Genomic DNA, 57,671 nt, shown 5'->3' with positions numbered 1-57,671 from the left:
CCTATTCGGTTAACCTTGCTACAAAATATAAGTCGCTGACCCATTATACAAAAGGTACGCAGTCACACCACGAAGGTGCTCCCACTGCTTGTACGTACACGGTTTCAGGTTCTATTTCACTCCCCTCGCCGGGGTTCTTTTCGCCTTTCCCTCACGGTACTGGTTCACTATCGGTCAGTCAGGAGTATTTAGCCTTGGAGGATGGTCCCCCCATATTCAGACAGGATGTCACGTGTCCCGCCCTACTCATCGAGTTCACAGCAAGTGTATTTTTGTGTACGGGACTATCACCCTGTACCGTGCGACTTTCCAGACGCTTCCACTAACACACAAACTGATTCAGACTCTGGGCTCCTCCCCGTTCGCTCGCCGCTACTGGGGGAATCTCGGTTGATTTCTTTTCCTCGGGGTACTTAGATGTTTCAGTTCCCCCGGTTCGCCTTGCATGGCTATGTATTCACCATGCAATAGTGCAACGAATTGCACTGGGTTTCCCCATTCGGGTATCGTCGGTTGTAACGCTTCATATCAGCTTACCGACGCTTTTCGCAGATTAGCACGCCCTTCATCGCCTCTGACTGCCTAGGCATCCACCGTGTACGCTTAGTCGCTTAACCTCACAACCCGAAGGTGTCTTTCGACAACTTGCGTTGTGATTATTTGAGAGACTCTAATACAGGTTACTCGTTATCTCAGTACATCTACGGAGAGATAAGTTTCAGCTGTATTGTTTCAATTTTCAGCTTGTTCCAGATTGTTAAAGAGCAATATTTCACAACCCACTGCGTCTTGCGACCGCAGTACGTTTTGAAATAGTTTTTTATATGGTGGAGCTAAGCGGGATCGAACCGCTGACCTCCTGCGTGCAAGGCAGGCGCTCTCCCAGCTGAGCTATAGCCCCATATAAAAAGCAGTTTACCTTGTGTTCCAATTCGCTTAGCCGCAGGCGGTTTTAACGTGAGTCACGCAGTGTGCAAACGCACATGAGTAACGCAACGATTAAAAGCGACAAGGATAAGTAGAGTTGGTGGGTCTGAGTGGACTTGAACCACCGACCTCACCCTTATCAGGGGTGCGCTCTAACCACCTGAGCTACAGACCCAACAAGGTACTAAAGCCCGACTAATTTCTCAGCCCGGCCTTATTTGCTCGTTACTTTCTATCAGACAATCTGTGTGGACACTGCGCAATGCGTATCGTTAGGTAAGGAGGTGATCCAACCGCAGGTTCCCCTACGGTTACCTTGTTACGACTTCACCCCAGTCATGAATCACAAAGTGGTAAGCGCCCTCCCGAAGGTTAAGCTACCTACTTCTTTTGCAACCCACTCCCATGGTGTGACGGGCGGTGTGTACAAGGCCCGGGAACGTATTCACCGTAGCATTCTGATCTACGATTACTAGCGATTCCGACTTCATGGAGTCGAGTTGCAGACTCCAATCCGGACTACGACAGACTTTATGTGGTCCGCTTGCTCTCGCGAGTTCGCTTCACTTTGTATCTGCCATTGTAGCACGTGTGTAGCCCTACTCGTAAGGGCCATGATGACTTGACGTCATCCCCACCTTCCTCCGGTTTATCACCGGCAGTCTCCTTTGAGTTCCCACCATGACGTGCTGGCAACAAAGGATAAGGGTTGCGCTCGTTGCGGGACTTAACCCAACATTTCACAACACGAGCTGACGACAGCCATGCAGCACCTGTCTCACAGTTCCCGAAGGCACCTAAGCATCTCTGCTAAGTTCTGTGGATGTCAAGAGTAGGTAAGGTTCTTCGCGTTGCATCGAATTAAACCACATGCTCCACCGCTTGTGCGGGCCCCCGTCAATTCATTTGAGTTTTAACCTTGCGGCCGTACTCCCCAGGCGGTCGACTTAACGCGTTAGCTCCGGAAGCCACGCCTCAAGGGCACAACCTCCAAGTCGACATCGTTTACAGCGTGGACTACCAGGGTATCTAATCCTGTTTGCTCCCCACGCTTTCGCACCTGAGCGTCAGTCTTTGTCCAGGGGGCCGCCTTCGCCACCGGTATTCCTCCAGATCTCTACGCATTTCACCGCTACACCTGGAATTCTACCCCCCTCTACAAGACTCTAGCTTGCCAGTTTCAAATGCAGTTCCCACGTTAAGCGCGGGGATTTCACATCTGACTTAACAAACCGCCTGCGTGCGCTTTACGCCCAGTAATTCCGATTAACGCTTGCACCCTCCGTATTACCGCGGCTGCTGGCACGGAGTTAGCCGGTGCTTCTTCTGCGAGTAACGTCAATGATTGAGCGTATTAAACTCAACCCCTTCCTCCTCGCTGAAAGTGCTTTACAACCCGAAGGCCTTCTTCACACACGCGGCATGGCTGCATCAGGCTTGCGCCCATTGTGCAATATTCCCCACTGCTGCCTCCCGTAGGAGTCTGGACCGTGTCTCAGTTCCAGTGTGGCTGGTCATCCTCTCAGACCAGCTAGGGATCGTCGCCTAGGTGAGCCATTACCCCACCTACTAGCTAATCCCATCTGGGCACATCCGATGGCGTGAGGCCCGAAGGTCCCCCACTTTGCTCTTGCGAGGTCATGCGGTATTAGCTACCGTTTCCAGTAGTTATCCCCCTCCATCAGGCAGTTTCCCAGACATTACTCACCCGTCCGCCGCTCGCCGGCAAAGTAGCAAGCTACTTTCCGCTGCCGCTCGACTTGCATGTGTTAGGCCTGCCGCCAGCGTTCAATCTGAGCCATGATCAAACTCTTCAATTTAAGATTTGTTTGATTTGCTGCTAATAAAAGCAGCGATGCTCAAAGATTACTTTCTGCAAATATGCATTCGAACCGAAGTTCAAATGTGTACTGCTTTGGTCACTCTTCAAGACTTTGATATTGCTTCTGCCTGCCGAAACAGGCTTCGATATCGTCTTGCGAGTGCCCACACAGATTGTCTGATAAATTGTTAAAGAGCGTTCGTTACCCGTTTGCCTTTCAGCGAATCTTACGGTAACGCGGGAGGCAGATAATACGCTTTCCCGCTGAAGAGTCAAGGTTTTCTTTTGTTTCTTTCGAAGTCAAAATCATTCTTTTCTCTTCCTGACCCGGCGAAGTGTGTTTCGTTGTTCCCGGTCAGTGGAGGCGCATTATAGGGAGTTCCTGACAGCCTGCAACCCCTAATTTGAAAAAACTTTTCAACCGCTCATTAATGCGGCAAAAATGCCAAATCCGGTGAAAAAGACAACAAAAAGGGGGCAATTTCTCGCCCCCTTAAGGATTAACCATTACTGCTTAGCAATGATATGCCCATTTTCGACATCCAGAGTCACTGGTACTCCCGGTATTAATTTGCCGGAAAGTATCTGCTGCGACAGCGGATTCTCGATTTCCTGCTGAATAGCACGTTTCAATGGCCGTGCACCATAAACAGGATCGAAGCCGGTTTCACCCAGGAACTCCAACGCAGGTTGAGTAATAGTGACCTGATAGCCACGCTCTTCCAGACGTTTGTACAGACGTTCCAGTTGGATACGAGCAATTGAAGCCAAATGTGCCCGACCCAGCGGATGGAAAACTACAACCTCATCTATACGGTTAATGAATTCAGGGCGGAAGTGGTGAGTCACAACTTCCATCACCATATTCTTCATTTCGGTGTAACTTCTTTCACCGAAACGTTCCTGAATCAAATCTGAACCGAGGTTAGAGGTCATGATGACTACCGTGTTGCGGAAGTCGACTGTTCTACCCTGCCCATCAGTCAAGCGCCCATCATCCAACACCTGCAATAGAATGTTGAATACATCTGGATGCGCTTTTTCTACTTCATCCAGCAGAATGACTGAATAAGGACGACGGCGTACCGCTTCCGTCAGATAACCACCTTCTTCATAACCGACATAGCCCGGAGGCGCACCGACCAACCGAGACACGGAGTGTTTCTCCATAAACTCGGACATATCAATACGCACCATGGCATCGTCACTGTCGAACAAGAAATTCGCCAGCGCTTTGCACAACTCGGTTTTACCTACCCCAGTTGGCCCTAAGAATAGGAAGGAACCAATTGGGCGGTTTGGATCTGATAACCCAGCGCGGCTACGACGAATCGCATTAGATACCGCTTCAACCGCTTCATCTTGCCCAATGACGCGTGTATGCAGATCCTCTTCCATGCGCAGCAACTTATCTCGCTCACTTTCCAGCATGCGAGAGACCGGAATACCGGTCCAGCGCGCCAGCACTTCAGCAATCTCTGCTTCAGTGACGCGGTTACGCAGCAGCTTCATGGTTTTCCCTTCAAGCGCCGTTGCCGCCGCCAGCTGTTTCTCCAGCTCAGGGATTTTACCGTACTGAAGTTCTGACATCCGCGCCAAGTCACCGACACGACGAGCTTGCTCTAAGGTGATTTTGGCTTGTTCCAGTTCAGTTTTAATATTCTGAGTTCCGGTGAGAGAGGCTTTTTCTGCTTTCCACTCTTCTTCCAGCTCGGAATATTCACGCTCTTTCTGCTCTAATTCGGTATTGAGCATTTCCAGACGTTTTTTACTGGCGTCATCAGACTCTTTTTTCAGTGCCTGCTGCTCCAGTTTCAATTGGATAATCCGACGTTCCAGACGATCCAATGATTCTGGTTTTGAATCCATCTGCATACGGATGCTAGAACCGGCTTCATCGATAAGGTCGATAGCTTTATCCGGTAACTGGCGATCCGAGATATAACGATGCGACAGTGTTGCCGCAGCAACAATTGCCGGGTCGGTTATCTGCACATGGTGATGCAGTTCATAACGCTCTTTCAACCCACGCAAAATTGCAATGGTGTCTTCGACTGTTGGTTCTGCCACATAGACTTTCTGGAAACGCCGCTCCAGCGCCGCATCCTTCTCTATATATTGACGATATTCGTCAAGAGTGGTGGCCCCCACGCAATGCAATTCACCACGCGCTAGTGCCGGTTTCAGCATGTTGCCCGCATCCATTGCGCCGTCGCCTTTACCGGCCCCGACCATGGTATGCAATTCATCAATGAACAAGATCACACTACCTTCTTGTTTTGATAAATCGTTCAACACGCCTTTCAAGCGCTCTTCAAACTCACCGCGATACTTAGCACCCGCAATCAGTGCGCCCATATCTAAAGAAAGCACACGTTTATGTTTCAGGCCTTCAGGCACTTCGCCATTCACGATACGTTGGGCCAGACCTTCCACGATAGCCGTTTTACCGACACCGGGTTCACCAATTAATACTGGGTTATTTTTAGTCCGGCGCTGTAGCACCTGAATGGTACGGCGAATTTCTTCATCACGGCCAATAACCGGGTCGAGCTTGCCTTGTTCCGCACGCTCGGTCAGGTCGATAGTGAATTTTTTCAATGCCTGGCGCTGATCTTCCGCACCCTGATCATCGACTTTGTCACCACCACGCATATTTTCAATTGCCTTATCTATATTACTTGTTGTTGCACCTGCGGCCTTTAACATGTCAGTTAAGGTGCCGCGATCCTCAAGGACTGCCAGAACAAACAGCTCTGAAGAGATAAATTTATCTGCGCGCTTCTGCGCTAATTTGTCACACAGATTCAATACACGGACCAGCTCGTTCGATGGTTGAACATCACCGCCGGTGCCTTCGACTTGCGGAAGTCGACCCAAAGCTTGCTCAATATCGCTACGCAAACTAGCGACATTAATACCTGCCGAGGTCAACAATGGGCGAACCGTCCCCCCATCCTGATTGAGCAATGCGCTCATCAAATGTAACGGTTCAATAAATTGGTTGTCGCGCCCGAGTGCTAAAGACTGGGCATCGGCGAGGGCAAGCTGGAATTTACTAGTAAGACGATCCAGACGCATAACACCTCCAATGTTGGTCAAAATTGCTACTGGAGATTAGATGAGGTCATCCCTCAAATTTTCAAGGTTATTTCGACACTATATTTAGAGTACAACGTTATGCGCCAGCGGATCGTCCTAATTTCATAGGTTATATCAGCCAGACTAAACTTGCCATACGCCCGGTGATTCCATCGCGCCGATAGGAGAAAAATTGTTGTTTTTCACTCACAGTGCAGTGATCTCCACCATAGATGGCATGGATACCCACAGCTTGTAGCCGCTGTCGGGCTAATAAATAGATGTCGGCAAGATATTTGGTACCGGCAGGTATAAATGCTGCGGCGGCTTGTGTGTCGATATCGATAAATGCCTGTTTAACCTCTTCACCCACTTCGAACTGCTGCGGGCCAATTGCTGGACCTAGCCAGGCAATAATCGAGGAGGGAGCAGCATTAAATTGTGCCATTGTCTGTTCAAGGACGCCCGCACATAAGCCACGCCAGCCAGCATGCGCTGCAGCGACTTCATCGCCAGCCAATGAGCAGAACAACACTGGCAAGCAATCGGCGGTCATGACCGCACAAACTTGCCCAGCAACACGGCTATATACCGCATCTGCCTGTACATCAGAAATTGCCGAGCCGTCCAGATGGAGAACACGAGTACCGTGCACCTGCTCTAACCAAACGGGCATTTGCGGCAACTGCCCTTGTTCCACTAAACGTTGACGATTGGTTATTACCGTAGCGGCAATATCCCCCACGTGAGTGCCAAGATTTAATGAATCATAAGGGAATTCGCTGATACCGCCGTGACGGGTGGTACTGCATGCCTTAACACTGGCAGGCGCTGGCCAATCGGGAAGTATCAGCTTATTCATTACCAATCCATCTGATCTTTGAATTCTTCAGTATCGGCTTTCAGTGCATTAATCAGCTCAACCATATCTTCTGGTAATGCTGCATGCCATTCCATTTGAATGCCACTGATTGGATGATACAAACGCAGCATGGTTGCATGCAGCGCCTGGCGGTCAAAGCCACGCAGAATAGAAATAAAGGAATCAGATGCCCCTCTTGGCGGACGCGGGCGGCCACCATACAGCTGATCACCCACCAGCGGATGGTTTATATGAGACATATGCACGCGAATCTGGTGCGTACGACCTGTCTCTAAACGTAAGCGCAGGCGAGTATGGGCACGGAAATGCTCCATAATGCGATAATGCGTGGTCGCCGGTTTGCCCATTGGGTGCACAGCCATATGTGTGCGCTTGGTAGAATGACGAGAAATAGGCTCATCAACTCTGCCGCCAGCTGTCATATTTCCGATTGCCACTGCTTCATACTCACGGGTAATTTCGCGCGCTTGCAGTGCCTCAACCAAACGAGTCTGGGCCGGAACGGTTTTTGCCACCACCATCAAGCCAGTGGTATCTTTATCCAGACGATGTACGATACCCGCACGAGGAACATCCATGATTTCCGGGTAGTAATGGAGCAGTGCATTCAGAACTGTGCCATCTGGATTACCGGCACCGGGGTGCACGACTAAACCACGGGGTTTATTAATGACCAGAATATCGTTATCTTCATAGACGATATCCAGTGGGATTTCTTGAGGCGCCCAGCGGGCATCTTCCTCAATTTGCGCGTCAATTGCGACGAGCTCGCCACCCAACACTTTTTCTTTAGGCTTGTTAATTTTTTTACCGTCGACTGTCACTCTGTCATCCAAAATCCATTCTTTTATACGAGATCTTGAATAATCAGGGAACAATTCGGCCAAAGCCTGATCTAACCGTTGACCGAGTTGTGATTCGGCCACCGTTGCGCTGAGTTGTACTTGTTGTGCCATATGCAGCTTCTTGTTCGTTAACGTTGGGTTTTGACGGCGATGCCGTTTAATATAATGTGCTATTGTATCTAGATCTTTGTCGGGAGCTTAACGGACAGTCTCCCGGAATAACACTTCGAGGATAATCAAAACGTCATGACGCGTATGAAATATCTGGTGGCTGCCGCCACGTTGAGCCTGGTGCTGACCGGTTGCTCCAGTAACAAGGACGTGGTTCCCGATAACCCGCCTTCTGAGCTCTATGCTACCGCTCAGCAAAAACTGCAGGACGGTAACTTTAAGGGAGCAATTACGCAACTAGAAGCGTTAGATAACCGCTATCCTTTCGGGCCTTACTCCCAACAAGTTCAGCTTGATTTGATTTATGCGTATTATAAATCTGCTGATCTGCCGTTGGCGCAAGCCTCAATCGATCGCTTTATGCGCCTTAATCCCACACATCCTAACATCGATTACGTATTATACATGCGTGGTTTGACTGACATGGCTCTGGATGACAGCGCATTACAAGGCTTTTTCGGGATTGATCGTTCAGACCGCGATCCGCAACATGCTAAGGCCGCATTCCGCGATTTTAACCAGTTGATTCAAAGCTATCCGAACAGCCAATATGCAACTGACGCGCAAAAACGCCTGATGTTCCTGAAAGATCGTCTGGCCAAGCATGAACTGGCCGTTGCGCAATATTACACTAAACGAGGCGCTTACGTCGCGGTAGTTAACCGTGTCGAGCAAATGTTGAGAGATTATCCTGATACTCAAGCAACACGCGATGCGCTGCCGTTGATGGAAAATGCTTACAAACAACTGCAACTGAATGCCCAGGCAGACAAAGTTGCCAAGATAATTGCGGCAAACCCTGCCTGATATTATCGCACGATAAAAATAACAAACGGCAGCTCAGGCTGCCGTTTTCAATTCTGTCTAAATCGCCACAAACTGATGAAATTCATGGCCTCAGACTCTCGCGCTGCTATTGCATTCCAAACACAAAAATAATGCCATTTTTAGCTAGATGCAGGCGACATAACTTATCGATAATGCGGCATTCTAATCAATGATTCAAGCCCCCAACATCTATTCCTGACGTTAAATCACAGTTCCCATGACCTTTGCAAAAAGTGACAAAAATAAGTGATCTTGATCATACATTTTGTGAAAAAGAGAGGTATGCTGAAGTTATCCAAGACGGAGTAGACAGAGAGGTAAGTCATATGACAGTCAACATTACCAGTAAACAAATGGATATTACCCCAGCAATTCGTAAACATGTTGAAGACCGTCTCACCAAACTGGATAAATGGCAGGCCCAGTTAATCAATCCACATATTGTACTGTCTAAAGATCCGCAAGGATTTGTTGCAGACGCAACTATCAGTACCCCGATGGGCCCCTTGGTTGCCAGTGCCAAACATGACGATATGTATGCTGCAATTAATGAACTGATCACCAAACTAGAACGCCAATTAAATAAAGTTCAACACAAAGGTGAAGCTCGACGTGCGGCAAGCAGTGTTAAAGAAGCTAATCTGGAGTCAGTAGATGTAGAGGAAGAAGAATCCGAGCAGGAACAATAGCCGGGAAATCCATCTCATTTCGGATCTAACGCGCCTTTGGGCGCGTTTTTTATTGACAGCAATTCAGGCTGGCGGTTAGTTTAGAGTCTGTGTTTTTTTAAAACATGTTGTAGCATGGTATTTCTCTAGTGGCCTTTTCTCTTGGCCGTCAACAGATACCAATGATGCACAAACCAATTCCATAACAGGTAATCAGCAGCAATGATTAATAAAGTGTTTTTCTTCGCATTCTTTTTTACCTTCCCCTGATTGGGAGGCGTTTCGTCGTGTGATAAAGAATGCGAAGACGAACAATAAAGCCTCCCAAGCGGGAGGCTTTTTTTATGCATAAATCATTCAAAAGAATAAGGCAAACCCGATGAGCGATAACCCATTACTGGTGCTGCGCGAGCGCATCAGCGCACTTGACTTAAAACTGCTGGCTTTGTTGGCAGAGCGGCGTGGATTAGCGGTGGATGTCGCTAAAGCCAAACAACTTCATCATCGTCCGATTCGTGATAAAGAACGTGAGCGTGACTTGCTGGATGCACTCATTACGGCCGCTAAGCCTTATGATCTCGATGGATTTTATGTCACCCGCTTGTTCCAACTGATTATCGAAGATTCGGTATTGACTCAGCAGGCCCTGCTACAGCATCAACTGAATCAAACAGCTCAGCACTCTGCTCGTATCGCCTTCCTCGGTCCGAAAGGTTCTTACTCACATTTAGCCGCACGCCAATACGCTGCTCGTCATTTTGAGCATCTGATTGAATGTGGTTGCCAGAAATTCCAGGATATCTTTACCCAGGTGGAAACCGGGCAAGCGGATTACGCCGTATTACCAATAGAGAACACCAGCTCGGGTTCTATTAATGACGTATATGATTTATTGCAGCACACCAGCTTGTCTATTGTCGGTGAAATTACCAATCCTATTGACCATTGTGTGCTGGTCGCCACCGAAACTGACTTGAGCCAAATCCAAACCGTCTACAGCCACCCTCAGCCTTTCCAGCAATGCAGTCAATTCATTAACCGCTTCCCGCACTGGAAAATCGAATATTGCGAAAGTACTGCCGCCGCGATGGAGAAAGTTGCACAGCTAAACTCACCAACCGCAGCGGCTCTGGGGAGCGAAGCCGGAGGCGCACTCTATAATTTGCAAGTGTTGGAACATAACTTGGCTAACCAACAGCAAAATATCACTCGCTTTATTGTTCTTGCCCGCAAAGCCATTGATGTATCTGAGCAGATCCCAGCAAAAACCACCTTAATTATGGCAACCGGCCAACAGTCAGGGGCATTGGTTGAGGCGCTACTAGTATTGAGGGATCACGGGATCATTATGACCAAACTTGAATCCCGGCCAATCAATGGCAATCCATGGGAAGAGATGTTTTATATTGATGTGCAAGCTAACTTGCGTTCTGACTCTATGCAAAAAGCCTTGGCAGATTTGATGCCGATAACCCGTTCACTCAAAGTCTTGGGCTGCTATCCAAGTGAAAACGTGGTGCCGGTCAATCCAAGATAACATTTCAGTCTTTGTCGCCAAGCATAAGAATAGAAAGCAAAAAGTCACCCCGGCACTGTCGGGATGACTTTTAAAAATAAAGCGGAGTTACTGCCGGTTGTCGTTTGCTTGGCGCAATAATGAACGGCTTTCTACCAAGAAGCGCTCGGCATAATCGCCAAACCAGTGCTCAACTTTCTGGAAGCTTTGCACAAAAGCTTGCTTGTCACTTTGCTCCAGCAAAGTAATCGCTTCGCCAAAACGTTTGTAATAGCGCTTAATCAACGCCAAATTATCTTCCGATGACATAATGATATCAGCGTAGAGCTGCGGATCTTGTGCAAATAGCCGCCCAACCATCGCCAGCTCTAGACGATAAATGGGTGAAGACAGTGCCAGTAATTGCTCTAACTGCACATTTTCTTCTGCTAAATGCAATCCATATGCAAAAGTCGCAAAATGGCGTAGCGCCTGAATAAACGCCATATTCTGATCATGCTCAACAGCACTGATTCGATGTAACCGTGCGCCCCATACCTGTAACTGCTCCAACAGCCACTGATAAGCTTGCGGGTCACGGCCATCGCAATACACCACAACTTGTTTCGCTAAACTGCCTACATCAGGCCCAAACATAGGGTGCAGGCCAACAACCGGCCCTTCGTGGGCGGCCAACATGGCTTGCAGTGGTTTATTCTTCACTGACGCGAGATCCAGCAAAATACAATCTGACGGCAGTTTTGGTAATCGGTTGATAACATCTTCAGTAATGTGAATAGGCACACTGACAATCACCATACCGGCATCAGCCAGAATAGACTCAGCCTGCGGCCAATCCTCTTGTTCCAGTGTTTTTACCTGATAGCCAGATAGCGTTAGCATTCTGCTGAATAACCGCCCCATCTGGCCCTGACCACCGATAATAACCACCGGGCGCAATTGCGGGCATAACGTCTTAAAACCTTTGTCATTCTCGCTGGTATAAGACTCTCGCATTATTCGGCGCAATACGTCTTCAATCAAATCAGGCGGAACACCCAGAGCCTCGGCTTCCTGTCGGCGTGAGGCCAGCATTGCCGCCTCACGGTCCGGAACATAAATAGGCAAGCCATAACGACTTTTAACTTCGCCTACTTCTGCCACTAAATGCAGACGCTTAGCCAACAAATCCAACAGGGCTTTATCGACTTCATCAATTTGATCACGTAAAGCGGTCAGTTCAGCCACCATACTTACTTTTCCTCTGCAGTCCGTGCCGCCAGCGCTGAACGTAATTCCTGGTGCATTTCACGTAACAAGGTCTCAGTCGTATCCCAGTTAATACAGGCATCGGTCACGGAAACACCGTAGCGCATATCTGCCCGTGGTTGCTCAGAGGACTGATTCCCTTCGTGAATGTTACTTTCCAGCATCACGCCAGTAATAGAACGATTGCCAGCCTTGATCTGCTCAACAACAGATTCAGCGACTGCAGTCTGACGACGGAAGTCTTTATTCGAATTACCATGACTGCAATCTATCATTAAGGATGGAACGAGTCCCGCATCCTGCATCTGTTTTTCGCACTGGGCAACATCTTGTGCGCTGTAATTAGGGGTTTTGCCACCACGTAAAATCACATGGCCGTGTGGGTTACCTTGAGTTTGCAGCAAGCAAACCTGACCAGACTGGTTAATCCCCATGAAACGGTGTGGCATAGCTGCCGCGCGCATTGCATTGATTGCAGTACCCAGGCTGCCATCAGTACCATTCTTGAACCCAACTGGCATGGACAAGCCTGAGGCCATTTCACGGTGAGTCTGCGATTCAGTGGTACGCGCGCCGATAGCTGACCAACTGAATAAGTCACCCAAGTATTGCGGGCTGTTCGGGTCCAGAGCTTCGGTTGCCAATGGCAAGCCCATCTCCACTAAATCCAGCAGCAATTGACGTGCAATTTGTAATCCTTTTTCTACATCGAAAGAACCATCCATCGCAGGGTCATTGATCAGCCCTTTCCAACCAACAGTGGTTCTTGGTTTTTCGAAGTAGACACGCATAACGATATACAGGCTATCACTCAATTGTGCAGAGAGAGTTTTCAAACGACGCGCATAATCCAGAGCAGCATCCACATCGTGGATCGAACATGGCCCACAGACGACCAACAAACGTGGGTCTCGTCCCTGAACAATATCGGCAATAGTTTTGCGTGCAGCTTCAATTGCATACTGACCATTGCTGCTCAAAGGAAACTGGGTTTTCAGTTCTTCAGGTGTCATCAATACTTGTTCAGCACTGATATGGACATTATTGAGCGCGTCTTTTTGCATGATCATATTCTTTACCTATCTCTCTGTTTAGCCGATGTCGTTTAGCGTGTTTGTCGTTTGAAGACTCTACAATACCATGGCGTGTAAAGTTTTCAATCCATATGTGTAAATAAATAATTACCACTAGATTTACAGGCATATTTCAGTCTGACTTTTGCGGTAAGTCGCAGTTTCTGCAGATGCTCCTAACCTCCCTCTGAGGCCATGATAAAATGCCGGAAATTTGTGGAGGCTGTATGTTAAGAGTCATCATCGTCGACGATGAACAACCCGCGCGTGAAGATTTACGCGAAAGACTAAGTGAAGAACATGATATTGAGATCGTCGCCGAATGCAGCAACGCGTTAGAAGCTATCCCCGCAATCCAGCGTCTACAGCCCGATGTGATATTTCTCGACATCCAAATGCCCAGAATTAATGGTCTGGAATTGGCCTCAATGCTGAACCCGGAAAGTATGCCGCACATCGTGTTTGTCACCGCTTACGATGAATATGCTATCCGTGCTTTTGAAGAACATGCCTTTGACTATCTGTTAAAACCCCTCGACCATCAACGGTTGGCAAAAACACTAATTCGCTTAAGAAGAGGCCTTGGTGTAAATAATAATGTACACAAAATAACAGAGCCGATGCTGAGACATATCCCTTGCTCTGGCCACAACCGGATTTTTTTACTGAAAATTGAGGAAGTAGAATATCTCAGTTCTGAGCTGAGTGGCGTGCATGTGGTTGGGACAGTACAATCTGGTTATACCCAGCTCTCACTGAAAACGTTAGAAGAAAAAACACCTTTTGTCCGCTGCCACCGGCAATACATGGTCAATACTGAGCAGCTAGGGGAGATTCAGCTTATGGATAATGGTGCCGCGGAAGTGATTACTCGTAGCGGCAAACATATCCCTGTGAGTCGCCGCTACTTAAAATCCCTAAAGGAGAAATTAGGGATTAACTGAATGAAGCAACAATTTATATCGACCGGGATATTGGCTTAACGCATTTCTCGGTTGAGCAATACTTTTTATATTAAATTATTAGGCAATTATTTCATTAATTGAAAACAAGATTCATACATTAATTTCACATTCAAAAACCTTATATTCTATTTATCCCTTCCAATTCCACTTTAATTAATTAGAAAACTCCGAGCTGATATAAAAATAGAGACAGATCCCAGATTTAATTAATTACATAACTGAACAATATAGCCTTGGTATTAGCAAGGTTTTAATCAATGCCGTCTGCGCTCCGATAGAGAAAACCGAGAGAGCCATACTCATTGCTTAAAACCAGCCAATACGGAATCGAATTTCATTCATGTTGGAAGCAAGGTAATATTATGATAACACTGCAATTTATAATTATAATTCTATGCTTATTACTGGGTACCCGGTATGGCGGCATGGGGCTGGGGTTAATAAGTGGCATTGGCTTATTTATTCTGACGTTTATCTTTGGCCTTGAACCGGGTAAACCGCCAGTTGACGTTATGCTGACTATATTAGCCGTTATTGGTTGTGCGTCGGTATTACAAACTGCCGGCGGCTTAAATGTCATGATGCAATTTGCCGAGCGATTATTACGTCGACATCCACAACATATTACACTACTGGCACCATTCACCACTTGGTCATTAACCTTTTTATGTGGTACTGGGCATGTTGTTTATACCATGTTCCCTATTATTTCTGATATTGCTATTAAAAAAGGAATTCGCCCGGAACGCCCAATGGCCGTTGCATCAGTGGCATCGCAAATGGCAATTACCGCTTCGCCAGTATCAGTCGCCGTGGTGTCATTGGTATCAATTATCGGTGCAAACCATGGCATCGGTCAGGCTTATAGCATTCTGGAGATTCTGGCTATCTCAGTGCCAGCATCCTTAGTTGGCGTGCTGATGGCAGCATTGTGGAGCCTACGCCGTGGTAAAGATTTGGATAAAGATCCTGATTTTCAGGAAAGAATCAAAGATCCAGAGCAACGCAACTTTATCTATGGTTCAACAGATACATTATTAAATAAAGTTTTCCCTAAACAGGCTTATTGGTCCACCTGGATATTCTTTACCGCTATCGCACTGGTTGTATTGCTGGGTGCTTTTGCTGACCTACGCCCTGCTTTTGAAGTTAAAGGCAAGCTGCAGTCATTATCGATGAATCTGGTTATTCAGATGATGATGCTGATTGCCGGTGCAGTGATTCTGATTGGCTGTAAAGTGAAGCCCAGTGATATCTCTAACGGCGCAGTATTCAAAGCTGGCATGGTCGCCATCTTCTCGGTATTCGGTGTGGCATGGATGAGTGATACCTTCTTCCAGGCTCATATGGGTGAGTTGAAGCTGGTACTGGAAGATGTTGTGAAAAGCCAGCCGTGGACCTATGCCATTGTCCTATTTCTGGTTTCCAAGCTGGTTAATAGCCAGGCGGCGGCACTGGCGGCGATTGCCCCGATGGGATTACAACTGGGTGTTGAGCCCAAAATGCTGATTGCCTTCTTCCCAGCCGCTTATGGTTACTTTGTCCTGCCGACTTATCCAAGTGATCTTGCCTGTATTGGCTTTGACCGCTCCGGCACCACTAAGATCGGTAAGTTTATTATTAACCATAGCTTTATCATCCCAGGGCTTATTGGGGTTATCTGCTCATGTATCACTGGCTACCTGCTAGTGACCACTTTTATGTAATAACCAATTAGAACTAAAATAAGGGCCGGATAACTTCTGGCCCTTTAATTATATTCCTACCTTAGCCCAATAAATCTTCACTCATAAGACCAATAAAAAACGCCAATGCGCGATAAAGCTAACCCCTGTTTATGACACTTTAAGAATGAACTCATCAAAAAATCCCGTTTATTATAATTAATTATTCAATCCGAAATATCTTCTGAGTAAGTTGGAGAGCAACTGCTACAATGCGGGCCGCATCACAAACATCATCTTTTTCACCATGGACCTATTATGTTTTCTTTGCGTCATACCAGGGCGTTGCCGTTTTATATCAGCACACTCGCTTTATCCCTAATCAGCACTTCAGTTCTTGCTGACGCGACTGTTTTTACCGCCTTAGACGATCCAGCTACAGCCAAGAAGAGCTTTGATGGTACCGTTGAAGCCGGTTATACCGCACAGTCAGGCAATACGACTAACTCAACACTGACCGCTAACTCGACGTTAACCTGGTTTCAGCCCAACACCGCCTATAGCTTGTGGGGAGCCGCGCGCAATACCAGCTCTAACAATCAGCGTTCTTCCGAACGTTATCAATTGGGCGGCCGTACCCGTTATAATCTAACTGACAGTAACTATCTGTTTGGGCAAGCCAGTTGGCTGAACGATCGCTATAACGGTTTTGACTCTCGCTCGGTGCTAACCACCGGTTATGGTCGCCAGATCATGACTACGCCATTGCATAATCTACGGGTGGAATTTGGTCCGGGTGTTCGTCATGATGAATTCTATGAGGGTGGCCGCGCGACAAAAGCATTGGCCTATGCCGGTGGTAACTATACTTATCAGTTAACTGATAACACGGTCTTCAGTGAAGGTGTTTCTGCATTAGCCAACGAAGAAACTACCCTGAACTCAGAAACTGCATTGAATGTAGCAATCAATAAGAGCTTCGCATTACGTTTAGCTTATGTTGTTACCTACAACACCAAACCACCTGCTAGCGCACCCAAAAATACCGATACCACGACCTCAGTCACTCTGGTTTACGGCCTGTAATTATTCGTCTTTTTAGCGTGGTGTCGTGCCACGCTACTTTCTGTCAGTTACTTGTCCACGCATCCCTAAACCATTCGGAAGTAAATTATTTACACCGGAAAATACCCATAAAAAAGGGGCTAGCACATGGCTAACCCCTTCATAACTATTAACTTTTGGATGAAGCCTGAGCTGTACCTTAGTTAACGCGGTTAAGACGCTCTTTGATACGAGCAGACTTACCAGTACGCTCACGCAGATAATACAATTTCGCTTGACGAACGGCACCACGACGTTTCACAGTAATGCTGTCGATTACTGGGGAGTGAGTTTGGAATACACGCTCAACACCTTCGCCGTTGGAAATTTTACGAACGGTGAACGCAGAATGCAGACCGCGGTTACGAATAGCGATAACCACGCCCTCGAATGCCTGCAGACGCTTTTTAGAACCTTCAACAACCCATACCTTAACTTCCACGGAATCACCCGGACGGAATGCAGGTACATCTTGCTTCATCTGCTCTTGTTCGATTTGCTTGATAATATTGCTCATAATAAGTCTCTTACCCTAGGTAAACTGATATATCAGGAAATTGGCACACGGCACAATGTTCCTTTCATAGTTCTGTTGCTCGGGGCTTGTGTTCCCGTTGGAACTCAGCCAGCAACACCATTTGCTCGTCAGTCAGAGCTAGGCTTTCTAGAAGTTCAGGTCTTCTAAGCCAGGTACGGCCCAGCGACTGCTTTAAGCGCCAGCGACGAATCTCGGCATGGTTACCCGACAGTAATACTGGCGGAACCTCCATCCCTTCTAACACCTCAGGCCGAGTGTAGTGTGGGCAATCCAGCAACCCATCAACAAAGGAATCTTCCTCTGCTGAAGCCTGATGACCCAGCACGCCCGGGATAAAGCGGGATACTGAATCTATCAGAGCCATTGCCGGTAGCTCGCCACCGCTGAGAACGTAATCACCAATTGACCATTCTTCATCAATTTCAGTTTTGATTACGCGCTCATCAACTCCTTCGTACCGACCACACACCAGAATCATCTTCTGATTAGTAGCCAGTTCGCAAACACCCTGTTGGTCCAGTTTGCGCCCTTGAGGTGACAGATAAATCACCTTTGCTCCCTCGCCTGCCGCTGCTTTTGCTGCATGAATGGCTTCCCTTAGCGGTTGCACCATCATCAGCATTCCCGGGCCACCACCATATGGGCGGTCATCCACGGTACGATGCCGATCGTAGGTAAAGTCACGAGGACTCCAACACTGCACGCTCAGCAGGCCATTTTTTACTGCCCGGCCAGTTACCCCGTAATCGGTTATCGCGCGGAACATCTCGGGAAACAGGCTAATAACACCGATCCACATTGTTTTGTTCCACTCACTTTTGCCGTTTAATTCGGAGGTCAAAAACCAGGATCCCAATCTACTTCAACACGTTGAGCAGTGAGATCGACATTCTTGATAACCTGCCCATGAAGAAACGGGACCAACCGCTCCTTCATACCGAATGCATCTTTCAGGTTTGCCTTCACTACCATCACATCGTTAGAACCGGTTTCCATCATATCGATGATTTTACCTAGTTCGTAACCGGTGGTGGTTACTACCTGACAGCCCATAAGGTCTTTCCAGTAGTAATCATCATCACCCAGTGCGGGTAGTTGCTTTGAATCGACGACAATTTCGCAATTAGTCAATAAATTCGCGGCATCCCGATCATCAACACCTTTAACTTTAATGATCAGATCCTGACTGTGGCGCTTCCAGTCTTCCAACTCGACATGCTGCCACTTACCGGCCTGCTGGATAAACCACGGCTGGTAATCAAAAATGCTTTCGGCGTTCTCGGTGGATGAAAATACTCTGAGCCAACCGCGAATGCCGTAAGTTGAACCCATTTTACCGAGAACAATCGGCTGATCGGGAACCACTGGATTGAGTTGTTTGCTCATAATAACCACCACCGCGACAGATTAAGCTGCTTTCTTAGCGTCTTTGATCAGCGCAGATACGCGATCAGAAACTGTTGCACCCAGACCAACCCAATGTTCGATACGGTCCAGATCCAAACGCAGAGCTTCAGCCTGACCAGATGCGATCGGGTTAAAGAAGCCTACACGTTCGATGAAACGGCCGTCACGAGCATTACGGCTGTCGGTCACTACTACTTGATAGAACGGACGCTTTTTAGCGCCGCCACGAGCCAAACGAATTGTTACCATAACATCCTCTTTAGTTAATAAAACAACTGGACCCCATCGGGGAACGGGGTCCAGTTGCAATATAAAAAGCCCGAAAATTTTACTCATTTTGGCGCAAAAAGCAATCTAAAGCGTAGATTCCTATGCGCTAGTTTTGTAATGAGTCAAATTCTCTTCGTTTACCGCCGTTTTCAGCGGGAAATCTTTACTCATTTCACGCCGGTTAACTTCACAGCGTGAGATGACATTTAGCGACCTGGGAAACCCGGCGGCATCATACCTTTCATGCCACGCATCATTTTGGCCAAGCCACCATTTTTCATTTTCTTCATCATGCGCTGCATGTCATCAAATTGCTTAAGCAAGCGGTTGACATCCTGCACCTGCACACCTGAGCCGAGTGCGATACGGCGCTTACGTGAGCCTTTGATGATTTCGGGTTTTGCGCGCTCTTTCAGCGTCATCGAGTTGATGATGGCCTCCATACGCACTGTTACCTTGTCATCCATCTGGGATTTCACGTTGTCAGGTAACTGACCTGCACCCGGCATTTTGCTTAACATGCTCGCCATGCCGCCCATATTGCGCATTTGCTTCAGTTGATCCAGGAAGTCATTGAGATCGAAGCCATCGCCTTTTTTCAGCTTAGTTGCCAGTTTTTCCGCTTGTGCGCGGTCAACTTTGCTTTCGATATCTTCAATCAGCGACAGTACATCGCCCATACCCAAAATGCGTGAAGCCACGCGATCTGGGTGGAACGGCTCAAGCGCTTCTGACTTTTCGCCTACACCGAGGAATTTAATCGGCTTGCCAGTAATATGGCGGATAGACAAGGCGGCACCACCACGGGCATCGCCATCAACTTTGGTCAGTACCACACCGGTAAGTGGCAATGCTTCGTTGAATGCTTTCGCCGTATTGGCGGCATCCTGACCGGTCATGGCATCGACAACAAACAGTGTTTCAACCGGCTTAATCGCGGCATGAACCTGTTTGATTTCGTCCATCATCGCTTCGTCAACGTGCAAACGACCCGCGGTATCGACAATCAGAACATCATAAAACTTAAGCTTCGCCTGTTGCAGAGCACGATTGACGATATCAATCGGTTTTTCCTGCACATCAGACGGGAAGAAATCAATGCCAACACCTTGAGCCAGTGTTTCCAACTGCTTGATCGCCGCAGGGCGATACACGTCGGCAGACACCACCAGCACTTTTTTCTTATGTTTTTCTTTAAGGAACTTACCCAGCTTAGCCACACTGGTGGTTTTACCCGCCCCTTGCAGACCAGCCATCAATACTACTGCTGGCGGTTGTGCTGCCAGATTCAGTTCGTTATTGACCTCGCCCATGGCGGCAATAAGTTCATTTTTAACTATTTTGACGAATTCCTGACCTGGCGTAAGGCTTTTGTTCACCTCATGCCCGACAGCTCGCTCTTTTACCCGGTTGATAAAATCACGCACCACCGGCAGAGCTACGTCAGCTTCTAGCAACGCCATGCGTACTTCACGCAGCGTTTCTTTAATATTTTCTTCTGTCAGCCGGCCACGGCCGCTGATATTGCGCAGTGTGCGCGACAATCGATCAGTTAAGTTCTCAAACATTGTCTCATACTCAACGTGGAAACAGGCCGCTCTGGCGACACAATGGGGGGATTATAACACGAAGCTTAAACGATCTCTGCCCTCACGTCGGAGAACGGTTGGAGAGGAACGCGCTCAACGCTATACTGGCTATCTAATTCACTTAGCCGATGCCCATATAACGCTATGCCCGTGTTCTCCATTTTGGCTTTGATCGCTTATTTGCTCAGCCTGGGCTTGATTGTCCCAAGTCTGGTGCAGAAAAATAGTGCTTACCGGCGGTTAGCGCTGGTTTCTGCTGTCGTGGCGCTAGTGTGCCATGCTATTGCTCTGAAGCATCAAATTTTTGATGTTGGCGGAGGTCAAAACCTCACTTTATTGAATATCGGCTCCATTGTCGGGCTGATGATCTGCACTATTATGACGATTGTCGCCTCACAAGGGCGTGGCTGGTTCTTACTGCCAATTGTCTACAGTTTTGCCATGATCAATTTGGCACTGGCCAGTCTGCTGCCGGGGGAGTTTATTACTCATCTGGAAGCCAGTCCTGCCATATTCGTCCACATTGGGCTGGCCCTCTTTGCTTATGCAACGCTCATCATCGCGGCACTGTATGCCCTACAACTGGCTTGGCTCGATTATCAGCTAAAAAATAAGAAAGTTACATTTAACGCTGATATGCCTCCGTTGATGAGCATCGAGCGTAAAATGTTCCATATTACGCAGATTGGCGTGGTATTACTGACGTTAACGCTCTGTACCGGCTTACTTTACATGGACAACCTATTTAGCAAAGAAAACGTCCATAAAGCGGTATTATCGATCATGGCTTGGTTCGTCTACATTGTTTTACTATGGGGCCATTATCATGAGGGTTGGCGTGGGCGCAGAGTCATTTGGTTCAGTTTCGCCGGCGCATTTTTACTGACATTGGCTTATTTTGGCAGCCGTCTGGTTCAGGAAATCATGGTCCCTTAATCGTGATTAAAATCGTCCACATCTGGCCTGCATTGTAATTAAGGAACACTGAGTTGGATCACGTATCAACTAGCACGCTGATCATTATTCTTGTCATTATGGTCATAGTTTCGGCTTATTTTTCTGCTTCCGAAACCGGCATGATGACCCTGAATCGCTATCGCCTACGTCATTTATCCAAGCAGGGAAATCGCGCTGCACGTCGAGTCGAGAAACTGTTACGCCGCCCTGACCGCCTGATAAGTCTGGTGTTAATCGGCAACAATCTGGTCAATATTCTGGCTTCTGCGCTCGCAACAATTGTCGGTATCCGCTTATATGGGAATGCTGGAGTTGCTATCGCCACCGGGGTTCTGACGTTTGTGGTGCTTATTTTTGCCGAAGTGATGCCGAAAACTATTGCGGCTCTTTATCCTGAGCGCGTTGCCTTTCCCAGCAGTGTATTACTTGCACCATTGCAAAAGATCATGCTGCCGCTGGTCTGGTTGCTCAATACCATCACTCGAGGATTAATGCGTTTGTGTGGTATTCGCGGGAATGTGCACAGCAGCGATGCCGTCAGTAAAGATGAATTGCGCAGCATTGTGAATGAATCCCACTCACAAATTTCCCGCCGCAATCAAGATATGTTGATATCCGTGCTAGACCTGGAAAAGGTTACCGTCGGCGATATTATGGTGCCACGCAATGAAGTGGTTGGTATTGATATCAATGATGATTGGAAATCAATCATGCGCCAGCTCACTCACTCACCTCATGGCCGCATCGTGTTATATCGCCAATCACTGGACGATGCTATTGGCATGCTGCGAGTGCGGGAAGCCTATCGACTGATGACCGAGAAAAAAGAGTTTAATAAAGAAAATCTGTTACGTGCTGCTGATGAAATTTACTTCATTCCAGAGGGCACGCCACTGAATGTGCAGTTGGTGAAATTCCAACGCAACAAAGAAAAAGTCGGCATGATTGTCGATGAATATGGTGATATTCAAGGATTGGTAACGGTCGAAGATATTCTGGAAGAGATCGTAGGTGACTTCACCACGTCAATGTCCCCAACACTGGCCGAAGAGGTCAATCCACAGAGTGATGGTTCAGTCCTGATTGATGGCAGTGCCAGTGTGCGTGAACTGAATAAAGCATTTAACTGGTCGCTACCTGTCGATGCTCGCACTATCAATGGCATGTTATTGGAGGAGCTTGAGGATATTCCGCAGATAGATGCTCAAGTTCGCATTGGGAATTATTTGATTGATGTGCTGGATGTACAAGACAATATGATTAAGCGGGTGCGGGTAACACCTATCCTGCATGATAGCCATTCTGGCTAACCCCTCAATTCCAGTGCTTTGTAGCAAATAAAAAAGACGCCTTATCAGCGTCTTTTTACATTTATCTACTCAGAAAACACGGCAACTGAATGCTAGATATGCAGCTCTTTAAGCTTTTCTTTCGGTAATGCCAGTTCATCATTGTGGTTGATGCCCACATCACTATCAAGAATATTTCTCGCAATGGTCTGTGCCTCTTCCAGCGAATGCATGTGATAAGTACCGCACTGAAACTCATTCAGCTCAGGAATTTTTCGCTGATCGGTAACTTTCAATACATCTTCCATTGCTGCTTTCCAGGCTTTAGCAACCCGTTGCTCATCAGGTGTACCGATCAAGCTCATGTAAAAGCCAGTACGGCAGCCCATTGGCGAAATATCGATGATCTCAACACCATCACCATTAAGATGATCACGCATGAACCCAGCGAATAAGTGTTCCAGGGTATGAATACCCCTCTCCGGTAGAATGTCTTCATTCGGTTTACAGAAACGCAAATCAAATACGGTAATTGCGTCACCATGAGAGGTTTTCATGGTTTTAGCTACGCGAACGGCTGGCGCATTCATTCTTGTATGGTCAACGGCAAAGCTATCCAATAATGGCATTTAGTCACCTCCTCATAAAAAAATAATTTTTATTCGATCTTTTTTCGCAACCCATGAAACTTTTTTATTTCCTGCGCGTCTTAATATGTGAAAGACGCGCATTTGTTATCATCATCCCTGTTAACAGAGATGTTAATTTGGCCACAGCAATGTGGCCTTTTCTTTTTATTGGCCGCCGTGAAGCGCCAAATACTCTTCAAAGCTTAGCTTATCTTTGAGTTCCAGCTCACGTTGACGTACCCATGACGCTGCACCTTCTGCAGATAATTGCTCTTCTGTCAGTAATTCCAGTGGTTCACTTTGCAGCATTTCTCGGTAGCGTTCCGCTAGCTCAAGCCCCACACCACCAATACCACCTTCTTTCATCGCTTGCAAAATGCGCGCAGAGAACGTCAAACTCGGGTCATCAAAGGACGCGACAAGCTCGTCACAGACCTGTTGATACTCCGTGCTATCTTTACCATCCAGCACTTCTGCAACGCGGCGTAAGTCGGCAAACAGGTCTTTACCGACCTTTTCCAACGGCTCACGAGTATCGTTGCAACCCATACCGATAGTCTGGCCCGGTTTACGCCCTTCCAAAATGACCCGATTCCAGTTCTTACGGGTGCACAGTAATTCATCACTGCTCATTTCAGGCGCATCAGCCAATACACACCAGATTAAGAATAGATCAAGGAAACGAGCTTGTACTGCATCAACCCCAATTGGAGAGAATGGATTGATATCCAGCGAGCGCACTTCGATATACTCAATGCCGCCACGTAACAAAGCATCAGACGGCGACTCGCCAGCACGGGTAACCCGTTTAGGGCGAATTGGTGCATACAGTTCATTTTCAATCTGCAACACATTGGTATTCAATTGCAGATGACGGTCACCATCTTTTAGCCCCAATGCGGCATATTCTTCTGATGGCGTTTGAATTGCGCGTTTCAGAGCAACAACATAGGTGTGCAGGTCATTAAACGTAATGCCCAAATTGCTTTGTGATTTATTGGTATAACCCAAGTCACTCAGGCGCAATGAGGTGGCATATGGCAAATAACACATTCCTTTGTCATTGCGCTCAAACGGCAATGCCGTCTCACGCCCTTGCAGGAATGATGAGCAAATGGCCGGTGAAGCACCAAATAGATAAGGAATTACCCAGCCGAAGCGGTAGTAATTGCGGATCAGGCGAAAATATCCTGCGGAAATCTCTTCCTTACCGCTTTTCTCATCGGTAACACCTGCCCATGCCTGCCAAAACTCCAACGGCAAAGAGAAGTTATAGTGCACACCGGAAATAGTTTGCATCAGCGCACCGTAGCGGTTTTTTAATCCCTCACGGTAGAGTGTTTTGAATCGGCCAATATTTGAAGATCCATATTTAGCCAGTTCGATATCCTGCTCAGCGCCGATAAAACAAGGCATGCTAAGCGGCCACATACGCTCATCACCCAGTTTACGTGCGGTATAGCGGTGAATATCACGTAAAAAAGTCAGCAGATGATCGATATCGCCATCTACTGGTGTAATGAATTCCAGCAATGCCTCGGCAAAATCGGTGGTAATCCATTGATGTGTCAGTGCTGCACCCAGTGATTCTGGGTGGCCCGTCGAGGCGAGTTGGCCATCGGCAGTGACTCTCAATGTTTCCCGCTCGATACCGCGACGGATCCCTTTCAGGGCTTTTGGATGCGCTTCCAACCAAGTTAGCGCGTGTGATACATCCGGGATCAAATCGACCTCCCGCTCTTGAAAACCATAACTCATCAGCATACTGAAACTGCATAGATGTGACTACGTAAGTTTGTCACACTCTTTACTGCCACCAGGCAATTCCTTGCAACGTAATTACCGTTAACACGATATAACGCAATGCTTTTCCCAAACATAAGAAAAAAGCCACAAGACCCCAAGGCATACGCAGCCAGCCTGCCAACACACACATCAAATCGCCTACCACCGGTAACCAGCTCAATAACAGAGCTGCCGGACCAAAACGCTGAAGCCAGCCAAGAGCTGTGCTCAACCCACGCTGTGGTTTTAGTTCCGGTAATAAACGGCCTATAACAACATTTGTTAGCCCCCCCAGAGTATTTCCGATGGTGGCAGACAACACCAGCATCATTGCCGGCGCACTACCTGCCGTTAATAGGGTGACTAACAGAATTTCAGAATTTCCGGGTAAGAGTGTCGCGCTGAGGAAACTACTCCCAAATAGTGAAGCAATAGCTAGCGTACTACTCACAGTAAGCGCACATCAACTATTGCCATATTTGCCCTTTTCGCAGCCTCAACACCAAAATCAGCATCTTCAAAGACCACGCATTTATCGGGATTAACACCGAGTAATTGTGCACAACGTAAGAATGTCTCAGGCTCTGGCTTATGTTTGGTGACATCATCGGCACCAACAATAGCATCAAAGTAGCCGAGTAAACCAAGGTGACCTAAAAGCATCTCTGCCATGGCGTGCTCGCTTCCTGTTCCTACAGCCATAGGTTTACGACCATGATAGGTTTTAACCACGTCTATGAGCGGCAGGGGCTTCACATTGTCCAACAGCATCGTTTTCACCAATGCAGTTTTCTCAGCAGCCAATAAATGCGGATCGAGGTCTGATTGGTGATTTTCAATGATTACGCGGGCAATTTGCCACGTTGGCGAACCATTCAGAGCCACCATAGCTTGCTCTTCAAACTGCATACCATAAGGGGTTAGCACCTGACGCCATGCCTGACGGTGAGTCGACTCCGTGTCTAGGATGGTGCCATCCATATCAAAGATCAGGCCTTCATAGCGATCGTACATCGTGACTCCACGACCAGGGAGAAAATGAAAAGCTACTTTATCGCAAACTAATCAAATTGTCGCTAACTGCATAACCAATTGAATTAAATCAATAAATAATCATTATCAATAGGTTATTACGCTATTTTGCATAGTAAAAATCAATAAGTTGGGAAGTTAATAACAGATGGCGGGGCTAAAAGGCTTAATTTGACTAGTGTCTAGGTGCCATGAGGCCAGAAAGCAGAAAACCCCGCCGTAGCGAGGTTTCTTAATATGGTGCACCCAGGAAGATTCGAACTTCCGACCGCTCGGTTCGTAGCCGAGTACTCTATCCAGCTGAGCTATGGGTGCAGTTTTGTATGTCTAATTTTTTCGGGGGCGTTTCAGCGAGTGAAACTTAACAACAAGATTTATGACCTAGAAGATGGTGCACCCAGGAAGATTCGAACTTCCGACCGCTCGGTTCGTAGCCGAGTACTCTATCCAGCTGAGCTATGGGTGCAATTAATTCTTTGACACTACCTGATGTTCATTTAACTATTTCACCATACTGCAAAATATGGTGCACCCAGGAAGATTCGAACTTCCGACCGCTCGGTTCGTAGCCGAGTACTCTATCCAGCTGAGCTATGGGTGCATAGTAAATGGCGGTGAGGGAGGGATTCGAACCCTCGATACAGCTTTTGACCGTATACTCCCTTAGCAGGGGAGCGCCTTCAGCCTCTCGGCCACCTCACCATACGCTTCTTGCGAATTGTGCCTAACTTGCTTTTGAAGAAGCTCATCGGCACTGCGTGGCGCACATATTACTTTCCCGCACTTATAAGTCAAACAATTTTTCCTAACTCACGTTCATTTGCACAATTCACGCACAACATGACCAGTTTGACGCCAAAAAGAGTGTTTTATCAACAGGCAAGATAGTGATTATTACGGTGTAATCGAAGAGAGGGAAAAAAGAAATTATCCTGACCGCTTAGTTAAATGGGCCGCAAACAGAAAATTATGACAGGAATAAGAACGTAAAAAATAGATAAGTAGCAGAATTGAGGGAGAATAGACAGCAGTAGCGCCTCGTGTAACACGAGACGCTTCTTCAAAATCAGTAAGTCGTCGGTTGAGACTTTTCTGCTTGGATACGCTGGTAGATTTCTTCACGGTGAACAGAAACCTCTTTCGGAGCATTTACACCAATTCGAACTTGGTTGCCTTTAACCCCTAATACAGTAACCGTAACCTCATCGCCAATCATGAGTGTTTCACCAACTCGACGAGTCAGAATAAGCATTCTTTGCTCCTTGAAAAATTAAAAGAGTCGGGTCTCTCAGTTTCCCCGCCATTATCCATCATACACCGTGAAAACGTAAGCTATCACATTCACATAAAATGTAAGTAGCTTGGTCAAGTCTCTAACTAATACAAGTTTAGCTGAAGCAAACAACTTTGCGTTTAACTTTGTTTTCGAACTATGACAGGAAAATTGAAAAACGCCATACCCAGCAGAGAGATATGGCGTATTGATTTAATAGGTCATTGTTTACTTATAAACGGGATTCTACCCATGCCTCAACACTTGCCAATGCTGATGGCAGTGCCTGCACATCAGAACCGCCCGCCTGGGCCATATCAGGGCGCCCACCGCCTTTACCGCCAACCTGTTGAGCAATATCAGCGATCAACTCGCCTGCTTTTACTTTGCTTGTGAGGTCTTTGGTCACCCCAACAATCAAACTGACCTTATCATCGGCTGTTGTTGCCAGCACAATAATAGCGGACCCCAGCTGATTTTTAAGATCATCAACCATAGTACGCAGCATTTTTGGTTCAACATTATCCAACTGACTAACTAAAAGTTTCACCCCTTTCACCAATTTTGCATTGGACGACAATGAGGCACTTTCCTGAGCAGCTTGCTGATCTTTCAATTGCTGGAGTTCACGCTCAAGCATTTTACTACGATCCAGTACTGCACGTACTTTATCAGCCAGATTATTAGTATCGCCTTTCACCAGATGAGCGACATCTGCCAACAAGTCGCTTTGCTGATGCAGCAGCGCAATAGCCCCTTCACCGGTTACCGCTTCAATACGGCGAATACCAGCTGCAGTACCTGACTCTGACAAGATGCGGAACAGACCAATATCACCCGTACGATTGGCGTGAATACCGCCACACAGTTCGGTTGAAAAATCACCCATGGTCAAGACGCGCACCTGATCGTCATATTTCTCACCAAACAGAGCCATCGCGCCTTTTTCTTTTGCCGCTTCTAACTCCATAACTTCAGTCTGGACTGGCATATTACGGCGAATCTGCTCGTTGACGATATCTTCGACCAAACGAATCTGCTCTGGCTTCATTGCTTCAAAATGAGAGAAATCAAAACGCAGGTATTTATCATTGACTAGCGAGCCTTTCTGAGCGACATGTTCGCCCAGAGTTTTACGCAATGCCGCATGCAGTAAATGAGTTGCAGAGTGGTTCAGGCGAATACGGTTACGTCGTGCGACATCAACCTGTGCATCAATGCTGTGGTTAACGCGCAACGTTCCGTGAGTTAATTGCCCTAAATGCCCGATTGCCTGGCCATATTTTTGGGTGTCCGCCACAGCAAAAGTTGCCGTCGCATTTTTTAACTCACCCTTATCGCCAACTTGACCACCAGACTCACCATAGAATGGTGTTTGGTTCAGGACAACAACCGCTTCTTCACCTTCATGAATTTCATCTACAGCTTCGCCATTGCGGAACAATGCGGTAACTGTTGCTTGCTGATGAACATGGTCATAACCAGAGAACTGGCTCGCACTATCAACTCGGATCAGGTTGTTATAATCTGCGCCAAAGCCACTGGATTCACGAGCACGGCGGCGCTGAGCTTCCATTGCTTGCTCAAAACCAGCTTCATCCACTTTCAGATTGCGCTCACGGCAAACATCTGCGGTTAAATCGATAGGGAAACCATAGGTGTCATATAAGCGGAAAGCGGTCTCACCATCAAGGGTATCACCCGTCAATTTGCCCAGTTCTTCATCCAACAGCGCTAAACCACGTTCTAATGTGCGTGCAAACTGCTCTTCTTCAGTTTTCAGAACCTGCTCTACCATCGCCTGCTGTTGCTTCAATTCATCAGCAGCAGAGCCCATAACTGCAATGAGTGGGGCAACTAACTTATAGAAGAAAGTCTCTTTGGCACCCAGCATATTACCGTGACGAATAGCACGACGAATGATACGGCGTAGAACATAGCCACGGTTTTCATTCGACGGAATTACGCCATCAGAAATAAGGAAAGCACAGGCGCGGATATGGTCAGCAATAACACGCAGCGACTTACTGGAAAGGTCAGTCGCACCCGTGACATCGGCTACTGCACTAATCAAATTGCGGAACAGGTCAATCTCGTAGTTCGAGTTAACATGCTGTAATACTGCAGCAATACGCTCAAGCCCCATGCCCGTATCAACTGACGGCTTAGGTAATGGCAGCATAGTGCCATCAGACTGGCGGTTAAACTGCATGAAGACGATATTCCAGATCTCAATATAGCGATCACCGTCTTCTTCTGCGGAGCCAGGAGGCCCACCCCAGATATGGTCGCCATGGTCAAAGAAAATCTCTGTACATGGGCCACAAGGACCGGTATCACCCATTTGCCAGAAGTTATCTGATGCAAAGGCGGCACCTTTATTATCACCAATACGGATGATACGCTCACGCGGTACCCCAACTTCGTTGGCCCAAATTTCGTAGGCCTCGTCATCAGTTTCGTAAACAGTTACCCAAAGTTTTTCTTTCGGTAGATTAAACCACTGTTCGCCGGTTAATAACTCCCAAGCGAAATTGATGGCGTCATGTTTGAAGTAATCACCGAAGCTGAAGTTACCCAACATTTCGAAGAAAGTATGATGACGCGCGGTATAACCTACATTTTCAAGGTCATTATGCTTACCACCTGCTCGCACACAGCGCTGAGAGGTCGTCGCACGGGAATAAGCCCGTTTATCCAAACCTAAGAAAACATCCTTAAACTGGTTCATCCCGGCATTGGTAAACAACAGCGTAGGGTCATTATTAGGGACCAAAGAGCTGCTTGATACAACCTGATGTCCCTTGCTATGGAAGAAATCGAGAAACGCTTGACGAATCTCAGCGGTGCTCTTGCTCATAATTGTCCCGGAAACAAGCTAAAAGAATAGCCCGTGAGCAAATCGGGTGCCTATAACTGACAACACAATGGGTAAGCTCACGAACAAAAAGTGGGACTAAGATAAATTTTCTTCGAAGGGAAGTAAAATCCCGCGTGCATTCATTCGTCAAAATCACTGAAAATAGACTGAATTTCTTCCTGGAAAAAGCCACGATAGAGAAGATATCGCTGAACCTTGGCCTTTTCTTTCCATTCAACAGGTAAAATTTCACTAAATTTACGCTGCGCGACCTCTTTTGCGAGCAAACTCCAGTCAATTTCACTAATTTCAAAAGCGGCTTGAATGAGTTCTTTATCGACACCTTTTTGCATCAATTCAGAGCGAATGCGTTGTGCACCATATCCTTTGCGACTGCGGCTATTAATGTAGCTGGTAGCAAAGCGGGAATCATCCAGCCAATTATGTTGATAGCAGTAGGCAATAACCTGTTCGATAACTTTTGGATCGATATCCTCGGCGGGCTCCTCACTGCCACTAACTGCACGCTTTCCCCAATGACCTTTTGCCGAAAATGGCTGTACTGCAAGTTTGCGACGCAGTTCAGATTCACTATGATCGCGTTGAGAGAGGAGTCTCATGGCCCGGCTCAGTAAGTCATTCATAATTACCCTTCTTACTTGAAGTTACAGCGGTGTTAGCTACACTCTTTCACCCGAATCACTGACCAATGTCAGCTCATCGGGATTCATTCGTTTGCTGCCTTGCTGTAACTCCAATTACTTTGGGTAATACCCTTATTACTCAAAGTTGCAGCGGGGTTAGCTACACTCTTTCACCCGAATCATTGACCAATGTCAGCCCATCGGGATTCATTCGTTTGCTGCCTTGCTGTAACTCCAATTACTTTGGGTAATACCCTTATTACTCAAAGTTGCAGCGGGGTTAACGGCACTTTCTGTCAGTTACTAAAACGGCCCACTAAGTGAGCCGTTTATTAATGGTTTACCGTGCAAACTCGATCAAAACTTTACGAATTAAAACTCTTCGCTGGTTTCATCAGTTTCATCGGCAAATGCTGCAGTGGTAACAGCTTGTTCGCCATTTCCGCCATTGAGCAGCATTTCACGCAATTTTTTATCTAACTCAGCAGCTACTGCTGGGTTTTCTTTTAAGTAGTTACTGGCATTCGCTTTACCCTGACCAATTTTGTCACCGTTATAGCTATACCATGCACCTGCTTTTTCAATCAGCTTGTGCTTAACACCCAAATCAACAAGCTCTCCGTTGATATTGATACCTTCACCATACAGGATCTGGAATTCAGCTTGCTTGAATGGCGCTGCAATTTTGTTTTTTACAACTTTAACGCGCGTCTCGCTACCTACAACCACATCACCTTCTTTTACTGCACCAATACGACGAATATCTAAACGTACAGAGGCATAAAATTTAAGTGCGTTACCGCCAGTGGTTGTTTCAGGGTTACCAAACATAACGCCAATTTTCATACGAATCTGGTTAATGAAGATTAACAAGGTATTCGCATTCTTCAGGTTACCGGCCAACTTACGCATAGCCTGGCTCATCATACGTGCCGCAAGGCCCATATGGGAGTCACCGATTTCGCCTTCAATTTCAGCTTTTGGTGTCAGTGCTGCCACGGAGTCAACAATGATGACATCTACTGCGCCAGAGCGAGTTAGTGCATCACAGATTTCCAGTGCTTGTTCACCGGTATCTGGCTGGGAACACAGCAGGTTATCAATATCTACACCTAATTTTTTGGCATAAATTGGATCAAGAGCATGTTCGGCATCAATGAACGCACAAGTTTTACCTGCACGCTGTGCAGCGGCGATAACTTGTAAAGTCAGCGTTGTTTTACCTGATGATTCAGGGCCATAAATCTCAACAATACGCCCCATTGGCAGGCCACCCGCCCCCAATGCGATATCAAGAGAAAGAGAACCTGTAGAGATGGTTTCAACATCCATTGAGCGGTCTTCGCCAAGGCGCATGATAGAGCCTTTACCGAATTGTTTTTCAATTTGGCCCAGTGCTGCTGCTAACGCCTTTTGTTTATTCTCATCAATAGCCATTTTTACTCCCTCTCTGGTATGCCGGGTTACCCCTGTCATCACCACTGAATGTTGTTTTGTGCAGGAAATTACCGCTAATTATACTGTACAATCATACAGTATCAAGCCTATTTTTACAGAAAATCATCTAATAGTGTTTGTAGTGCAAAAACAGTTGCTTGCAACCGCACAGCATCACGGTCGCCATGAAAAAGCTGTTTACGGGCCACAATCTGTCCTTCACCTGTTGCAAAAGCAAACCATACCGTACCTACCGGTTTCTCTGCGCTACCGCCGTCTGGCCCAGCAATACCACTGATTGATATCGCAAAATCCGCATTGGCTTTCCGCAATGCGCCATGTGCCATTTCTTGCACTACGGCTTCACTCACTGCGCCATAACTTTCCAACGTGCTTTCTTGCACACCCAGTAAATCATGTTTTGCGGCATTGCTGTAAGTTACAAAGCCGCGATCAAAATAAGCTGAGCTGCCTGCAATATCAGTCAGTGCCTTGGCAACCCAGCCACCAGTGCAAGATTCAGCACAAGTCACCCAAGCTCCGCGTTCCTTTAGCTTATTGCCGACTGCAATACTGAGTTGGCGTAATTGTTTCTCGTGCATTGTTCCCCCGACTCAACTGAGATTTTCTGTCGCCGATAGTAGCACTTCTTTCGGCTGTAGCGGCAACCGTGCTCAGTTATGCGAAACGCTTCGCAGGGTGCAATGAAAAAAAGCACTTTTCTGTACAAAGCTTTACCTCAGGAACTCAGCTGTTAGTATCAAAATAAAGAGGATGCGGCTGGCGACATCTGCAATTCCGGCAATTTATCCGGAATGATGAACTAAGGACGTGACAGTGAAAAAAATTCTTAACGCCTTCTTCCCCCTTTATAGCGCCACCGTGTTGATGCTATTAGGCTCAGGTTTATTGACGACCTATATCTCGCTACGTCTCACGGCTATCCATGTCTCTGGTGCATTAATCGGGGCAATTATCGCCGCAAACTATATTGGTTTGGTGATCGGAGGCAAGGTCGGCCACTTCCTGATTGCACGGGTAGGCCATATCCGGGCTTATGTGGCCTGTGCCGGCATTATTACCGCCGCAGTGTTAAGTCATGGCCTTACTGAATATATCCCTGCGTGGGTGGTTCTGCGCTTGATTATTGGCCTCTGCATGATGTGCCAGTTCATGGTGTTAGAAAGTTGGCTTAATGATCAGGCGGAGTCTAATCAGCGCGGCACGGTGTTTGGTTTCTATATGGCAGCGACCTATGCCGGCATGGCATTGGGCCAAGTGGTATTAATGCTTCAGCCCGAATTGGGTTTAAGCACATTGATGATTATCGCTCTGTTTTTTGCCCTTTGTTTGGTGCCTGTCGCACTGACCACTCGCAGTAATGCCCAACAGATGTCCCCTGCCCCCATGGAGCTGAAATTCTTTATCAGCTCGATTCCCAAAATACTGGCATCGACATTGGTTATCGGCATGATTGTCGGCTCGTTTTATGGCCTTGCACCGGTCTATGCCAGTCTGCAGTCGCTTTCTACCCAAGAAACCGGCCTATTCATGGCACTATCAATTTTTGCCGGTTTGGTTGCTCAACTGCCGCTCAGTTGGTTGTCAGACCGCTATAACCGTACGTTATTAATACGAATTAATGCTTTATTACTGGCACTAACTGCACTGCCCCTAGCCTTAGTGCCCCATATTTCGTTCCATTTTTTACTGGGTTTAGGTTTTGTCGTCAGTATGTTGCAGTTCACGCTTTATCCCTTGGTCGTGGCACTGGCCAATGACCTGATTGCGCCAGAGCGGCGAGTCTCACTCGCGGCGTGTTTATTGATGTCATTTGGGGTGGGGGCCAGTATCGGGCCACTGGCTGTCGGTGCGCTAATTGCGCCTCTCGGCGGTAACATTCTGTACGCGTTCTTCTCACTCTGTGGTTTAAGCCTGATAGCATTCAGCCGAACCGTGAAACAGGATCAAGATGAATTTGTTAACGATGCCCCTGTGCCACATATGGCGATACCCGACAGCTTGGTCAGTTCCCCACTCTCTCCGGCGTTAAATCCAAGTTTTGATGAGCAATTAATCCACGACATTATGCCGCCGCCAGATCAACCGGAAGGAGAAAATGAACCCGAGGAAAATGCCTCAGAAAGCCATCCTAAAGAGCAGTAGCGCTGAGTGTCAATTCGGTACTGCTTGTTATTTATTCGGCTTTGAATAAAAATACCAGCATCAAGTAATTAGCGGGATGGAACCATGTCGAGACAAGATGAGCAACGGTTGCTGGTGAAAATCGCCACGCTGTATTACACCGAAGGGATGAAGCAATCTGAGATTGCTGACAGCCTGCATTTATCTCAGTCTTTTGTATCCCGTGCGATAACCCGCTGCGTCAAAGAAGGCGTGGTTAAAATCAGTGTCATCCAGCCCGCTAACATGTTTATTGGCATCGAATCACGCATTCAAAAACACTATGGTATCGACCAGGCCATAGTGGTAGATATTGCCGATGACGCCAACCCGACACAGATAAAACAAGCTATTGGCTCCGCGGCAGCGCACTACATGCAAACCAGTATTCGGCCAAATGATATGGTGGGTATCTCTTCGTGGAGCAGTACCATCCGGGCGATGGTTGATAACCTTCACCCCCTTAATATCAAAACCAGCGGTGTTATCCAATTATTGGGCGGAGTTGGCCCCAACGGTAATGTGCAGGCCACATTGTTAACTCAATCATTGGCAGATATCTTAAATTGCCCGGCTTATTTACTGCCAGCACAAAGTATTGAGCGCTCAACAGAAGATCGTGCCCGCTTAATCTCCAGCGGCGAAGTCGCGGAAGTAGTGAATAAATTTTCTGAAGTGGATCTGGCACTCGTCGGTATTGGCGATCTGGAGCCTTCACAATTGTTGAAAAACTCCGGTAACTATTACCACGAAGAGATGCTGAAATTGCTGGCAGAGCGCGGTGCGGTGGGGGATTTATGTCTACATTACTTTGATGCCGCGGGTAACGCGGTACTCAGTGACGAAGAAGATCCGGTGATTGGTATGTCATTACCGCAATTGCGGGCCTGCCCACGGGTCGTGGCACTGGCGGGCGGGATAGGTAAAAGTGCCGCCATCCGCGGCGCGCTGAACGGCAACTATATTGATGTATTGATTACCGACAGATTAACCGCCGAGACATTGCTGTAGCTATATAACTATATGGCTAGTCATATAATTATGCGATTAAACGCACCCTCCGTGGTGCGGATTTATTGTCTATCTAAACGCGAACGGTCTTACTTTGCATGCCAGTAGCAATCAACACCCAGATATTTACTGAATGCTTCTTGCAGCACTTGAGCTGTTGCTGAATGGTTCATCGCCACATGGTGCTCGAAACCATTATTGCAGATATGGGTCAGTAAACTTTCCAACTGTGGCACTTCAACCACCGCACGGCACCCCACGGTGTCTAATTCGTCACTCACAGAGCGCCCCTCGCCAACATAAGCCCGTACCTGGCCGGTAAAATCATCGGAAGATAGCCGGAAATAGGTCAAAGGCCCGGACTTCATCCGACCATGAACGGCACCGCATGTATTCTCACAGCCCACGGTTGTGCCGATAATATCAGCGGTACCCATGGTTGAACTTTCCAGACTTTCACTGGCAAAGTTACCGCAATGGAATAGTACGCATTTATCACGCTCAGCGCCAAAGTTATTGTTCCAGTCAGCAATAGAGGCGGGAGCCAGAGAGCAACTCGCCAGCGCATACATCGACAATGCCCCCATGACATCCACTTCGCAGGCACTTGGCATCAATTGCCCTGACATCACACTCATGATGGAACAGACGTTAATGCCCAGATTCTGTTGCAATGAGGTCCAGCACTGCATGGCCGTAGTATCAATATCATTGGCAATAATCCATTCACTGATAACCACAAACAATTTTGCCATTTTGTGCAATTTATCTTGTGGGATAGCGCTGGTATCGCCATTGGCTTTTAACAGTGCCAGTTTTTCACCGACCCGGATGTCGTTATCACTGAGATTGGCAACCCGGAAAAACACCTCGGATAAATCGAGGGTTTCAACCGTGATCCCCAAATTCTCCAATAGCTTCTCACTGTAACGTACAGTATTGAAGTTAGTCGGACGGGCACCGATAGCGCCAACCCGCACCCGTTTCATGGCATGAACCACGCGGCATAGCTGCACAAACTGTTCGACATCACGGCTAAAGATTTCACTGTTTAAGCTACAAACATGCTGCTTCGTCAATGTGAATGGAATGCCGTATTGGCGCAGGTTATTGCACAGTGATATTTTGCCGCAGAAGCTGTCACGACGTGTCGCCAGCCCCATTTTATCCAATGCATCTTCTTCTGCTTGTACCAACACCGGCACTTTAAGGCCAGAGAGACGGATGGCATCAGAGACACTTTTCTCGTCACCAAAATTGGGCAGAATGACCACCACGCCGTGGATCTCTTCGCTGTGCTTACGGAATAACTCGGCACACACTTTAGCATCGCGCCAGTTTTCTACCCCACCCAATGGGGTCTGCTCCTCATTGAGCATAATAGTGTTAATTCCCAGGCGATCGAACAGTGCCTGTGCATCACGGCGCGCGTCTGCCACGAGATAGCTTGGGAAGAACCCCCGGTTGCCGATAATCACCGCAAAAGTTAACTTACGAGGTATTGCTGACATATGCATACTCCTAGTGTGGGTTATTTCGGCTGGAAACGCGCGCGCGCGATGGCCGATTGCCAGAGGCAATAGTTATCTTGCATCTCCGCGCTTTGAGCGCGCGGTTCGATGTATTCCACTTCACGGGGGAGGGCCGCCAGTTGCTGGCTATCCTGCCACCAGCCAAGGGTTTTCCCGCCTAAATAAGCCGCCCCCAGTGCTGACACTTCTGCGGTGTGGTTGCGTATCAAGGTGCGCTGAAGTAAATCGGCCTGAAACTGCATCAGCCAGCGGTTGCTGGTAGCGCCGCCATCAACACGTAACTGTTCGAGGCGGTGATGACCGGCTTGTTCCATGGCAAAAAAGACATCCGCGATTTGGTAGGCGACAGACTCCAACCCGGCGCGGGCCAATACTGCCGGGGTGGTGGCATCGGTCAGACCACAAAACAGACCGCGCGCCTGACTGTCCCAATAAGGTGCGCCCAGTCCTGATAATGCCGGGACAAAATAGACCCCTTGATTACCCGATTGGCTTTGTGCCATTTCGGTCAGAAGCGCTAAGTCAGTGATCCCCAACATGCGCGAAACCCACGCTACCCCAGAGCCGGTATGGGTGATATTGCCTTCGAGGGCATAACGCAACTCGCCATCATGCCAGGCAATGGTGGTGCTCAGCCCATTGCTCTGCGCGCTGGGTTGTTTCACGGTGGTCATCAGAGAGGAGCCGGTACCATAAGTGGCTTTGATTTCACCGGCGCGGTCACCGCCCTGCCCATAGAGCGCGGCATGTGAATCACCAATTTGTGCCACTATCGGCACACCTTGGCTCAGACCGATAATGCCAGTATTTCCGGTATGTCCGTGGATAGCCGCTGAGGGTAAAACCGCGGGTAAACAGAGGCTGGGGATGCCAAATAACGCCAACAGGTCAGGGTCCCACTGGCCTGAATGGATATTAAATAGTTGAGTACGGGCGGCATTGGAAAAGTCGGTAGAGAAACTTTGCCCGCCACTGAGTTGCCAGGTCAGCCAACAATCGATGGTGCCAACACAGAGCTCGCCGTGGGCTGCACGCTCCACACCTTGTGGGATGTCCGCCAGCATGCCATGGACCTTGGCTGCCGGGAACAAAGGGTCAATCTGTAACCCAGTGCGCTCCGCGACCATTGCCGCTTCGGGTAACTGGCTCAGTGCCTGACAGAAAACCTCTGAGCGCCGACACTGCCAGCTCACCACTGGGGTGAGTGGCTTCCCGGTTTCGCGCTCCCAAATAAGCACTGATTCGCGCTGGTTACTGATTGCGACACCCGCAATTCTGGCGCCAGCCAGTTGGCTCAGGCAGCCTTCAATGGCCAACGAAACCGCTTGCCAGATAGCCAGTGGGTCCTGCTCTGCCCAGCCGGGACGCGGGTGCTCTAGCAATAAGGGAACCGCAGCTTTGGCCCGAATCTGCCCAGCCGTGTCGACCGCTATGGCCTTAGCATTAGTGGTGCCTTCATCAATCGCTAAAATAATCGGCATCGCTTGTCGGCTCGGCGATTCTGTCTTTCTACTCAGCGGCATAGTTACTCCCCCCGGCAAAACCGCAAAGCGCGAGCCACAATGCCTGCTGCATCAAAACCATGATAGGCACGCATATCCGCCCTATCGGCAGCAATGGCATAACTTCCGTCTGGAATTCCCAATCTAACCAAGGGAATGCCGCTCCCCGCTTCGGCCAACACCTCAGCCACCAGACTGCCCACTCCACCATTAATATTGTGCTCTTCGATGGTAATCACCCGCTGGCTGTTTTGGAGGATAGCTAACAGTTGCTGAGTATCACACGGGCGAATAGAAGAAACATTGACCACCGCAGCAGAAACATTGTTGTCTGCCAGCATGGCTGCCGCACTAACAGCCTCATGCACTGTAGAACCCATAGCTACCAGAGTAATATCCTGACCTTGTTGCAAAACATCAATTTGGCCGGGGGTGAACTGGTAGTGTTCATCATGCAGTGGCGGCAATGATTTGCCGTCCAGACGGATATAGACCGGCCCAACATGCTGGAGGGCATAATCGATTATCTGGCGGCACTCTTGTGGGTCAGATGGCGCATAAATTTCAATATTGCCAAAACCACGTAAGATAGCGATATCATCAATACAGTGATGAGTGCTCGCCAGCGGCCCATAGCTGGCACCTGAGTTAAGGCCAAACAGTTTTACATTGCTGTTGTTATAGCAAACATCAATTTTAAGCTGCTCATTGGAGCGGGAAATCAGGAATGGCGCAGCATTGCAGGTCACCGCCACTTTGCCCCCCATGGATAACCCCACAGCGGTGCCCACCATGGCTTGCTCGGCAATACCGACGTTAACCACCCGGTCAGGGAAACGCGCCATAAAAGGCCCGATTTTCGCTGTCGAGGTTGAGTCAGCCACCACAGGCACCAGATCCACGCCGCTGTCGACGGCTTTAATAAACTGCTCGACCATCACTGCGGCCAAATGTTCTGCATTACTCATCGCTCAATTCCTCCAGTGCCAGATCAATTTCAGCGCCTTTCGGCACCCGGTGATGCCACTCCACGCGCCCTTGAATAAAGGAGATTCCGGCACCTTTTTCGGTGTTGGCAATCACCACATGGGGCTTACCTTTCGGTTGTAAAGCTTCGAGAGTTTCCACCACCGATTGCATGTTATTACCCTGACATTCCGTAACTTGCAGACCGAATGCCTGCCATTTATCTGCCAGCGGATCGGTATTCATAATCGATTTGGTGGTGCCTGCCAGCTGGAGTTTATTTTTGTCGTTAATGATGATGAGGTTATCTAGCTGATAGTGAGCGGCCACTAACGCGGCTTCCCAATTACTACCTTCAGCCAACTCACCATCACCGGTTAAAACAAATACCCGCCGCTGGCTATTCGCGCGTTTTGCCGCCAATGCGATCCCCACCGCGACAGGTAAGCCGTGACCCAAAGCGCCAGTATTTAATTCAATTCCTGGCGTTTTATGTTTGACCGGATGGCCCGGCAGATGTGAGTTGGCGTGCTGGTAAGTTGCCAACCATTCTTCAGGGAAATAACCCGCCTCCGCCAGACAGCAGTAATAGCCACCCACGGCATGGCCCTTCGATTGCACATAGATATCGCGCTCAGGATCGGTAAGCCGATCGGGAGCACAATTAAGGATGCGGAAATAGAGTGCAGTCAGAATCTCTACTTGCGAAAGATCAGCACCGGTGTGCCCCCCAGCAGGGCTGTTCGCATTGAGCAGGACGATCCGGCGACGGATAGCCCGTGCCTTTTTCACCAGCTCATCGACTGACAGTGAATACGGATTCATGACATTACCTCTCTTTAATTTTCATCCGTCAGTGAATTTTTACTCACTTTGGAATATTTATTCCTGATGGCGCTAAAAAATAGCTTTCATCAAGCCTGTCCGGAAGTTGTCCTCCGGCATGACATCTTTCGTGTTCTGTGGTCAGGAGGCGATGACTGCTCCTGTCGCCGTTATCGGCGTTTTATGCTTGCTCGCTCTTGCCGACTTGCGCCACCACGCCAGACTTTTGTGAGACGATGGCGGCCTTGTGCTGCATCCGGTTTTGCATCTGGTCGATAATGACGGCCACAATAATCACGATCCCTTTGATAACCATTTGCCAAAATTCGCTGACCCCCATCATGACCAACCCATCAGCCAGAATGCCGATAACAAATGCACCTATCAGTGTTCCCAGAATGGTACCGCGGCCTCCGGCCAGCGAAGTCCCGCCGAGTACCACGGCGGCAATGGCATTCATCTCAAAGCCACTGCCATTTGCCGGATGGCTCGCCACCAATTGAGCAGAAACAATGATCCCGGCAATCGCCGCACAGAAGCCGGATATGGTGTACACCCACACTTTGACCTGCCGCACTTTAACGCCAGAAAGTTCGGCAGCGCGTTCGTTATCACCGATGGCATAGACATGGCGACCAAAAGGCAGGCGGCGTGCAACATAGGCAATGACTAACGCCAGAATGAACATGATCCAGATAGCAATCGGCAAGCCTAGCAGCGTGCCTGAGCCCAACAGATCAAAGCCGGTATTCCCCAGTTGCGGATTCCCTTGTAAGCCAGGGAAAGTCTCACCACCGGAAATCAGCATTGCCGCGCCGCGCACCACATACATGGTGCCGAGGGTGCAGATGAAAGGCGCGACGTTATAGCGGGTAATTATCCAGCCATTGACCGCACCAATCAGCGCCCCGATAACCAATACCACCGGCACCACCACCCAAACACTTGGGAAGATGGCAATACCAAACATCGGTAAAACAATACCTTGGGTAATCATCCAGCCAGCAATCATGCCGCACAGCCCCAAGGTGGCCCCGATAGACAGGTCAATACCAGCGGTGATAATGACAAAAGTGATGCCTAAGGCGAGGAAAGCATTAATCGCGATATGCTTCACCATAATGATCAGGCTACCGGTCGCCAGAAACCCCGGAACCATCACCGAGAAGAAGCCAAGAATCAGGAACAGGGCAATAAAAGTGCGCATCTTTAGCAGAAGCAGCAGCATGTTTTCCCGTGACCACGACGCTCCACCGGGCTGGTGACTCGCCAACGCAGTGCCAGTTGTTGCTTTCATCATTCAAACCCTTGTGCGCTTGCCGTAACCAATGCCGATTCACTGGCCAACTGACGAGAAACATTCGCCGTCAGTTTGCCGTTCGACATCACCAGAATGCGGTCTGATACCGCCATGATTTCTTTCAGATCTGAGGTGGAAAATAGAATGCCAATTCCCTGTTCAGAGAGTTTCACCATCATTTCAAACACATCAGCTTTTGCGCCGACGTCAATACCCCGAGTCGGCTCATCCAGCAGTAAAATGTTCGGGCTAGTCAGCAATGAGCGGCCAATTACCACTTTTTGCTGATTGCCACCACTGAGTGCCTGAATTTCCACTTCCGGCGAAGAGACTTTGATCGACAAGTCGCCAATAACTGATGCCACCACCTGTGACTCACTCTCCTGCCAGATGGCGAAGCGATGTTTCAGCCGACGCCATAAGCTGGCAATGGTCAGATTGTTAGCCACCGAGGAAGCAGGGAAAATGCCGGTTTTTTTACGGTCTTCCGGCACCAGACTCATGCCAAGACGGATGCGCTCCGCCGTCGAGGTTTTGGCATTAATCGCCGTACCATTAAGCCGAATCGTGCCGAGATAGTTTTGCTGAGTGCCCAGCAGACATTCAAACAACTCGGTGCGCCCCGCCCCCATCAAGCCATAAATACCGACGATTTCACCCGCTCGAACTGCCAGAGAAACCTGATTCACTACGGTATTACCGGATTCGTTGATTAAAGTGACGTTATCCACTTCCATCATTGGTGCACCGCAAGTCCGGTCGGGGTGGAGGAAGCTAGAGACCGGATCACTGCCCAACATTTCCCGCACAATCCACGGCACATCAATGTCTTTGACCGCGGCTTCTGCTTGAAAACGCCCATCACGCAGGATGGTGATGTAGTCACCAATCGCCATCAACTCTTCCAGCCGATGGGAAATGTAGACGATGGAGACTCCTTGCCGAGTCAGCTCACGAATCACCCGAAACAGAATATCGACTTCTGTTTTGCTCAGTGCTGAAGTCGGCTCATCGAGAATCAGAATGTCCGCCTGTTCTGCCAATGCCTTGGCAATTTCAATCAACTGCTGCTGACCGACTTTGAGATTTGAGACCATCTCTTTCGGTGAAATGGCCTGATCAAGGCGCGCCATCAGTTGCTCTGCAATCAACTCCTGCGCAGCCTGATTAATAGGTTTCAAACCTTGCTGGATCTCGCGTCCCAGAAAAATATTTTCCGCGACATTGAGATTTTCTGACAGGTTTAGCTCCTGATGCACCATGCCGATACCGAGCGCCGCTGCCTCGCGAGTATTGGTAATAGTTACCGGCTGCTGATTCAGATAGATTTGCCCAGAGGTTTGCTGCTGCACACCGGCCAAAATCTTCATTAGTGTTGATTTTCCAGCACCATTTTCACCAATAATCACATTCACTTTGCCGCGATAAACATTGTAACTGACGGCATCTAACGCCAACGTGCCAGGAAAACGCATGGAAATGTCCTCAGCGCGCATGACGATGTCAGGTCTGTGGTCCATTAGTGGCTCTCCTTATTCAAACTGAGTGGCACCGCATTACTCAGGCTGGTCGGCGTTAATGTCACGGCGGCCAAGACCTCGACTTGTTGCCCGACCCAACTGGCATCAGGTTTTGCTACATCCTGTAGCGCACGTTTACTTAATGCCTTAGAGAGCTGGGCGTACTGCACTTGGTTCTTAAAATCCTCGAAGCGGATAAAGGTTGAGGCGTCACGGATAGCATTGCCTTTGACGATCGGCCCCAATTGCAGCACTTGCTCATCACCATCGACTGCGACTCTCATCACCCCTTCCCGCCCTTCTGTTTCTACCGCCACCACTTTGCCACTAAAACGCACAAAACGACTTTGGCTATTCTTTCCTGGTACTGGCTGACTTTGCTGCTGTTTAACCTGTTGCCAACTGACGGCATTACTGTTGGCGAATGGCATCACTTTGCTCACCCAAATGGTGGCGGCGACTTTGTCCGGTGGTTGGTTGTAGTCACTGACTACCGCATTGGGATCAACCGGCAGGATCGGCTTGCCGTTTTCATCCAAATCCACCACGGTGCAAGCCACCAGCACGGCGCTGATCACCAACAATCCGCCTGCTTTCGATAGGGCACTGAACCACATACTGCCTCCTGTCAGGAGGGGCAGTGACGCCCCTCATTGCCTTTAAACGCGCGTCTAGTGAATCTTATTCAAGGATTTACTCTTTCAGCGCAAAGACATTCAGGTTCTTGGCATTGTTTTCATCAATCAATACACAATCCATCAGCTGTTTTTCTTCCTGACCGGTAGCACCGGTTTTCAGGTATTTATCAGCTTGAACCACTGCCATCTGAGCTTGGGCCCAACCCGGCTGGAGAACGGTGGCTTTGATATTGCCTTTATTGATGATGGAGTCGCGAACATAGTCACTGCCGTCAAATCCAACCACAATCACATCATTACGCCCGGCGGCTTTTAATGCCGCTTCAGCGCCGAGTGCCATGGTGTCGTTACCGGAAATCACCCCAGTGATATCTGGGTTAGCCTGCAAAATGGACTCCATCCGGTTGAAAGCTTCAGTCTGGCTCCAGTTTGCAGTCTGTTGGGCGACCATTTTCATGTCGCTATGTTCGTCAATGACGTCGTGGTAACCCTGTGAACGAACATGGGCGTTGGTATCAGACTCGCGGCCCAGCAATTCAACATATTTGCCTTTGCCTCCCATCAGTACGACGAATTTCTCTGCGCCCAGTTGTGCGCCCTGATAGTTGTTAGAGACGATTTGCGAGACTGCAATACCGGTTTCATTGATTTCACGGTCAATCAGGAAAGTGGGGATCCCCGCCGCTTTGGCTTTTTTCAATGGCCCGATAGTGGCATCAGAACCGGCATTATCCAGAATGATCGCCTTGGCTTTACGGGCGATGGCGGTCTCCAGCAGTTGGTTCTGTTTGTTCACATCATCATCATGAGAAGCAACCAGTACGGTGTATCCCAGTTCCGTCGCTTTGGCCTTAGCGCCTTCAGCCTCAGCTTTAAAGAATGGGTTATCGTGGGACGGGGTGATAATGGCGATCAGGCCGTTACTGGCAGCGCCAGCAACACCCGCCATGGAGATCAATGCTGCGGTAAGACAGGATTTCAGTAGGGTATTTTTCATTATTTTTCTCCGCATTGAATATATATTCACTATTAAATTTATATTCAATCTAATAATACAAACGCCCTTGGCCTTGTCCAATATGAGAGCAAGGAAAGTAGAAGCCGGTCACAAATTAGTCGATGAGGAAGACCATAAAACCGAGCATAACAATCACTATCTTGAAGATAGCCACTGTAAAAACGAATTGATCTCCCCAATGAAATGTATAAAATTTTATACATACATCAAGGAGTGATGAATGATTGGAAAAATAATTGATTGGCTCGTTACAAAGAAGTTATTCATGAGCGGAGAAGAAAAAATGACAGATAAAATTGATACGGCATCACGTCACATGACTACCGCTGAAGATAATATTTTTACTGACTTGGGCTTTTCTGATGCTAAGGCCACTCAACTATTGGCCGAATCAAATGCAGATATTGAACAAGCTTTAGCGATGAAAAAGGCTCTGATGACATCGATCGCAAGCTGGATAAAATCAGAGGGAATACGGCAAGTGGACGCGGCCACATTATTACATGTGTCGCGCCCAAGAGTTTCCGATGTAGTTAATCAAAAAGCGGAGAAATTCACTCTTGATTCATTAATTTGCATGGCGAGCAATATTGGTAAAAAAGTGACACTTATTATTGAGTAAATAACTAAATGATGACGCTAGCGATATAACTTAACCACAGCCGGTGTCACCTGCAATTCATGCTGCCAATGGGTCAGCGTTAAGGCCGCTAATTGGGCAACCCCCTGATAAAACGGATGTCCGGCATCAGATTGCAGTAAATCTAGATAGCGGTAAGCCCAAGGTAGCAAGTGTTCCACCAGTAAATCAGGTAACTTTTCAGGCTGATTTTCGGCCAGCCAGGCCACCATCATCAGCAATAAACCGAATTGATCTTCCGGCTCTTCCGTATCCAGTGTGACTTCCACTTGCTGCTCGGCCATCCAGTTGCGCAGTTTTAGGGTTGAATCGCCAAACAGCACATTTTCTTTATCCAGATAGACTGACCCCCAAGGTGGGGCGGGTAAGGCATAAGGGCCAATAAATAGCCGCTGCCAAGCCTCTTCCCGAGTTTCCTGTGCATCCGACTGCGCCAGTAAAGCGGCAATAGGGGCCAGTTGTTCTTCACTCCCATAGGGCCATTGCGCTAGCCATGAACCACTACTTAATTGCGCCACAATATCACTGCATGCCGGACTATCTGGCTCACAATAAAACAGCGCGCCGAGCACTCGGCCAGTGAGCGCAATGTGTTGATAAGCAATATTGTTTTCAACCATTAAATATTATCCTGAATGATATTGGCTTCAGATGAAGCCAGCGACTGCGCCAACCCAGAATGGCAAGGCGCAGTAGCCGTTTAGTGAGCAATTACCCGCCGACTGCCATACCGACCGTCATATGCAGCCCATAAAATACACCGCGGCCAATCAATTCACCGGCAATAATCAATAGCATGGCAAAGATCATCCCCAGTGTCATTGGTGTGCGACCACGAATTAATGGGCAAATCCAGCATCCTAGCCCCAAGACCAGCAGCACTAACCGCCATACCATCAGCGTACCGTAATTGGGGATCAACTCTGAAGCCTGTTGTACTGAGCTATATATGGTCGGCAAACTCGCCGCCTGCATAATGACACTGGCAATACTGATAATCAGCGCCAATACACTGATCATCGGCAATTGCAGCATCATGCGCCCATTAGCCTTATCCATATTGATATCAGCCAATTGTAGCAGTAGATAGCCTAACATTGGGCCACCGATAAACACCGTCAATACAAAGCCCAGCGGCGTATAGAGATTATCCCAAGTTGGCACCGTATTAATGGAATAAACCATGCACATGGCATAAACAAATACCACGCCCAAGATCATGGCAATCACCAGCCAGATTTTGCCAAGCATGGCGGGCATTTTGTCCAATACCGCCAGTAACCAGTAAAAACCAGCCACCGCAAAAAACGCCGAACCGGCGGCGATCTCATTACTCAGTGCCGATTCCCCAACTCTATTTAATGAGTTGAACGCGCGCATGGGCGAACCCAAATGCAGTGTCGAGGCGATAAAAGCCAGCGCCATCAGCACCCACAAGACAAACATACTGCGGTGAACCCGCTGTTGCTGTCCGCGATTCAAACCACCGAAAATCAGTGCCAGCCCAAGGACAATAAAGCCCCCGACCACACACTGCCCCAATACCGTAAAGACCATTAGTGGCCATTCATGCCATCCCATGCCCATATTACACCTCCTCCGGATTTGCCAGATGACCGGTGGTATCTCTGACCGGGCGGCTGTTGGCATTAGGTTTCACGACGATATTCGGTAACGTGAAATGTGCTGCCGGCAATGGCGCGACTTCGGCTAAATCACCGTATTTCGCGCGCAGTTCATCGATAGGAGCCATATCCAGCGCCCGCAATGGACAGGATTCGACACAGATCGGTTTTTTACCTGCGGCCACGCGCTCATAGCAACCATCGCACTTAGTCATATGCCCTTTTTCGGCATCATATTGCGGCGCACCATACGGGCAAGCCATATGGCAGTAGCGACAACCGATACATATATCCTCGTTTACCACCACGAAGCCATCGTCTCGTTTATGCATTGCGCCACTCGGACACACCTTAGTACAGGCGGGATCACTACAGTGGTTGCAGGCGATAGACAGATAGTAAGCAAACACATTTTGGTGCCAAGCGCCGTTATCTTGTTGCCAATCCCCACCGGCATATTCATAAATGCGCCGGAAACTGACATCGGTTGATAAGTTTTTAAAATCCTTGCAAGCCAGCTCGCAAGTTTTGCAACCCGTGCAACGGCTGGAGTCGATGTAAAAACCATATTGCGTCATCATTTAGCTCCTTATGCCTTGGTTACTTGAACGAGGTTGGTATGGGATGGATTCCCTTTCGCCAACGGAGACGGTCGCTGAGTGGTCAATACGTTAATACTGCCCGCTCGGTCGATACGTTTTTCATCCGGGCTGTACCACGCCCCCTCACCCAGTGCGACAACCCCCGGCATCATGCGCGGAGTGACTTTAGCGTTAATCTGAACCTCACCACGGCCATTGAATATCCGCACCATATCGCCATTCTTGATATTGCGTTGCCCGGCATCTATCGGGTTAATCCACATCTCCTGACGACAAGATGCTTTCAGTACATCGACGTTACCGTAAGTTGAGTGGGTTCTGGCTTTGTAATGGAATCCGGTGAGTTGCAGCGGATATTTCTGGTTAAGAGGATCGTCGAAGCTTTCAAAACCAGCAGCATAGACCGGCAGTGGGTCAATAACATCGTCCGGTTGTAGCTCCCAAGTGGCAGCAATCTGCGCCAATTCGGCAGAGTAAATCTCGATTTTGCCCGATGGCGTGCTGAGTGGATTTGCCTCGGGATCGGCGCGAAACTCTTTATAGGCAACATGGTGGCCTTCAGGATCGCGTTTTTTAAAGATACCCTGCTGACGGAACTCCTCGAATGAAGGCAGCTCTGGAATGGCTTGTTGTGATTGCTGGTAAAGGTAGCGCAGCCAGCCTTCTTGAGTGCGGCCCTCAGTGAATTGCTGCTCAACACCCATGCGTTTTGCCAGCTCAGTGGTCATCTCATAGATGTTTTTGCATTCAAAGCGCGGTTTGATCACCTGATCGGCAAAGATGACATACGCCATGTTGCCGCTAGAAGCATCAAGGCAGAAGTCCATCTGCTCGGAAGCGGTGCAGTCTGGCAAGATAATATCGGCATATTTTGCCGACGACGTCATGTGGTTATCGATGACCACAATCATTTCGCATTTCTTATCATCTTGCAGAATTTCATGGGTGCGGTTGATTTCAGCGTGCTGATTAATCAGGCAGTTGCTGGCGTAGTTCCAGATAAACTTGATTGGCACATCCAGTTTATCTTTGCCACGCACACCATCGCGAGTCGCGGTCATTTCCGGGCCACGCTCAATGGCATCCGTCCACATAAACATGGAAATACTGGTCTTAACCGGGTTTTCCAAGGTCGGCATGCGGACGAATGGTAAATCATAGGAACCTTCACGAGCCCCTGAGTTACCGCCATTAATCCCGACGTTACCTGTCAGAATAGCCAGCATCGCAATGGCACGACTGGTATTTTCACCATTAGAATGGCGCTGCGGCCCCCAACCTTGAGCAATATAAGCCGGTTTGACCGAGCCTATTTCGCGCCCCAGTTTGATGATTTTTGCCGCTGGAATACCGGTAATGGCTTCCGCCCACTGTGGCGTTTTGGCCGTTTTATCTGCCCCTTGGCCTAAAATGTAAGCTTTATAATGACCATTTTTCGGTGCGCCTTCCGGCAAGGTTTTCTCGTCATAACCGACGCAATATTTGTCGAGGAATGGCTGATCCACCAGATTCTCGGTGATCATCACATAAGCCAGCGCCGAGGCGAGCGCGGCATCGGTTCCTGGCCGTAGCGGGATCCATTCATCTTCACGACCTGCTGCGGTATCAGTATAGCGAGGGTCAATCACTATCATCTTGGCATTGGATTTCTCCCGTGCCTGCTCCAGATAATAGGTCACGCCGCCGCCACTCATCCGGGTTTCGCCTGGGTTGTTACCGAACAGCACCACCAACTTACTGTTTTCAATGTCGGATGGGCTATTGCCATCAGCCCAGCCGCCATAGGTGTAATTCAAACCTGCGGCGATCTGTGCGGTACTGTAGTCGCCATAATGATTGAGATAACCACCACAACAATTCATCAACCGCGCCAATAAGGTTGAACCCGGTGGCCAAGAGCGAGTTATTGTGCCGCCCAAGGTACCGGTGCCATAGTTCAGATAGATGGCCTCGTTACCGTATTCCTTAATAATGTGCTGCATGCTGGCGGCGATAGTATCAAACGCTTCTTCCCACGAGATGCGCTTGAACTTACCTTCCCCACGCGCGCCAACACGCTTCATCGGATATTTTAACCGGTCTGGGTTATACACCCGGCGGCGCATTGAACGGCCTCGCAGACAAGCACGTACCTGATGCAGGCCGTCGAAATTATCATCGCCAGTGTTGTCGGTTTCGACGTATTTAATTTCGCCATCAACGACATGCATACGTAATGGGCAGCGGCTACCGCAGTTAACGGTACAAGCACTCCATATCACTTTGCCGTCGTTGGCCGGGTTTATTGCAGATTGGACAGCTCGAGCCGCACGGGAGAACGGCAGCGAAAACGCACCGGTGGCGACGGCAAGACCGCCGACCAGTGTCGTTTGGACCAGTTTTCGGCGGGTGACTTCTGCGGTTAACAGTCGGGATTCGTTGGTCTCTTTCATAAGATTCCCACTTGGTTGCATTCCAGAAAATGGAGAACATCCGTCAGGATGACATCCGATTAATTCAAAAAAATGAGTAAATAAGCGGGAGGGAGGGTACTTAATGAGGACCAGTGGCCAGTTACGGCAAATTTTATAATTAGGATAATTAATAACCCGTCCCGCTGATACTATTTTTACCTCTTTTGGGTAGTGCGGGAATTGCTCAGCATCAATAAAGCAATGAGGATTAGGATTTCCTCACCGCTTTATGGTGAATTTGTGATGAATAGCCGTTCTATTCAGCAGGCTTGATGGTATAGCGCCATAATCTCATCAATTGAGGCCTCGCGCGGGTTTCCTCCAGTGCAAACATCGGCAAAAGCTGCCGCGGCCAACGCCGGAATATCATCGGCCTGCATCCCTACGGCACCCAACGAAGATGGAATGCCAATATCGCGGTTCAAAGCAATCACCGCCTCAATAGTTTGCTCGCGTACCTGCTCTAATGGCGAAGTTTGTGCATTATCCAACCCCATCACCATGGCAATTTGGCGGAAGCGCTCACCGGTATAAGCGGCGTTATAGCGCATGATATAAGGCAGTAAAATGGCATTAGCAACGCCATGAGGCATGTTATAAAACGCCCCTAACGGATGAGCCATACCATGCACTAGCCCAAGGCCCACATTCGAGAACCCCATACCGGCAATATACTGCCCAAGCGCCATATCTTCAGTTGCAGCAGCATCGCCCTTTACCGAGGCGCGCAATGAGCGGCTGATAACTTCGATGGCTTTAAGGTGCAAAGCATCGGTGAGTTCCCAAGCCCCTTTTGTCAGATACCCCTCGATGGCATGAGTCAAAGCATCTACGCCCGTTGCCGCTTTAAGTGCAGCTGGCATGCTGTCCATCATGTCAGCATCAATAAATGCCACCGCCGGAATAGCGTGGGGATCGACACAAACAAACTTGCGCCGCCGTTCTTCATCAGTAATCACATAGTTAATGGTTACTTCTGCCGCAGTACCGGCAGTGGTCGGGATAGCCATTATTGGCACACAAGGTTTGCGGGTATCAGCAACCCCTTCCAGACTGCGGACATCGGCAAATTCAGGATTATTAATAATGATGCCAATGGCTTTACAGGTATCTTGCGGTGAACCGCCACCAAGGGCTATCAGATAATCCGCCCCACTTTGGCGAAAAGCAGCCACCCCTTGTTGCACAATACTGATGGTCGGGTTGGGTTTGACGGCATCAAAAATCGCAAAATCCAGACCCGCCTTTTCCAGGCGGCTAATTAAGCGCGTGGCCACCCCACATTCAAGCAACATTTTGTCTGTCACAACCAAGGCTTTTTGATAGCCACGCCGAGCCACTTCATCGGTCAAAGCATCCAGTGAGCCCCGGCCAAACCATGCCATTTCATTTAAAATCATTCTGTTCATGATTGATTCCTCAAGGTGTTAATCCAGCTGCTTGTGTTTTACTCTTCTACCCGCAAACCGTAGGTTTTGAATTTCTCCAAGACCACGCTGATTTCATCGACGGATAACACCGGAACCTCATCAACAATCGGCAAGATAGCCAGCAGCAATGTGGCTAACACCTCGACTTCGTGGGCTAACCACAGGGCTTTGGCCAGATTTTCTTCACACGCAATCAGGCCGTGATGCTGCAATAACGTCGCCTTACGGTGTTTCATCGCCACAGCCACATGTTCGGAAAGTGCTTTGGTGCCAAAAGTCGCGTAAGGCGCGCAAGGAATATCATTGCCCCCCGCGGCGGCAATCATGTAATGGATGGCAGGAATAGGCCGATTAAGAATCGAAACCGCCGTGCAATGAACCGAGTGGTTATGGACGACCGCATTAGCATCTGGTCGAGTCTGATAAACCGCCTGATGAAAGCGCCACTCACTGGAAGGGATTTTACCGGCTTCATGATGGCCGTCGGCATCAATATAAACAATGTGCGACTCAGTCAGTTTTTCATAGGCAATACCGGATGGCGTGATCAAAAAGCCCTCTTGATAGCGCACACTAACATTGCCAGCAGTCCCCTGATTTAGCCCTAAGCGGGTCATTTCCAGGCAAGTATTAATAATGTCGCGCGCCAATGCTTCTTTTTTCATTTTGTCCTCTCTTAGGATACAAATACCTAAATATAAAAATTCATTAAATAATGGATATAGGCTAATGAACGTTAACGATTGTGAATATGTGAGATATTTTTCTCTTATTTAATTGAAGTAAAAAATCAAGCATACAAAACTGTGATCAGCGTCATGACTATTGATCACTTTATGGTGATTTGAGTTTTATTTATTTTTATAAAATGTCCGTTTGAAAACACAATATGATTAAACGGTCAAATCACTGTCTCCAAAACAAAATATATGTCTATTTATGAAGAATTGACCGTTTGTGCCGGAAATAAAAATATCGGTCATTATGCTTGTGGGTTTGAAACACAATTCATTTCAAACGGTCATGAAATGTTTTTATTTAAAGTGATTATCATCACAAAATATCAGCATTGAGTTATCAATGTGATTCAGCTCATACTTTTTAGTGATTTTTACCTTATAAAGAACAGGACTTAACGCAATGAGGATATTTTAATTTTCACTCCGGCACTCATAGCCGCCAGATAAAATAAAAGTGTCATTCATTAAATAAAAGACTTCCGTCGAATATTACGAATTTCAAGACGAGTAGAATAAGTGCAACATCTGACGAGGGCATCATGGGAAATATTTTAATACAAACAGATAGCAGCAAAATTTCCGCCTCGGTAAGTGACGAGTCGGCAAATAAAAAAAGATATCTGATACCTTTCGCATTGCTGTGCTCACTGTTCTTCCTTTGGGCAGTAGCAAACAACTTGAATGATATTTTATTACCCCAATTTCAGCAGGCGTTTACCCTAACCAACTTTCAAGCCGGACTGATTCAATCCTCTTTCTACTTTGGCTATTTTTTAATCCCGATACCTGCGGGTATCCTGATGAAAAGATTCAGTTATAAAGCGGGGATCATTACCGGATTACTGTTCTACGCCTTTGGGGCTGCTCTGTTCTGGCCTGCCGCTGAGACAATGAATTACACCTTGTTTTTAATCGGTTTATTCATTATCGCTGCGGGTTTAGGTTGCCTGGAAACGGCGGCGAACCCTTTCGTTACTGTGCTCGGGCCTGAAAAAACCGGTCACTTCCGTATCAACCTGGCACAAACATTTAACTCCTTTGGTGCCATCATTGCCGTGGTGTTTGGGCAAAGTTTAATTCTCTCCAATGTCCCTCACCAGACACAGGAAGTATTAGATAAATTGTCAGCTGAAGACTTAAACAGCTACCATCACAGTTTGGTCAAAGCGGTACAATTACCTTATTTAATTATTGTCGCTGTGGTTATCTTTGTTGCGCTATTAATTCTTATCACTCGCTTCCCGGCAATAAAAAGTGAATCCGATGACGCACATAATGGTTCTTTCTTTGCATCATTACCGCGTTTATTAAAAATAACACATTGGCGTTGGGCAGTATTAGCACAATTCTGTTATGTCGGTGCTCAAACAGCTTGCTGGAGTTATTTAATTCGCTACGCCATTGAAGAATTACCTAATGTTACTCCAGGATACGCCGCGAATTATTTAACTGCCACTATGGTTTGTTTTTTCATTGGTCGCTTCAGTGGCACTTGGTTAATTACTCGCTTCGCACCAGAGAAAGTGTTAGCCGCTTACGCATTTATTTCAATGTTGCTATGTATTATCTCTGCCGCCTTTGGTGGGCACTTTGGGCTATTAGCACTGACGCTATGCAGTATGTTTATGTCGATACAGTATCCAACCATATTTTCTTTAGGCATTAAGAATCTCAATCAAGACACTAAATATGGCGCGTCAATTATTGTTATGACCATTGTCGGTGGCGGTATTGTCACGCCGATTATGGGGCTGGTCAGTGACGCAGCAGGGAATATACCAACAGCCGAACTTATTCCGGCATTGTGCTTCGCCATTATCTTTATTTTCGCCAAATTCAAAACATCACCCGTAAATTAATTATGCGGGTTACTGATAAATTAAATTTTGCTATAGAACATAAGGAATAATTATGAAAAAGACAATTCAATTACCTAAAATTGGTATTCGTCCAGTTATCGATGGTCGCAGAATGGGGGTGCGTGAATCACTGGAAGAACAAACCATGAAAATGGCCCGTGCCACTGCACAGTTTCTGCAAGAAGTAGTACGCCATCCTTGTGGAACGCCAGTTGAGTGCGTTATTGCCGACACCTGTATTGCAGGTATGGCCGAGTCTGCCGCTTGTGATGATAAATTCAGTGCACAGAATATTGGGCTGACTATCACCGTGACGCCTTGTTGGTGTTACGGCAGCGAAACCATTGATATGGACCCATTCCGCCCGAAAGCCATTTGGGGCTTCAATGGTACCGAACGTCCAGGAGCCGTTTATCTGGCGGCGGCACTGGCGGCACATAATCAGAAAGGGCTGCCTGCCTTCTCGATTTATGGTCATGACGTGCAAGATGCCAATGACACCAGCATCCCTGCTGATGTGCAGGAAAAACTGCTGCGTTTTACCCGTGCAGGCTTGGCCGTCGCCAGCTTAAAAGGCAAAAGCTACCTCTCGCTCGGTGGCGTATCAATGGGGATCGCAGGCTCCATTGTTGACCATAACTTCTTCGAATCTTGGTTAGGGATGAAAGTGCAGGCGGTGGACATGACCGAACTGCGCCGCCGTATTGACCAAAAAATCTATGATGAGCAAGAGCTGGAACTGGCGCTGTCATGGGCCGATAACAATTTCAAATTCGGGCCGGATAAAAACGCCGAACAGTATCGCCGCACTGCGGAAAGCAGCCGCGCGGTACTGCGTGAAAGTCTGCAAATGGCAATATGTATCCGCGACATGATGCAAGGCAACCCGGCACTGGCGGCTAAAGGTTTTGGCGAAGAAGCATTGGGCTATAACGCCATTGCCGCCGGTTTTCAAGGGCAACGCCACTGGACGGATCAATACCCGAACGGCGATACCGCCGAAGCCCTGCTGAACAGCTCATTCGACTGGAATGGGGTGCGCGAGCCAATGGTTATCGCCACCGAAAATGACAGCTTAAATGGCGTCGCTATGCTGTTTGGCCATACGCTGACCGGAACTGCGCAGATTTTTGCTGATGTTCGCACCTATTGGTCACCAGAAGCGGTGCAGCGCGTGACTGGCCATCAGCTTGAGGGGGTTGCCAAGCACGGCATTATCCACCTGATTAACTCGGGCTCCGCCGCACTGGATGGCACTTGCCGCCAAAATGATGCTCAAGGTAAACCGACCATCAAACCGCACTGGCAAGTGAGCCAGCAAGAAGCCGATGCTTGTCTGGCAGCAACCGAATGGTGCCCAGCGATCCATGAATATTTCCGGGGCGGCGGCTTCTCTTCTCGTTTCCTGACCCGCGGCGGTGTGCCATTTACCATGAGCCGAATCAACCTGATTAAGGGCGTGGGGCCAGTATTGCAAATTGCCGAAGGCTGGAGTGTTGAGTTGCCAAAATCTGTCCATGACACTCTGGATAAACGCACGGATTCAAGCTGGCCAACTACATGGTTTTCACCGCGGCTGACCGGTAAAGGCCCATTCAGTGATGTCTATTCAGTGATGGCAAACTGGGGAGCAAACCACGGTGTGCTGACTATCGGCCATGTGGGGGCAGACCTCATTACGCTGGCATCAATGCTGCGTATTCCGGTTTGTATGCACAACGTGGAGGAAGAGAGTGTCTACCGGCCAACCGCCTGGGGCGCACACGGCATGGATATCGAAGGGCAGGATTACCGTGCCTGCCAGAATTACGGCCCATTATATAAAAAATAATAATCCGTAATTTTTAAACCTATTAGATGGCATGACTCAGGTAGGAGCTCCTTCTTGCCTGAGTCAGATAACCATCCTTGCTGCCAGATGGTAGTTACAGGAGCCTTTATGAAGCGCGATGTGGTCATCGTTTTAGATTGCGGCGCAACCAATATCCGGGCGATTGCAGTCGATCCTCAAGGTGTGGTGGTCGCCAAAGCGGTGCTGCCCAACCATAGCCAGCCCGACCCGGCCAATCCACAATGGCAGTTGTGGCCGCTGGAAGATATTTTGCACAGTTTTGCCCTGTGTTGCCGCCAGCTACTGCCACAAATTCAACAAGATAAAATCCACGCGGTGACAGTGACTACCTTTGGCGTGGATGGCGCTTTAGTCGATGCCAAAGGTAAGATGCTGTACCCGATTATCAGTTGGAAGTGCCCACGTACCGTTGCGGTGATGGAAAACATCGCCAGCTATATGTCGGCCGAAAAACTACAGCAGATATCGGGCATTGGTCAGTTCAGTTTTAACACCTTATATAAGCTGATTTGGTTACAGGAAAACCGGCCAGATTTAGTTGAGCAGGCCCATGCTTGGTTATTTATTTCATCATTGATTAACCACCGCCTCACTGGGGAATTCACCACTGACCGCACCATGGCGGGCACCAGCCAGCTACTGGATGTAAAACGGGAACAATTCAGCCCTACGATTCTGCAAAAGATAGGTATTCAGGCCGATTTATTCCCGCCAATGGTTGCTGCGGGTGACATCATCGGTCAGTTATTACCGGATATCGCTGCGAGCTTGGGGCTACCGGCAGGTTTGCCGGTGATTTCTGCCGGTCACGATACCCAGTTTGCTTTATTTGGTTCTGGAGCTGATTTAGACCAACCGGTGCTGTCATCCGGCACTTGGGAAATTCTGATGGTGCGTACACCACAGGTAAATACCGCTCTGCTGCCCCAGTTTGCCGGTTCCACTTGCGAGCTGGATAGCTGCCCGCGCTTATTCAACCCCGGTTTGCAGTGGTTAGCCTCCGGCGTCTTGGAATGGGTCCGGCAACTGTATTGGCACGATGCTGCCTGTGCCGACGTTTATCGGCGGATGATTAGCGAGGCCGAGGCTATCTCGCCGGGTGCGGATGGGGTACGGATGGATTGCAACTTGCTTGGCAACACGCGCCACAATTTGTCCGGCGGCTGGCAAGGGGTTTCGCTCTCTAGTGGACGTGGGCACTTTTATCGCTCGGCGTTAGAAGGTCTGGCCTGGCAATTGAAAGATAATCTGGCGGTGCTGGAAAGGATTGGCGAATTCCACACCAAGGAGTTGTTGCTGGTTGGCGGCGGCAGTCGCAATGCCCTGTGGAATCAAATCAAAGCTGACGTGCTCAATCTGCCGGTTAAAGTCATTGATGAAGCCGAAACAACCGTGTTGGGCGCGGCACTATTTGCCTGGCACGCCACAGGCTACTACGCCAGTGCCGAAGAAGCTCGGGCACAAGTTAA

General features: G+C 48.3%; 47 protein-coding genes, 6 tRNA genes, 2 rRNA genes and 1 other annotated feature (2 of these 56 cut by a window edge). Of the genes, 14 read left to right on the top strand and 41 right to left on the bottom strand.

Annotated features, from left to right (window positions below):
- From N0H69_RS04790 to rluD, 7 genes are all read right to left on the bottom strand, one after another.
- Positions 1–617 (bottom strand): 23S ribosomal RNA (locus N0H69_RS04790); it reaches 2,290 nt to the left of the window's first position.
- Between the two features lie 208 nt (positions 618–825).
- Positions 826–901, bottom strand: a tRNA-Ala gene (locus N0H69_RS04785).
- Positions 902–1,025: 124 nt separating this feature from the next.
- A tRNA-Ile gene (locus tag N0H69_RS04780) sits at positions 1,026–1,102 on the bottom strand.
- 102 nt (positions 1,103–1,204) lie between these two features.
- A 16S ribosomal RNA gene (locus N0H69_RS04775) occupies positions 1,205–2,747 on the bottom strand.
- Together the 16S and 23S rRNA genes with 2 tRNA genes alongside form the textbook arrangement of a ribosomal RNA operon.
- Positions 2,748–3,256: 509 nt before the next feature.
- On the bottom strand, positions 3,257–5,830 hold the full coding sequence (gene clpB, locus N0H69_RS04770) for an ATP-dependent chaperone ClpB (protein WP_050106367.1): 2,574 nt from the start codon (positions 5,828–5,830) through the stop codon (positions 3,257–3,259).
- A 130-nt stretch (positions 5,831–5,960) separates the two neighbouring features.
- Complete coding sequence (gene yfiH, locus N0H69_RS04765; protein WP_050106368.1) at positions 5,961–6,692, bottom strand: purine nucleoside phosphorylase YfiH; 732 nt, start codon at positions 6,690–6,692, stop codon at positions 5,961–5,963.
- Positions 6,692–7,669 (bottom strand): 23S rRNA pseudouridine(1911/1915/1917) synthase RluD, encoded by a 978-nt coding sequence (gene rluD, locus N0H69_RS04760; RefSeq protein ID WP_050106369.1) that lies wholly within the window; start codon positions 7,667–7,669, stop codon positions 6,692–6,694. The genes yfiH and rluD overlap by 1 nt, the downstream gene beginning before the upstream one ends.
- A gap of 135 nt (positions 7,670–7,804) precedes the next feature.
- On the opposite strand from rluD, the gene bamD reads away from it, so the two are divergent.
- The 3 genes from bamD to pheA all read left to right on the top strand — a co-directional run bounded on the left by bamD (position 7,805) and on the right by pheA (position 10,762).
- Positions 7,805–8,536, top strand: a complete 732-nt coding sequence (gene bamD / locus N0H69_RS04755) for an outer membrane protein assembly factor BamD (RefSeq protein WP_005166516.1) — start codon at positions 7,805–7,807, stop codon at positions 8,534–8,536.
- A gap of 347 nt (positions 8,537–8,883) precedes the next feature.
- The gene (gene raiA, locus N0H69_RS04750) at positions 8,884–9,246 is read left to right on the top strand and encodes a ribosome-associated translation inhibitor RaiA (protein WP_005166518.1); all 363 of its coding nucleotides are present in this window, start codon (positions 8,884–8,886) and stop codon (positions 9,244–9,246) included.
- 200 nt (positions 9,247–9,446) lie between these two features.
- Positions 9,447–9,571, top strand: a sequence feature (Phe leader region).
- 33 nt (positions 9,572–9,604) lie between these two features.
- Positions 9,605–10,762, top strand: a complete 1,158-nt coding sequence (gene pheA / locus N0H69_RS04745; RefSeq protein ID WP_050121423.1) for a bifunctional chorismate mutase/prephenate dehydratase — start codon at positions 9,605–9,607, stop codon at positions 10,760–10,762.
- Positions 10,763–10,849: 87 nt separating this feature from the next.
- On the opposite strand, the gene tyrA is transcribed toward pheA, so the two are convergent.
- Together tyrA and N0H69_RS04735 are read right to left on the bottom strand one after the other, a co-directional pair.
- Entirely contained in the window at positions 10,850–11,971 is a 1,122-nt protein-coding gene (tyrA, locus tag N0H69_RS04740; RefSeq protein ID WP_050106371.1) for a bifunctional chorismate mutase/prephenate dehydrogenase, read from the bottom strand.
- A 2-nt stretch (positions 11,972–11,973) separates the two neighbouring features.
- Positions 11,974–13,053: a 3-deoxy-7-phosphoheptulonate synthase gene (locus N0H69_RS04735; protein ID WP_050106612.1), complete on the bottom strand. Its 1,080-nt coding sequence runs from the start codon at positions 13,051–13,053 to the stop codon at positions 11,974–11,976.
- 236 nt (positions 13,054–13,289) lie between these two features.
- On the opposite strand from N0H69_RS04735, the gene btsR reads away from it, so the two are divergent.
- The 3 genes from btsR to N0H69_RS04720 all read left to right on the top strand — a co-directional run bounded on the left by btsR (position 13,290) and on the right by N0H69_RS04720 (position 16,777).
- Entirely contained in the window at positions 13,290–14,006 is a 717-nt protein-coding gene (gene btsR, locus N0H69_RS04730) for a two-component system response regulator BtsR (protein WP_050147615.1), read from the top strand.
- 383 nt (positions 14,007–14,389) lie between these two features.
- Positions 14,390–15,733, top strand: a complete 1,344-nt coding sequence (locus tag N0H69_RS04725) for an anaerobic C4-dicarboxylate transporter (RefSeq protein ID WP_050121425.1) — start codon at positions 14,390–14,392, stop codon at positions 15,731–15,733.
- 276 nt (positions 15,734–16,009) lie between these two features.
- Positions 16,010–16,777, top strand: coding sequence for a DUF481 domain-containing protein (locus N0H69_RS04720; RefSeq protein WP_050106374.1), 768 nt, complete (start codon positions 16,010–16,012; stop codon positions 16,775–16,777).
- 178 nt (positions 16,778–16,955) lie between these two features.
- On the opposite strand, the gene rplS is transcribed toward N0H69_RS04720, so the two are convergent.
- The 5 genes from rplS to ffh all read right to left on the bottom strand — a co-directional run bounded on the left by rplS (position 16,956) and on the right by ffh (position 20,578).
- Positions 16,956–17,312, bottom strand: a complete 357-nt coding sequence (gene rplS, locus N0H69_RS04715; RefSeq protein ID WP_004712521.1) for a 50S ribosomal protein L19 — start codon at positions 17,310–17,312, stop codon at positions 16,956–16,958.
- 64 nt (positions 17,313–17,376) lie between these two features.
- Positions 17,377–18,132: a tRNA (guanosine(37)-N1)-methyltransferase TrmD gene (trmD, locus tag N0H69_RS04710; RefSeq protein ID WP_050106375.1), complete on the bottom strand. Its 756-nt coding sequence runs from the start codon at positions 18,130–18,132 to the stop codon at positions 17,377–17,379.
- A gap of 38 nt (positions 18,133–18,170) precedes the next feature.
- Positions 18,171–18,719: a ribosome maturation factor RimM gene (gene rimM, locus N0H69_RS04705; RefSeq protein ID WP_050121426.1), complete on the bottom strand. Its 549-nt coding sequence runs from the start codon at positions 18,717–18,719 to the stop codon at positions 18,171–18,173.
- A gap of 21 nt (positions 18,720–18,740) precedes the next feature.
- Positions 18,741–18,989, bottom strand: coding sequence for a 30S ribosomal protein S16 (gene rpsP / locus N0H69_RS04700; protein WP_004712517.1), 249 nt, complete (start codon positions 18,987–18,989; stop codon positions 18,741–18,743).
- A gap of 227 nt (positions 18,990–19,216) precedes the next feature.
- Positions 19,217–20,578: a signal recognition particle protein gene (gene ffh / locus N0H69_RS04695; protein WP_050106377.1), complete on the bottom strand. Its 1,362-nt coding sequence runs from the start codon at positions 20,576–20,578 to the stop codon at positions 19,217–19,219.
- 165 nt (positions 20,579–20,743) lie between these two features.
- Between ffh and N0H69_RS04690 the strand changes: the two genes are divergently transcribed.
- A complete protein-coding gene (locus N0H69_RS04690) occupies positions 20,744–21,535 on the top strand; it encodes a cytochrome C assembly family protein (protein ID WP_050106378.1) in 792 nt (263 codons plus the stop codon).
- Positions 21,536–21,588: 53 nt separating this feature from the next.
- Positions 21,589–22,866, top strand: coding sequence for an HlyC/CorC family transporter (locus N0H69_RS04685; RefSeq protein ID WP_144417136.1), 1,278 nt, complete (start codon positions 21,589–21,591; stop codon positions 22,864–22,866).
- Between the two features lie 92 nt (positions 22,867–22,958).
- On the opposite strand, the gene luxS is transcribed toward N0H69_RS04685, so the two are convergent.
- The 13 genes from luxS to pncC form a co-directional block, all read right to left on the bottom strand.
- Entirely contained in the window at positions 22,959–23,474 is a 516-nt protein-coding gene (luxS, locus tag N0H69_RS04680; protein ID WP_050121427.1) for an S-ribosylhomocysteine lyase, read from the bottom strand.
- 165 nt (positions 23,475–23,639) lie between these two features.
- Positions 23,640–25,238, bottom strand: a complete 1,599-nt coding sequence (gshA, locus tag N0H69_RS04675; RefSeq protein WP_172665401.1) for a glutamate--cysteine ligase — start codon at positions 25,236–25,238, stop codon at positions 23,640–23,642.
- A 43-nt stretch (positions 25,239–25,281) separates the two neighbouring features.
- Positions 25,282–25,710, bottom strand: coding sequence for a YqaA family protein (locus tag N0H69_RS04670; protein WP_050121428.1), 429 nt, complete (start codon positions 25,708–25,710; stop codon positions 25,282–25,284).
- The gene (yqaB, locus tag N0H69_RS04665) at positions 25,707–26,273 is read right to left on the bottom strand and encodes a fructose-1-phosphate/6-phosphogluconate phosphatase (protein ID WP_050150179.1); all 567 of its coding nucleotides are present in this window, start codon (positions 26,271–26,273) and stop codon (positions 25,707–25,709) included. The genes N0H69_RS04670 and yqaB overlap by 4 nt, the downstream gene beginning before the upstream one ends.
- Before the next feature lie 256 nt (positions 26,274–26,529).
- A tRNA-Arg gene (locus N0H69_RS04660) sits at positions 26,530–26,606 on the bottom strand.
- Between the two features lie 74 nt (positions 26,607–26,680).
- Positions 26,681–26,757 (bottom strand) — tRNA-Arg (locus tag N0H69_RS04655).
- Between the two features lie 58 nt (positions 26,758–26,815).
- Positions 26,816–26,892: transfer RNA gene (locus tag N0H69_RS04650), tRNA-Arg, on the bottom strand.
- Between the two features lie 8 nt (positions 26,893–26,900).
- Positions 26,901–26,993: transfer RNA gene (locus N0H69_RS04645), tRNA-Ser, on the bottom strand.
- A 364-nt stretch (positions 26,994–27,357) separates the two neighbouring features.
- Entirely contained in the window at positions 27,358–27,543 is a 186-nt protein-coding gene (gene csrA / locus N0H69_RS04640) for a carbon storage regulator CsrA (protein WP_002209449.1), read from the bottom strand.
- A gap of 253 nt (positions 27,544–27,796) precedes the next feature.
- A complete protein-coding gene (gene alaS, locus N0H69_RS04635; protein WP_050106382.1) occupies positions 27,797–30,424 on the bottom strand; it encodes an alanine--tRNA ligase in 2,628 nt (875 codons plus the stop codon).
- Positions 30,425–30,564: 140 nt separating this feature from the next.
- Positions 30,565–31,068: a recombination regulator RecX gene (gene recX / locus N0H69_RS04630; protein ID WP_050150180.1), complete on the bottom strand. Its 504-nt coding sequence runs from the start codon at positions 31,066–31,068 to the stop codon at positions 30,565–30,567.
- A gap of 372 nt (positions 31,069–31,440) precedes the next feature.
- Positions 31,441–32,505: a recombinase RecA gene (recA, locus tag N0H69_RS04625; protein ID WP_032910054.1), complete on the bottom strand. Its 1,065-nt coding sequence runs from the start codon at positions 32,503–32,505 to the stop codon at positions 31,441–31,443.
- 113 nt (positions 32,506–32,618) lie between these two features.
- Positions 32,619–33,107 (bottom strand): nicotinamide-nucleotide amidase, encoded by a 489-nt coding sequence (pncC, locus tag N0H69_RS04620; RefSeq protein ID WP_050106384.1) that lies wholly within the window; start codon positions 33,105–33,107, stop codon positions 32,619–32,621.
- A gap of 235 nt (positions 33,108–33,342) precedes the next feature.
- Between pncC and N0H69_RS04615 the strand changes: the two genes are divergently transcribed.
- Complete coding sequence (locus N0H69_RS04615) at positions 33,343–34,671, top strand: MFS transporter (protein WP_050121431.1); 1,329 nt, start codon at positions 33,343–33,345, stop codon at positions 34,669–34,671.
- A gap of 84 nt (positions 34,672–34,755) precedes the next feature.
- Entirely contained in the window at positions 34,756–35,700 is a 945-nt protein-coding gene (locus tag N0H69_RS04610) for a sugar-binding transcriptional regulator (RefSeq protein ID WP_050106386.1), read from the top strand.
- 89 nt (positions 35,701–35,789) lie between these two features.
- Here N0H69_RS04610 and N0H69_RS04605 read toward each other — a convergent pair whose 3' ends face one another.
- From N0H69_RS04605 to N0H69_RS04570, 8 genes are all read right to left on the bottom strand, one after another.
- Complete coding sequence (locus N0H69_RS04605) at positions 35,790–37,211, bottom strand: L-fucose/L-arabinose isomerase family protein (RefSeq protein WP_050100194.1); 1,422 nt, start codon at positions 37,209–37,211, stop codon at positions 35,790–35,792.
- 20 nt (positions 37,212–37,231) lie between these two features.
- Complete coding sequence (locus tag N0H69_RS04600) at positions 37,232–38,713, bottom strand: FGGY family carbohydrate kinase (RefSeq protein WP_072077406.1); 1,482 nt, start codon at positions 38,711–38,713, stop codon at positions 37,232–37,234.
- Between the two features lie 44 nt (positions 38,714–38,757).
- On the bottom strand, positions 38,758–39,702 hold the full coding sequence (locus tag N0H69_RS04595) for a transketolase family protein (RefSeq protein WP_050150181.1): 945 nt from the start codon (positions 39,700–39,702) through the stop codon (positions 38,758–38,760).
- A complete protein-coding gene (locus N0H69_RS04590; protein WP_050106390.1) occupies positions 39,695–40,525 on the bottom strand; it encodes a transketolase in 831 nt (276 codons plus the stop codon). The genes N0H69_RS04595 and N0H69_RS04590 overlap by 8 nt, the downstream gene beginning before the upstream one ends.
- Positions 40,526–40,706: 181 nt before the next feature.
- Complete coding sequence (locus N0H69_RS04585) at positions 40,707–41,822, bottom strand: ABC transporter permease (protein ID WP_050106391.1); 1,116 nt, start codon at positions 41,820–41,822, stop codon at positions 40,707–40,709.
- Positions 41,822–43,345, bottom strand: coding sequence for a sugar ABC transporter ATP-binding protein (locus N0H69_RS04580; RefSeq protein WP_050106392.1), 1,524 nt, complete (start codon positions 43,343–43,345; stop codon positions 41,822–41,824). The genes N0H69_RS04585 and N0H69_RS04580 overlap by 1 nt, the downstream gene beginning before the upstream one ends.
- Positions 43,345–43,962 (bottom strand): DUF2291 family protein, encoded by a 618-nt coding sequence (locus tag N0H69_RS04575; RefSeq protein ID WP_050106393.1) that lies wholly within the window; start codon positions 43,960–43,962, stop codon positions 43,345–43,347. Before N0H69_RS04575 ends, N0H69_RS04580 begins: the two co-directional genes overlap by 1 nt.
- Positions 43,963–44,038: 76 nt before the next feature.
- Complete coding sequence (locus tag N0H69_RS04570; RefSeq protein ID WP_025379354.1) at positions 44,039–44,980, bottom strand: D-ribose ABC transporter substrate-binding protein; 942 nt, start codon at positions 44,978–44,980, stop codon at positions 44,039–44,041.
- 304 nt (positions 44,981–45,284) lie between these two features.
- Between N0H69_RS04570 and N0H69_RS04565 the strand changes: the two genes are divergently transcribed.
- Positions 45,285–45,623: a helix-turn-helix domain-containing protein gene (locus N0H69_RS04565; protein ID WP_050106615.1), complete on the top strand. Its 339-nt coding sequence runs from the start codon at positions 45,285–45,287 to the stop codon at positions 45,621–45,623.
- 17 nt (positions 45,624–45,640) lie between these two features.
- On the opposite strand, the gene dmsD is transcribed toward N0H69_RS04565, so the two are convergent.
- From dmsD to N0H69_RS04535, 6 genes are all read right to left on the bottom strand, one after another.
- Positions 45,641–46,261, bottom strand: coding sequence for a Tat proofreading chaperone DmsD (gene dmsD, locus N0H69_RS04560; RefSeq protein WP_050150182.1), 621 nt, complete (start codon positions 46,259–46,261; stop codon positions 45,641–45,643).
- A gap of 91 nt (positions 46,262–46,352) precedes the next feature.
- A complete protein-coding gene (locus N0H69_RS04555; protein ID WP_050121436.1) occupies positions 46,353–47,228 on the bottom strand; it encodes a dimethyl sulfoxide reductase anchor subunit family protein in 876 nt (291 codons plus the stop codon).
- Between the two features lies 1 nt (position 47,229).
- Complete coding sequence (locus N0H69_RS04550; protein WP_050106396.1) at positions 47,230–47,847, bottom strand: DMSO/selenate family reductase complex B subunit; 618 nt, start codon at positions 47,845–47,847, stop codon at positions 47,230–47,232.
- Between the two features lie 8 nt (positions 47,848–47,855).
- The gene (dmsA, locus tag N0H69_RS04545) at positions 47,856–50,300 is read right to left on the bottom strand and encodes a dimethylsulfoxide reductase subunit A (RefSeq protein ID WP_050106397.1); all 2,445 of its coding nucleotides are present in this window, start codon (positions 50,298–50,300) and stop codon (positions 47,856–47,858) included.
- 281 nt (positions 50,301–50,581) lie between these two features.
- Complete coding sequence (fucO, locus tag N0H69_RS04540; RefSeq protein ID WP_050150183.1) at positions 50,582–51,733, bottom strand: lactaldehyde reductase; 1,152 nt, start codon at positions 51,731–51,733, stop codon at positions 50,582–50,584.
- 35 nt (positions 51,734–51,768) lie between these two features.
- Complete coding sequence (locus tag N0H69_RS04535) at positions 51,769–52,416, bottom strand: L-fuculose-phosphate aldolase (RefSeq protein WP_050106399.1); 648 nt, start codon at positions 52,414–52,416, stop codon at positions 51,769–51,771.
- Between the two features lie 614 nt (positions 52,417–53,030).
- Here N0H69_RS04535 and fucP point away from each other — a divergent pair.
- From fucP to fucK, 3 genes are all read left to right on the top strand, one after another.
- Positions 53,031–54,350 (top strand): L-fucose:H+ symporter permease, encoded by a 1,320-nt coding sequence (gene fucP, locus N0H69_RS04530; RefSeq protein WP_050133100.1) that lies wholly within the window; start codon positions 53,031–53,033, stop codon positions 54,348–54,350.
- Positions 54,351–54,402: 52 nt separating this feature from the next.
- Positions 54,403–56,181, top strand: a complete 1,779-nt coding sequence (gene fucI / locus N0H69_RS04525; protein ID WP_050150184.1) for an L-fucose isomerase — start codon at positions 54,403–54,405, stop codon at positions 56,179–56,181.
- 108 nt (positions 56,182–56,289) lie between these two features.
- Positions 56,290–57,671: the 5' portion of an L-fuculokinase gene (gene fucK / locus N0H69_RS04520; RefSeq protein ID WP_050121440.1), read on the top strand. The gene runs 115 nt beyond the window's last position; only the first 1,382 of its 1,497 coding nucleotides appear in the window; the start codon lies at positions 56,290–56,292; its stop codon lies beyond the right edge, outside the window.

It is taken from the genome of Yersinia alsatica, from assembly GCF_025133195.1.
GTDB classification, from domain to species: Bacteria; Pseudomonadota; Gammaproteobacteria; order Enterobacterales; family Enterobacteriaceae; genus Yersinia; species Yersinia alsatica.
This window is presented reverse-complemented; position numbering and strand designations above follow the sequence as displayed.

What these genes read in the sequence shown, in the direction of transcription:
- N0H69_RS04600 (WP_072077406.1), bottom strand. Translation starts at nt 38,713, where the DNA reads ATGCCGATTATTTTAGCGATTGATGAAGGCACCACTAATGCTAAGGCC.
- dmsA (WP_050106397.1), bottom strand. Translation starts at nt 50,300, where the DNA reads ATGAAAGAGACCAACGAATCCCGACTGTTAACCGCAGAAGTCACCCGC.
- N0H69_RS04535 (WP_050106399.1), bottom strand. Translation starts at nt 52,416, where the DNA reads ATGAAAAAAGAAGCATTGGCGCGCGACATTATTAATACTTGCCTGGAA.
- N0H69_RS04570 (WP_025379354.1), bottom strand. Translation starts at nt 44,980, where the DNA reads ATGAAAAATACCCTACTGAAATCCTGTCTTACCGCAGCATTGATCTCC.
- yfiH (WP_050106368.1), bottom strand. Translation starts at nt 6,692, where the DNA reads ATGAATAAGCTGATACTTCCCGATTGGCCAGCGCCTGCCAGTGTTAAG.
- N0H69_RS04595 (WP_050150181.1), bottom strand. Translation starts at nt 39,702, where the DNA reads ATGAGTAATGCAGAACATTTGGCCGCAGTGATGGTCGAGCAGTTTATT.
- N0H69_RS04725 (WP_050121425.1), top strand. Translation starts at nt 14,390, where the DNA reads ATGATAACACTGCAATTTATAATTATAATTCTATGCTTATTACTGGGT.
- rluD (WP_050106369.1), bottom strand. Translation starts at nt 7,669, where the DNA reads ATGGCACAACAAGTACAACTCAGCGCAACGGTGGCCGAATCACAACTC.
- dmsD (WP_050150182.1), bottom strand. Translation starts at nt 46,261, where the DNA reads ATGGTTGAAAACAATATTGCTTATCAACACATTGCGCTCACTGGCCGA.
- gshA (WP_172665401.1), bottom strand. Translation starts at nt 25,238, where the DNA reads ATGCTGATGAGTTATGGTTTTCAAGAGCGGGAGGTCGATTTGATCCCG.
- N0H69_RS04580 (WP_050106392.1), bottom strand. Translation starts at nt 43,345, where the DNA reads ATGGACCACAGACCTGACATCGTCATGCGCGCTGAGGACATTTCCATG.
- btsR (WP_050147615.1), top strand. Translation starts at nt 13,290, where the DNA reads ATGTTAAGAGTCATCATCGTCGACGATGAACAACCCGCGCGTGAAGAT.
- pncC (WP_050106384.1), bottom strand. Translation starts at nt 33,107, where the DNA reads ATGCACGAGAAACAATTACGCCAACTCAGTATTGCAGTCGGCAATAAG.
- recA (WP_032910054.1), bottom strand. Translation starts at nt 32,505, where the DNA reads ATGGCTATTGATGAGAATAAACAAAAGGCGTTAGCAGCAGCACTGGGC.
- N0H69_RS04555 (WP_050121436.1), bottom strand. Translation starts at nt 47,228, where the DNA reads ATGGGCATGGGATGGCATGAATGGCCACTAATGGTCTTTACGGTATTG.
- csrA (WP_002209449.1), bottom strand. Translation starts at nt 27,543, where the DNA reads ATGCTTATTCTGACTCGTCGAGTTGGTGAAACACTCATGATTGGCGAT.
- alaS (WP_050106382.1), bottom strand. Translation starts at nt 30,424, where the DNA reads ATGAGCAAGAGCACCGCTGAGATTCGTCAAGCGTTTCTCGATTTCTTC.
- tyrA (WP_050106371.1), bottom strand. Translation starts at nt 11,971, where the DNA reads ATGGTGGCTGAACTGACCGCTTTACGTGATCAAATTGATGAAGTCGAT.
- rpsP (WP_004712517.1), bottom strand. Translation starts at nt 18,989, where the DNA reads ATGGTAACAATTCGTTTGGCTCGTGGCGGCGCTAAAAAGCGTCCGTTC.
- fucP (WP_050133100.1), top strand. Translation starts at nt 53,031, where the DNA reads ATGGGAAATATTTTAATACAAACAGATAGCAGCAAAATTTCCGCCTCG.
- N0H69_RS04735 (WP_050106612.1), bottom strand. Translation starts at nt 13,053, where the DNA reads ATGCAAAAAGACGCGCTCAATAATGTCCATATCAGTGCTGAACAAGTA.
- N0H69_RS04610 (WP_050106386.1), top strand. Translation starts at nt 34,756, where the DNA reads ATGTCGAGACAAGATGAGCAACGGTTGCTGGTGAAAATCGCCACGCTG.
- bamD (WP_005166516.1), top strand. Translation starts at nt 7,805, where the DNA reads ATGACGCGTATGAAATATCTGGTGGCTGCCGCCACGTTGAGCCTGGTG.
- clpB (WP_050106367.1), bottom strand. Translation starts at nt 5,830, where the DNA reads ATGCGTCTGGATCGTCTTACTAGTAAATTCCAGCTTGCCCTCGCCGAT.
- yqaB (WP_050150179.1), bottom strand. Translation starts at nt 26,273, where the DNA reads ATGTACGATCGCTATGAAGGCCTGATCTTTGATATGGATGGCACCATC.
- N0H69_RS04565 (WP_050106615.1), top strand. Translation starts at nt 45,285, where the DNA reads ATGACAGATAAAATTGATACGGCATCACGTCACATGACTACCGCTGAA.
- trmD (WP_050106375.1), bottom strand. Translation starts at nt 18,132, where the DNA reads ATGTGGATCGGTGTTATTAGCCTGTTTCCCGAGATGTTCCGCGCGATA.
- rimM (WP_050121426.1), bottom strand. Translation starts at nt 18,719, where the DNA reads ATGAGCAAACAACTCAATCCAGTGGTTCCCGATCAGCCGATTGTTCTC.
- N0H69_RS04590 (WP_050106390.1), bottom strand. Translation starts at nt 40,525, where the DNA reads ATGAATCCGTATTCACTGTCAGTCGATGAGCTGGTGAAAAAGGCACGG.
- N0H69_RS04690 (WP_050106378.1), top strand. Translation starts at nt 20,744, where the DNA reads ATGCCCGTGTTCTCCATTTTGGCTTTGATCGCTTATTTGCTCAGCCTG.
- ffh (WP_050106377.1), bottom strand. Translation starts at nt 20,578, where the DNA reads ATGTTTGAGAACTTAACTGATCGATTGTCGCGCACACTGCGCAATATC.
- N0H69_RS04585 (WP_050106391.1), bottom strand. Translation starts at nt 41,822, where the DNA reads ATGAAAGCAACAACTGGCACTGCGTTGGCGAGTCACCAGCCCGGTGGA.
- pheA (WP_050121423.1), top strand. Translation starts at nt 9,605, where the DNA reads ATGAGCGATAACCCATTACTGGTGCTGCGCGAGCGCATCAGCGCACTT.
- fucI (WP_050150184.1), top strand. Translation starts at nt 54,403, where the DNA reads ATGAAAAAGACAATTCAATTACCTAAAATTGGTATTCGTCCAGTTATC.
- raiA (WP_005166518.1), top strand. Translation starts at nt 8,884, where the DNA reads ATGACAGTCAACATTACCAGTAAACAAATGGATATTACCCCAGCAATT.
- N0H69_RS04550 (WP_050106396.1), bottom strand. Translation starts at nt 47,847, where the DNA reads ATGATGACGCAATATGGTTTTTACATCGACTCCAGCCGTTGCACGGGT.
- N0H69_RS04605 (WP_050100194.1), bottom strand. Translation starts at nt 37,211, where the DNA reads ATGTCAGCAATACCTCGTAAGTTAACTTTTGCGGTGATTATCGGCAAC.
- N0H69_RS04575 (WP_050106393.1), bottom strand. Translation starts at nt 43,962, where the DNA reads ATGTGGTTCAGTGCCCTATCGAAAGCAGGCGGATTGTTGGTGATCAGC.
- luxS (WP_050121427.1), bottom strand. Translation starts at nt 23,474, where the DNA reads ATGCCATTATTGGATAGCTTTGCCGTTGACCATACAAGAATGAATGCG.
- rplS (WP_004712521.1), bottom strand. Translation starts at nt 17,312, where the DNA reads ATGAGCAATATTATCAAGCAAATCGAACAAGAGCAGATGAAGCAAGAT.
- N0H69_RS04720 (WP_050106374.1), top strand. Translation starts at nt 16,010, where the DNA reads ATGTTTTCTTTGCGTCATACCAGGGCGTTGCCGTTTTATATCAGCACA.
- recX (WP_050150180.1), bottom strand. Translation starts at nt 31,068, where the DNA reads ATGAATGACTTACTGAGCCGGGCCATGAGACTCCTCTCTCAACGCGAT.